This is a genomic window from Bombella dulcis, from assembly GCF_026385505.1.
Taxonomy (GTDB): domain Bacteria; phylum Pseudomonadota; class Alphaproteobacteria; order Acetobacterales; family Acetobacteraceae; genus Bombella; species Bombella dulcis.
In genome coordinates, this window is record NZ_JANIDV010000003.1 from 1 (window position 1) to 56,122 (window position 56,122).

At 58.3% G+C, this 56,122-nt stretch carries 60 protein-coding genes and 2 tRNA genes (1 of these 62 cut by a window edge); 26 read left to right on the forward strand and 36 right to left on the reverse strand.

Annotated features, from left to right (window positions below; genetic code table 11):
* The 3 genes from NQF87_RS05155 to NQF87_RS05165 form a co-directional block, all read right to left on the reverse strand.
* The coding region (locus NQF87_RS05155) for an SDR family NAD(P)-dependent oxidoreductase (protein ID WP_266127369.1) at positions 1-804 on the reverse strand (804 nt) is incomplete at its 3' end.
* Position 805: 1 nt separating this feature from the next.
* Positions 806-1,312, reverse strand: a complete 507-nt coding sequence (locus NQF87_RS05160; RefSeq protein WP_266127370.1) for a DUF192 domain-containing protein — start codon at positions 1,310-1,312, stop codon at positions 806-808.
* A 29-nt stretch (positions 1,313-1,341) separates the two neighbouring features.
* Positions 1,342-1,989, reverse strand: coding sequence for an MBL fold metallo-hydrolase (locus NQF87_RS05165; RefSeq protein ID WP_266127371.1), 648 nt, complete (start codon positions 1,987-1,989; stop codon positions 1,342-1,344).
* 502 nt (positions 1,990-2,491) lie between these two features.
* Between NQF87_RS05165 and NQF87_RS05170 the strand changes: the two genes are divergently transcribed.
* Positions 2,492-3,064 carry a CHAP domain-containing protein gene (locus tag NQF87_RS05170; protein ID WP_407652011.1) on the forward strand — a complete coding sequence of 191 codons (573 nt, stop codon included), beginning with the start codon at positions 2,492-2,494 and terminating at the stop codon, positions 3,062-3,064.
* A 51-nt stretch (positions 3,065-3,115) separates the two neighbouring features.
* On the opposite strand, the gene NQF87_RS05175 is transcribed toward NQF87_RS05170, so the two are convergent.
* From NQF87_RS05175 to rfaD, 9 genes are all read right to left on the reverse strand, one after another.
* Positions 3,116-3,571 (reverse strand): 23S rRNA (pseudouridine(1915)-N(3))-methyltransferase RlmH, encoded by a 456-nt coding sequence (locus NQF87_RS05175; protein ID WP_266127372.1) that lies wholly within the window; start codon positions 3,569-3,571, stop codon positions 3,116-3,118.
* 27 nt (positions 3,572-3,598) lie between these two features.
* Positions 3,599-4,009 (reverse strand): ribosome silencing factor, encoded by a 411-nt coding sequence (gene rsfS / locus NQF87_RS05180; RefSeq protein ID WP_407652012.1) that lies wholly within the window; start codon positions 4,007-4,009, stop codon positions 3,599-3,601.
* Positions 4,006-4,677, reverse strand: coding sequence for a nicotinate-nucleotide adenylyltransferase (locus NQF87_RS05185; protein ID WP_266127373.1), 672 nt, complete (start codon positions 4,675-4,677; stop codon positions 4,006-4,008). The genes rsfS and NQF87_RS05185 overlap by 4 nt, the downstream gene beginning before the upstream one ends.
* Before the next feature lie 8 nt (positions 4,678-4,685).
* Positions 4,686-5,780: a redox-regulated ATPase YchF gene (gene ychF, locus NQF87_RS05190; protein ID WP_266127374.1), complete on the reverse strand. Its 1,095-nt coding sequence runs from the start codon at positions 5,778-5,780 to the stop codon at positions 4,686-4,688.
* Positions 5,781-5,854: 74 nt separating this feature from the next.
* A complete protein-coding gene (gene pth, locus NQF87_RS05195; RefSeq protein ID WP_266127375.1) occupies positions 5,855-6,424 on the reverse strand; it encodes an aminoacyl-tRNA hydrolase in 570 nt (189 codons plus the stop codon).
* 14 nt (positions 6,425-6,438) lie between these two features.
* Positions 6,439-7,053: a 50S ribosomal protein L25/general stress protein Ctc gene (locus tag NQF87_RS05200; RefSeq protein ID WP_266127376.1), complete on the reverse strand. Its 615-nt coding sequence runs from the start codon at positions 7,051-7,053 to the stop codon at positions 6,439-6,441.
* 109 nt (positions 7,054-7,162) lie between these two features.
* Positions 7,163-7,948: a peptidoglycan editing factor PgeF gene (gene pgeF / locus NQF87_RS05205; RefSeq protein ID WP_266127377.1), complete on the reverse strand. Its 786-nt coding sequence runs from the start codon at positions 7,946-7,948 to the stop codon at positions 7,163-7,165.
* On the reverse strand, positions 7,945-8,772 hold the full coding sequence (lgt, locus tag NQF87_RS05210) for a prolipoprotein diacylglyceryl transferase (protein ID WP_266127378.1): 828 nt from the start codon (positions 8,770-8,772) through the stop codon (positions 7,945-7,947). The genes pgeF and lgt overlap by 4 nt, the downstream gene beginning before the upstream one ends.
* The gene (rfaD, locus tag NQF87_RS05215) at positions 8,769-9,749 is read right to left on the reverse strand and encodes an ADP-glyceromanno-heptose 6-epimerase (protein WP_266127379.1); all 981 of its coding nucleotides are present in this window, start codon (positions 9,747-9,749) and stop codon (positions 8,769-8,771) included. Before rfaD ends, lgt begins: the two co-directional genes overlap by 4 nt.
* A 152-nt stretch (positions 9,750-9,901) precedes the next feature.
* Between rfaD and NQF87_RS05220 the strand changes: the two genes are divergently transcribed.
* The 4 genes from NQF87_RS05220 to NQF87_RS05235 all read left to right on the forward strand — a co-directional run bounded on the left by NQF87_RS05220 (position 9,902) and on the right by NQF87_RS05235 (position 11,931).
* A complete protein-coding gene (locus NQF87_RS05220) occupies positions 9,902-10,189 on the forward strand; it encodes an accessory factor UbiK family protein (RefSeq protein WP_266127380.1) in 288 nt (95 codons plus the stop codon).
* A gap of 30 nt (positions 10,190-10,219) precedes the next feature.
* The gene (gene proC / locus NQF87_RS05225) at positions 10,220-11,032 is read left to right on the forward strand and encodes a pyrroline-5-carboxylate reductase (protein ID WP_266127381.1); all 813 of its coding nucleotides are present in this window, start codon (positions 10,220-10,222) and stop codon (positions 11,030-11,032) included.
* Positions 11,033-11,038: 6 nt separating this feature from the next.
* The gene (locus NQF87_RS05230; RefSeq protein ID WP_266127382.1) at positions 11,039-11,785 is read left to right on the forward strand and encodes a TetR family transcriptional regulator; all 747 of its coding nucleotides are present in this window, start codon (positions 11,039-11,041) and stop codon (positions 11,783-11,785) included.
* Between the two features lie 71 nt (positions 11,786-11,856).
* A tRNA-Gln gene (locus NQF87_RS05235) sits at positions 11,857-11,931 on the forward strand.
* A 115-nt stretch (positions 11,932-12,046) separates the two neighbouring features.
* On the opposite strand, the gene NQF87_RS05240 is transcribed toward NQF87_RS05235, so the two are convergent.
* The 6 genes from NQF87_RS05240 to mlaD all read right to left on the reverse strand — a co-directional run bounded on the left by NQF87_RS05240 (position 12,047) and on the right by mlaD (position 17,366).
* Positions 12,047-12,709, reverse strand: a complete 663-nt coding sequence (locus NQF87_RS05240) for a hypothetical protein (protein WP_266127383.1) — start codon at positions 12,707-12,709, stop codon at positions 12,047-12,049.
* Positions 12,710-13,222: 513 nt separating this feature from the next.
* Positions 13,223-15,268 carry an NAD(+) synthase gene (locus tag NQF87_RS05245; protein WP_266127583.1) on the reverse strand — a complete coding sequence of 682 codons (2,046 nt, stop codon included), beginning with the start codon at positions 15,266-15,268 and terminating at the stop codon, positions 13,223-13,225.
* A 58-nt stretch (positions 15,269-15,326) separates the two neighbouring features.
* Positions 15,327-15,860 carry a disulfide bond formation protein B gene (locus tag NQF87_RS05250; protein WP_266127384.1) on the reverse strand — a complete coding sequence of 178 codons (534 nt, stop codon included), beginning with the start codon at positions 15,858-15,860 and terminating at the stop codon, positions 15,327-15,329.
* Positions 15,861-15,895: 35 nt separating this feature from the next.
* Positions 15,896-16,549 (reverse strand): DUF2155 domain-containing protein, encoded by a 654-nt coding sequence (locus NQF87_RS05255; RefSeq protein WP_266127385.1) that lies wholly within the window; start codon positions 16,547-16,549, stop codon positions 15,896-15,898.
* Positions 16,546-16,794: a hypothetical protein gene (locus NQF87_RS05260; RefSeq protein ID WP_266127386.1), complete on the reverse strand. Its 249-nt coding sequence runs from the start codon at positions 16,792-16,794 to the stop codon at positions 16,546-16,548. The genes NQF87_RS05255 and NQF87_RS05260 overlap by 4 nt, the downstream gene beginning before the upstream one ends.
* Positions 16,791-17,366 carry an outer membrane lipid asymmetry maintenance protein MlaD gene (gene mlaD / locus NQF87_RS05265; protein ID WP_407652013.1) on the reverse strand — a complete coding sequence of 192 codons (576 nt, stop codon included), beginning with the start codon at positions 17,364-17,366 and terminating at the stop codon, positions 16,791-16,793. Before mlaD ends, NQF87_RS05260 begins: the two co-directional genes overlap by 4 nt.
* Before the next feature lie 259 nt (positions 17,367-17,625).
* On the opposite strand from mlaD, the gene NQF87_RS05270 reads away from it, so the two are divergent.
* The 13 genes from NQF87_RS05270 to NQF87_RS05330 all read left to right on the forward strand — a co-directional run bounded on the left by NQF87_RS05270 (position 17,626) and on the right by NQF87_RS05330 (position 29,422).
* Positions 17,626-19,125 (forward strand): TSCPD domain-containing protein, encoded by a 1,500-nt coding sequence (locus tag NQF87_RS05270; protein WP_266127387.1) that lies wholly within the window; start codon positions 17,626-17,628, stop codon positions 19,123-19,125.
* A gap of 124 nt (positions 19,126-19,249) precedes the next feature.
* The gene (locus NQF87_RS05275) at positions 19,250-19,609 is read left to right on the forward strand and encodes an AtpZ/AtpI family protein (protein WP_266127388.1); all 360 of its coding nucleotides are present in this window, start codon (positions 19,250-19,252) and stop codon (positions 19,607-19,609) included.
* Positions 19,587-20,336, forward strand: a complete 750-nt coding sequence (locus tag NQF87_RS05280; RefSeq protein WP_266127389.1) for a F0F1 ATP synthase subunit A — start codon at positions 19,587-19,589, stop codon at positions 20,334-20,336. The genes NQF87_RS05275 and NQF87_RS05280 overlap by 23 nt, the downstream gene beginning before the upstream one ends.
* 55 nt (positions 20,337-20,391) lie before the next feature.
* On the forward strand, positions 20,392-20,619 hold the full coding sequence (locus NQF87_RS05285; RefSeq protein WP_018979931.1) for an ATP synthase subunit C family protein: 228 nt from the start codon (positions 20,392-20,394) through the stop codon (positions 20,617-20,619).
* 11 nt (positions 20,620-20,630) lie between these two features.
* On the forward strand, positions 20,631-21,215 hold the full coding sequence (locus tag NQF87_RS05290; protein ID WP_266127390.1) for a F0F1 ATP synthase subunit B family protein: 585 nt from the start codon (positions 20,631-20,633) through the stop codon (positions 21,213-21,215).
* Positions 21,205-21,705 (forward strand): F0F1 ATP synthase subunit B family protein, encoded by a 501-nt coding sequence (locus NQF87_RS05295; protein WP_266127391.1) that lies wholly within the window; start codon positions 21,205-21,207, stop codon positions 21,703-21,705. Before NQF87_RS05290 ends, NQF87_RS05295 begins: the two co-directional genes overlap by 11 nt.
* Positions 21,706-21,729: 24 nt before the next feature.
* Positions 21,730-22,464 (forward strand): glycosyltransferase family 2 protein, encoded by a 735-nt coding sequence (locus tag NQF87_RS05300; RefSeq protein WP_407652014.1) that lies wholly within the window; start codon positions 21,730-21,732, stop codon positions 22,462-22,464.
* A gap of 90 nt (positions 22,465-22,554) precedes the next feature.
* Entirely contained in the window at positions 22,555-24,228 is a 1,674-nt protein-coding gene (locus NQF87_RS05305) for an ArnT family glycosyltransferase (protein ID WP_266127393.1), read from the forward strand.
* A gap of 159 nt (positions 24,229-24,387) precedes the next feature.
* Positions 24,388-25,551, forward strand: a complete 1,164-nt coding sequence (locus NQF87_RS05310; protein ID WP_266127394.1) for an MlaE family ABC transporter permease — start codon at positions 24,388-24,390, stop codon at positions 25,549-25,551.
* Positions 25,551-26,348, forward strand: coding sequence for an ABC transporter ATP-binding protein (locus tag NQF87_RS05315; protein WP_266127395.1), 798 nt, complete (start codon positions 25,551-25,553; stop codon positions 26,346-26,348). Before NQF87_RS05310 ends, NQF87_RS05315 begins: the two co-directional genes overlap by 1 nt.
* Positions 26,341-27,297 (forward strand): MlaD family protein, encoded by a 957-nt coding sequence (locus NQF87_RS05320; protein WP_266127396.1) that lies wholly within the window; start codon positions 26,341-26,343, stop codon positions 27,295-27,297. The genes NQF87_RS05315 and NQF87_RS05320 overlap by 8 nt, the downstream gene beginning before the upstream one ends.
* Entirely contained in the window at positions 27,294-27,884 is a 591-nt protein-coding gene (locus NQF87_RS05325; RefSeq protein ID WP_266127397.1) for a PqiC family protein, read from the forward strand. The genes NQF87_RS05320 and NQF87_RS05325 overlap by 4 nt, the downstream gene beginning before the upstream one ends.
* 482 nt (positions 27,885-28,366) lie before the next feature.
* On the forward strand, positions 28,367-29,422 hold the full coding sequence (locus NQF87_RS05330; RefSeq protein ID WP_266127398.1) for a hypothetical protein: 1,056 nt from the start codon (positions 28,367-28,369) through the stop codon (positions 29,420-29,422).
* A 247-nt stretch (positions 29,423-29,669) separates the two neighbouring features.
* On the opposite strand, the gene NQF87_RS05335 is transcribed toward NQF87_RS05330, so the two are convergent.
* Positions 29,670-30,638, reverse strand: coding sequence for a GlxA family transcriptional regulator (locus NQF87_RS05335; protein ID WP_266127399.1), 969 nt, complete (start codon positions 30,636-30,638; stop codon positions 29,670-29,672).
* Between the two features lie 208 nt (positions 30,639-30,846).
* Here NQF87_RS05335 and NQF87_RS05340 point away from each other — a divergent pair, with 208 nt between their 5' ends.
* A complete protein-coding gene (locus tag NQF87_RS05340) occupies positions 30,847-31,500 on the forward strand; it encodes an HD domain-containing protein (RefSeq protein WP_266127400.1) in 654 nt (217 codons plus the stop codon).
* Between the two features lie 153 nt (positions 31,501-31,653).
* Here NQF87_RS05340 and NQF87_RS05345 read toward each other — a convergent pair.
* Positions 31,654-31,729, reverse strand: a tRNA-Ala gene (locus NQF87_RS05345).
* Between the two features lie 90 nt (positions 31,730-31,819).
* Here NQF87_RS05345 and NQF87_RS05350 point away from each other — a divergent pair.
* A complete protein-coding gene (locus tag NQF87_RS05350) occupies positions 31,820-32,194 on the forward strand; it encodes a YggT family protein (RefSeq protein WP_266127401.1) in 375 nt (124 codons plus the stop codon).
* Between the two features lie 61 nt (positions 32,195-32,255).
* On the opposite strand, the gene NQF87_RS05355 is transcribed toward NQF87_RS05350, so the two are convergent.
* A complete protein-coding gene (locus NQF87_RS05355) occupies positions 32,256-33,389 on the reverse strand; it encodes a hypothetical protein (RefSeq protein ID WP_266127585.1) in 1,134 nt (377 codons plus the stop codon).
* A 169-nt stretch (positions 33,390-33,558) separates the two neighbouring features.
* Entirely contained in the window at positions 33,559-35,031 is a 1,473-nt protein-coding gene (tldD, locus tag NQF87_RS05360) for a metalloprotease TldD (RefSeq protein ID WP_266127402.1), read from the reverse strand.
* A gap of 162 nt (positions 35,032-35,193) precedes the next feature.
* On the opposite strand from tldD, the gene glnA reads away from it, so the two are divergent.
* Entirely contained in the window at positions 35,194-36,654 is a 1,461-nt protein-coding gene (gene glnA / locus NQF87_RS05365) for a type I glutamate--ammonia ligase (RefSeq protein ID WP_266127403.1), read from the forward strand.
* A 154-nt stretch (positions 36,655-36,808) separates the two neighbouring features.
* Here glnA and NQF87_RS05370 read toward each other — a convergent pair whose 3' ends face one another.
* The 9 genes from NQF87_RS05370 to miaA all read right to left on the reverse strand — a co-directional run bounded on the left by NQF87_RS05370 (position 36,809) and on the right by miaA (position 46,132).
* Positions 36,809-37,768: an ROK family protein gene (locus NQF87_RS05370; RefSeq protein WP_266127404.1), complete on the reverse strand. Its 960-nt coding sequence runs from the start codon at positions 37,766-37,768 to the stop codon at positions 36,809-36,811.
* Positions 37,769-37,791: 23 nt separating this feature from the next.
* Entirely contained in the window at positions 37,792-38,094 is a 303-nt protein-coding gene (locus NQF87_RS05375; protein ID WP_266127405.1) for a putative quinol monooxygenase, read from the reverse strand.
* A gap of 246 nt (positions 38,095-38,340) precedes the next feature.
* Positions 38,341-39,483, reverse strand: coding sequence for a glycine cleavage system aminomethyltransferase GcvT (gcvT, locus tag NQF87_RS05380; protein ID WP_266127406.1), 1,143 nt, complete (start codon positions 39,481-39,483; stop codon positions 38,341-38,343).
* Between the two features lie 118 nt (positions 39,484-39,601).
* Positions 39,602-40,435 carry a 3-methyl-2-oxobutanoate hydroxymethyltransferase gene (gene panB, locus NQF87_RS05385; protein ID WP_266127407.1) on the reverse strand — a complete coding sequence of 278 codons (834 nt, stop codon included), beginning with the start codon at positions 40,433-40,435 and terminating at the stop codon, positions 39,602-39,604.
* Between the two features lie 23 nt (positions 40,436-40,458).
* Positions 40,459-41,334: a polyamine aminopropyltransferase gene (gene speE / locus NQF87_RS05390; protein WP_266127408.1), complete on the reverse strand. Its 876-nt coding sequence runs from the start codon at positions 41,332-41,334 to the stop codon at positions 40,459-40,461.
* 175 nt (positions 41,335-41,509) lie between these two features.
* Positions 41,510-41,992, reverse strand: coding sequence for an adenosylmethionine decarboxylase (gene speD / locus NQF87_RS05395; protein WP_182041405.1), 483 nt, complete (start codon positions 41,990-41,992; stop codon positions 41,510-41,512).
* A 187-nt stretch (positions 41,993-42,179) separates the two neighbouring features.
* The gene (ilvC, locus tag NQF87_RS05400; RefSeq protein ID WP_266127409.1) at positions 42,180-43,199 is read right to left on the reverse strand and encodes a ketol-acid reductoisomerase; all 1,020 of its coding nucleotides are present in this window, start codon (positions 43,197-43,199) and stop codon (positions 42,180-42,182) included.
* Positions 43,200-43,331: 132 nt separating this feature from the next.
* Positions 43,332-45,110 carry a biosynthetic-type acetolactate synthase large subunit gene (gene ilvB, locus NQF87_RS05405; RefSeq protein WP_266127410.1) on the reverse strand — a complete coding sequence of 593 codons (1,779 nt, stop codon included), beginning with the start codon at positions 45,108-45,110 and terminating at the stop codon, positions 43,332-43,334.
* A 38-nt stretch (positions 45,111-45,148) separates the two neighbouring features.
* Positions 45,149-46,132 (reverse strand): tRNA (adenosine(37)-N6)-dimethylallyltransferase MiaA, encoded by a 984-nt coding sequence (gene miaA / locus NQF87_RS05410; RefSeq protein WP_266127411.1) that lies wholly within the window; start codon positions 46,130-46,132, stop codon positions 45,149-45,151.
* 44 nt (positions 46,133-46,176) lie between these two features.
* Between miaA and serB the strand changes: the two genes are divergently transcribed.
* Entirely contained in the window at positions 46,177-47,070 is an 894-nt protein-coding gene (serB, locus tag NQF87_RS05415; protein WP_266127412.1) for a phosphoserine phosphatase SerB, read from the forward strand.
* Positions 47,071-47,133: 63 nt separating this feature from the next.
* On the opposite strand, the gene NQF87_RS05420 is transcribed toward serB, so the two are convergent.
* On the reverse strand, positions 47,134-47,688 hold the full coding sequence (locus NQF87_RS05420) for a DciA family protein (RefSeq protein ID WP_266127413.1): 555 nt from the start codon (positions 47,686-47,688) through the stop codon (positions 47,134-47,136).
* Between the two features lie 23 nt (positions 47,689-47,711).
* On the opposite strand from NQF87_RS05420, the gene NQF87_RS05425 reads away from it, so the two are divergent.
* Positions 47,712-48,890: an A/G-specific adenine glycosylase gene (locus NQF87_RS05425; RefSeq protein ID WP_266127414.1), complete on the forward strand. Its 1,179-nt coding sequence runs from the start codon at positions 47,712-47,714 to the stop codon at positions 48,888-48,890.
* Positions 48,891-48,978: 88 nt separating this feature from the next.
* On the opposite strand, the gene wrbA is transcribed toward NQF87_RS05425, so the two are convergent.
* Positions 48,979-49,575 carry an NAD(P)H:quinone oxidoreductase gene (gene wrbA / locus NQF87_RS05430; protein ID WP_266127415.1) on the reverse strand — a complete coding sequence of 199 codons (597 nt, stop codon included), beginning with the start codon at positions 49,573-49,575 and terminating at the stop codon, positions 48,979-48,981.
* Positions 49,576-49,734: 159 nt separating this feature from the next.
* A complete protein-coding gene (locus NQF87_RS05435; protein ID WP_266127416.1) occupies positions 49,735-50,655 on the reverse strand; it encodes a LysR family transcriptional regulator in 921 nt (306 codons plus the stop codon).
* A 191-nt stretch (positions 50,656-50,846) separates the two neighbouring features.
* Between NQF87_RS05435 and NQF87_RS05440 the strand changes: the two genes are divergently transcribed.
* Both NQF87_RS05440 and NQF87_RS05445 read left to right on the forward strand, forming a co-directional pair.
* Positions 50,847-51,551, forward strand: a complete 705-nt coding sequence (locus tag NQF87_RS05440) for a pirin family protein (protein WP_266127417.1) — start codon at positions 50,847-50,849, stop codon at positions 51,549-51,551.
* Between the two features lie 111 nt (positions 51,552-51,662).
* Positions 51,663-52,304 carry a hypothetical protein gene (locus NQF87_RS05445; RefSeq protein WP_266127418.1) on the forward strand — a complete coding sequence of 214 codons (642 nt, stop codon included), beginning with the start codon at positions 51,663-51,665 and terminating at the stop codon, positions 52,302-52,304.
* A gap of 117 nt (positions 52,305-52,421) precedes the next feature.
* On the opposite strand, the gene NQF87_RS05450 is transcribed toward NQF87_RS05445, so the two are convergent.
* Positions 52,422-53,861 carry a catalase gene (locus NQF87_RS05450; protein WP_266127419.1) on the reverse strand — a complete coding sequence of 480 codons (1,440 nt, stop codon included), beginning with the start codon at positions 53,859-53,861 and terminating at the stop codon, positions 52,422-52,424.
* 318 nt (positions 53,862-54,179) lie between these two features.
* Positions 54,180-55,196, reverse strand: a complete 1,017-nt coding sequence (locus NQF87_RS05455; protein ID WP_407652015.1) for a CorA family divalent cation transporter — start codon at positions 55,194-55,196, stop codon at positions 54,180-54,182.
* 363 nt (positions 55,197-55,559) lie between these two features.
* On the opposite strand from NQF87_RS05455, the gene ahcY reads away from it, so the two are divergent.
* Positions 55,560-56,122: the 5' portion of an adenosylhomocysteinase gene (ahcY, locus tag NQF87_RS05460; protein WP_266127421.1), read on the forward strand. The gene runs 736 nt beyond the window's last position; the window shows 563 of its 1,299 coding nt (coding positions 1-563); the start codon lies at positions 55,560-55,562; the stop codon falls past the right edge of the window.

A 56,122-nucleotide genomic window follows, 5' to 3' on the forward strand; every position in this document is an offset into this window, starting at 1 on the left:
TCCCAGTGAGCCTTCTAGGCACCGAACAAGATCACCAACCGAACGGGGTTGACCATACCCTATGTTGAAAAGACGACTGTCTCCCGCCCCGGCTGGTGCGTCCATCAGCTGAAGAATCGCCTCGGTCACGTCATCAATATAGGTGAAATCCCGTGCCAGACCGTCCGCATCCCAGAGCGTAAGAGGCCGCCCGTCCCGGATGGCTCTGGCAAAGCCATAACAGGCCATGTCAGGACGACCCAACGGACCATAGACCGTAAAGAACCGCATCCCCGTCTGCGCGAAACCATAAAGATGACTGTAGGTCTGCGCAGTCAGCTCATTCATGCGTTTGGTCGTGGCATAGAAAGACGCCTGCTCTCCCACCGGCACGGCCTCAGAAAAAGGGAGCGGTGCCGAAGGGCCATATACGGCAGAAGACGACGCATAAAGAATATGCCGCAGCTGCGACAGGGACCGGCAGGCCTCCAGCAGGCTGACCTGCCCCTCTATGTTGTCCTCTATATAGGCATGAGGATTCAGGCGGGACTGCCGCACCCCGGCCCGCGCCGCAAGATGCAGCACCGTATCAATATCCGGATGTTCTGCAAACAGGGCTGTCAGCAGAGCCTGATCACGGACATTCCCCCTGACGTAATGAAACTGCGGCTGTCCCTGCAATGAGGCAAGGCGCAGGGACACCATCTCCGGGGCGGACTGCTCACTGTCGAGTCCCACGACAGTCCAGCCACGGGCCAGCAGGGCACGGGCCATATGAAACCCGATGAACCCCGCTACCCCCGTCACAAAAACAGTACGGGGCACCTCAATGCACTTCACCAGGCAGGGCACTGGATGTGATCCGGTCTCCCACGACCAGTCCCAGCCTTTCCGTGGTTCCCGCCGGCAGCTCCAGCACGGCACGCACCGGCCCATGACTGCTGATGATGCCTTCACTCAGGGGCGTAGTGTGTTCCTCGATGGCATGAATGCGATTCTGTTCATCTATGAAGACCATGTCCAGTGAAACAAAGGTGTTCCGCATCCACATGGCGGACTCCTGCGGTGCAGGCCAGACAAACAGCATACCGTGATCCGGTGCGATCTGCTTCCGGAACATCTCGCCCACTTCCTGCTGATGCGGTGTCCTCGCCAGTTCGACCGTAAATACATGCCCGTGCCCTGCCTGATCGGTAATGGTCAGGGACGCCTCCGGCAGAGGGGGCTGGGCCTCCGCAATCGTCTCTTCAGCGTGAGCTGACACAACCCCGGAAACGGCACTGACCAGAGCAAGACTCCCCAACAACAGACCCCACTGACACCATCTTTTCATGTTCATCTCCTTCCCGGATCAGCCGTATTTCAACGCTGAAAGGCCGGATTGCACCGGCGTTCTTCCCCTATGGTGGTGGGAAGGCCATGCCCTGGCAACACCACAGTGTCATCCGGCAGAATGAAAAGTCTATTCCGGATGCCATCCAGAAGCTGCTGTTCATTCCCATAAGGGAAGTCAGTCCGCCCCACCGTGCCCCGGAACAGCGTGTCCCCGGCAATGACAAGCCCCGCCTGCCGCAGGATGAACACCACATGACCGGGCGTATGACCGGGAACATGTGCCACTTCAATCTCATGCCCCAGCAGGGGCAGGATATCACCATCCTCAAGGAACCGATCCGGAATGACACTCTTCATGCCGTTCAGCCCAAGTGAGGCTGCCTGCTCCTCAATCCGTTCCAGCAGAAACAGGTCATCCCTGAGTGGACCGATGACAGGAACCTCGCCTTCCTGCCGAGCCGTCAATAATACCTTGAGATCAACAGCTCCGCCTGCATGATCCAGATGCCCATGTGTCAACAGGATGGCCTCAATATGCAGTCCTCCCGTTTCATGTGCAATGCGTAGACTTTCCCCACCAGGATCAACAACTATCGCCCTTCCGGACGGATCGGACAGAATCGTGCAATTCTGCCGAATCGGCGTGACAGTTACTTTGCGGAGGATCAATTTCATGGCAGCGTCCACATTCAGAGTGATAATAAATAATTGATTTACAATTCCATCTTCCATCCGGCAAGAAATCGGAAAGATGGGACATTTTCTACAATAGTCCTAAAAATATCAGATACAAAACAGCAAAATAAACAGATATCTTTTTCATGCTCATACAATTTCACATCCCCATTATCCCTTACCTAAACACTCAGCTATTGTTTTTATACGTTAACAGTTTTCTCAAAGAGAAAGCATTCGAAAAACCATATTGCAGAATGATGTATATTTCCTGATATTAAATCTTGTTCAGGTGTCATCCTTCCTGAAAGGCCAATATTTGTCTTGTCAGTCCCCTCTGCCTTCTGATAGTTTCCGGCGACTACTGAAAGAGTAAGATCCATTTCGGTCAATTAGGATGGGAAGATGTATCATGCGCCGTAACGGGAAACGGTTATTTCTATCGTGTCTGATGTTTTCTGCGGCGGCATTGTGCGCTCCCAAGGCTGAGGCACGGCATCCCGTGCGGCACTCCAGCCGTCTGGTCAAAGGTGCCCACTCCCTGCACAGGCATTCCCGCCACGGCCATGCCCATGTCATCCAGTGCGTGGCCTACGTTCATCAGAACACGGATTTCCAGATCCGTGGCAATGCCCGTGACTGGTGGCGCAATGCCGAGGGCACCTATGCCCGTGGCCAGCAGCCGGAAGTCGGGGCTGTACTGAGCTTCCGTGCAACACGGCGTATGCCGCTGGGGCATGTCGCCGTTGTCAGCCAGAAAATTGACAGCCGCACCATCATGATCAACCAGTCCCATTGGATTTCCAACGGGATCACCCACAACACCCGTGTCGTGGACGTCTCTCCTGAGAATGACTGGACTGCCGTACGTGTCGCCCTTCCGCATGATGGCCGTCTGGGCAGCATCTACCCGACATACGGCTTCATCTACAACCGCCAGGAAGGCGTCACGCCGGTTCCCAGAAGCGTCCATAACGTGGTAGCTCGTGGGAAAGCCAGTGACATGGAAACAGCCACCATCCCGGCTGATTCCAACTTTTTCGGAGATGAGGCTCCCAGCCGTTCCCTCCAGTAATTTTCAGGCTGGAGTAAACGCCTGCCTGCCGTAAAGCCGGACTGTTCCGTTTCAGGGGCGTCCGGCTTTATGGTATGGATGACCTGTCTGGATGGCCTGCGCCCGGAAAAGCTGTTCTGCCAGCATGACCCGGACGAGCATGTGCGGCCATGTCAGTTTCCCCAGTGAAAAGACAGCATCAGCCCGCTGGATGACAGCGGCATCAAAACCTTCTGCACCACCAATCATGAAACAGACGGGGCGGCCACTTTCCTGCCATCCCTGCAACCGGGATGAAAAAGTCAGACTGTCCACCAGCCTACCACCTTCATCCAGTGCCACAAGAAACGTATTCTCCGGACAAGCAGCCAGAAGAGCTTCAGCCTCCCGCCGTTTCAGCTCGGCCGGGGCACCCCGGCCCTGAGGCACTTCCACAATCTCAAGTTTCGGACGCAACCGGGAACAGTAACGGTCCAGCAGGTCCCGTTCCGGCCCCGCTTTCAGTTTCCCTACGGCGATCAGCTTCATCAGGAAGCCCGCGCGCCCTTCACCATCTTACTCAACGGTGATTTCTTCCGCAGCACCCTCAAAATCACCGCCCCACATGCGCTCAAGCGCATAAAGCTCCCGGCTCTCGGGCATGAACAGATGAACCACCACGTCGCCGGCATCCATCAGGACCCAGTCACTCCCCTGATCCCCTTCAATCTGCGGGCGGGCAAGATTCTCTTCTTTCAGGCGGCGTTCAAGATGCTGGGCCATGGCGGAAATCTGACGTTCAGAAAGACCGGACGCAATGACCATACGTTCGGCAAACCCGGCACGGCCTGTCAGGTCCAGCACGACAATGTTCTCGGCCTTGTCCTCATCCAGACTTTCCGTGATGACGGACAGAAGACGGGCCAGCTCTTCCTCACTACGAGGGGCGGAAGCGGGGATTTCAGTCGCGTTGATGATGGCTTTCACTCCTGATCGACAGACGGGCGGAACAGCCCTTTTTGACGCAAAGCAGTCGACGATATGTCATTCTGAGGCGCAGACAGGAATGCCCATCCCGGCCCATTCTTGTTCTCTAGCAGAAGAGAGGCCGCCCTTCCATCATGACGATACCGGCGCAGGACGGAACTGGCCCGCCCCCGGAGGGCCGGTATGATGCTCCCCGGCCGGGGCAGGACAGCTATCGGCACGAGCCGTGCCAGCCGCTGCCATGCCCGCCAGCGGGAAAACTGGGCCAGCCCATCCGACCCCATCAGCCAGATGAAACGACAGTGAGGGAAACGCTGCTGGAGCATGGCCACGGTCCTGACCGTGTAACGCTGCCCCAGCTTCTGCTCTATGTCCGTGGCAATAATGCGCCGCCCGTCCGCCAGAGCCTGTGCCGTTTCCAATCGTCGGGAGAAAGGGGCCATGCCTTTGCGAGGTTTGAGCGGATTCCCCGGTGACACCATCAGCCAGACCTGATCCAGCTTCAGGCTCGACAGTGCCTTGCGGGCAAGCTGGATATGCCCCTCATGCGCCGGATTGAATGAACCACCCAGCAGACCAATGCGCATCCGGCGTCCATCCCCGAACCGGGACGCCGCAGCCCCCAGCGGAGTCGCCGGGGGCTTACGAAGGGAAGACTGTCCCTTCATGGGCAAAGTCAGACGTTGAAGCGGAACAGCAGGACATCACCATCCTGCACGACGTAATTCTTGCCCTCGACACGCAGCTTACCTGCTTCACGGGCACCCGCCTCACCCCTGTACGTCACATAGTCATCATAAGCGATGGTCTCACAGGCGATGAAGCCCCGTTCAAAGTCATTATGAATGACGGCAGCGGCCTGCGGGGCTTTCGTCCCCGCCGTGATCGTCCAGGCACGGGTCTCCTTCGGACCAACCGTGAAATAGGTCTGAAGCCCCAGCAGGCGATACCCGGCGGCAATCACACGATCCAGACCGCTATCCTTCAGACCAAGGCCATCCAGAAACTCCGTCCGTTCTTCCGCATCAAGCTGACTGACTTCAGCCTCAATGGCCGCAGATACGATGACGGCACCGGCACCTTCCGCCTCGGCCCGCTTGCGGACCTGCTCGGAATAATCATTGCCCGTGGATGCGGCAGCTTCTTCAACATTGCAGACATACAGGACAGGCTTGGTCGTCATCAGCTGGAGACGGGCGGCCTCGGCCTCCCTGCCCTCCGGAACAGCCGTACGGGCCGGTTTGCCCTCACGCAGAGCAGCCAGCAGCGGCTCCATGAGTTCCAGCTGTTCCTTGGCCTCACGGTCATTGCCACGGGCACGCTTCTCCAGCCCGACCTTGCGGCGTTCCAGACTGTCTAGATCAGCCAGCATCAGCTCCGTCTCGATGATGTCCGCATCACGCACGGGGTCCACACCACCTTCAACATGGGTGATGTCATCATCCTCGAAGCACCGCAGAACGTGAATGATGGCATCCACCTCACGGATATTGGCAAGGAACTGGTTACCCAGACCTTCCCCCTTGGAAGCCCCACGCACCAGCCCGGCAATATCCACGAACTCAAGGCTGGTCGGCACGATGCGCTGGGAGTTGCCAGCCTTTGCCAGAACCTCCAGCCGCTCATCCGGCACGGCCACCCGCCCGGTATTCGGCTCGATGGTGCAGAACGGATAATTGGCGGACTGGGCCGAGGCCGTCTGCGTCAGTGCATTGAAGAGGGTGGACTTGCCGACATTGGGGAGGCCGACGATCCCGCAATTGAACCCCATTCGCTCTCTCCCCTTTCTGTGTCCTGCCGGTCTGTCTCATCTCTCGCAGCCGCAGGCCTGTTGGTTCTCTATGTTCAGTTCCGCCGCAGGGCCGTCTTCGTCATGAAGGCTTCATGCTCACCCTGCGCCAGAAGCGGCGTGGCATCCGCCATGTCATCCAGCCACAGCTCCAGCTCCGGCCGTTCCGTGCTGGAAAAATCCCCCAGCACATGGCCATGCACCTTCTCACGACTGCCCGGATGGCCAATGCCCAGGCGGACACGCCAGTAATCAGGGCCGGGAAGGGCTTTGTCCATGGAGCGCAGACCGTTATGTCCGGCAGCCCCACCGCCCCGCTTGACCCTCATCTTCCCGAAAGCCAGATCAAGCTCATCATGAAAGACGGTGATCTCATCCTGTGGAATCTTATAGAAACGTGCTGCCTGCTGCACACTGTCACCAGACAGGTTCATGTAGGTCAGTGGCTTGAGCAGAAGAATTTTCTGCCGCCCGACCATACCTTCCGCCGTTTCCCCACGAAAACGCTTGCGCCACGGGCCGAACCCGTGGCGCGCAGCAATCGCATCGACTGCCATGAAGCCGATATTATGCCGGTTGCGGCTCATTGATGTGCCCGGATTACCGAGTCCGACCCAGAGCTTCACAACCGTAATATCCCTTACTTGGCCTCAGCAGCTTCCTCGGAAGCATCCTCGGATTCTTCATCCACCGTCGGCGGTGCGATGGAAGCAATCACGAAGTTGGGGATATGCAGGGTCGGTGTGGAATGTTCCGTACCCTGAAGGTCATCCCAGCGCACGTTGTCGTTGATGTCCAGCTTGCTGAGGTCAACCGTGAAATGCTCCGGAATGTTCTCGACCGGCACTTCGACGTCAACGGAGTGACGGGCGATGTTCAGCACGCCGCCACGCTTGATGCCAGGGGCCTCGTCTTCACCCGTGAAGGTGATGCCAACCTGGACATGCACGCTCTGGCCAGGCACCAGACGCAGGAAATCAATGTGGATCGGGGCATCGGACACCGGATGGAACTGGATGTCACGAATCAGGGCATGGACCTGCTCACCACCAATGCTGAACTGGTACAGGCGGGAGTGCCACGCACCACGGTGCAGCTCCTTCATGATGATGCGGGGGTCGATGGAGACCAGAGCCGGCTCCTTCTTGCCACCATAAACCACGCCCGGGACCATGCCCTCACGACGTGTTGCGCGCGCTGCCCCCTTACCTGCTTTGGCGCGCTGGGAGATCTCCAGTGTCGTTACTTTCGCCACGTTATACGCTCCTGCGTTCTGAAATTGTCATGCCCAACCGGCCTCCAGGGGTGCCGGATGGTTGCCCCGCCCTAGCGGAAAAAAGCGGAAAAGACAATTTTTTTATCCGTCAGCCCGTCCGCCCCGCACGGATGACGGAGACCTGACGGCCCGTCCGTGCATCCCCCTTCAGCGTCGCCCGGCGATGACTGAAGAACTGCTCATCCGCCAGCGTATCATGGCCTGTCCATTCCGCCTTCACGCCCAGCCTTTCCAGACGGGACAGGCAGAAAGCGGGCAGATCGAACTGACAGTGGCCATCCCGTGCCGCAGGCACGAAGAAGCGGTCCCCCTCCGGGTGCCGCTCCAGCACGGCCCGGCGCATGTCCCCGCCCACCTCGTACGAGGCCGGACCAATGCAGGGACCAACCACAGCACGGAGTCCCTCAGCCCCCAGCAGGCGCATCTGCTCCACGGTCTGCTCCAGCACACCTCCCACGGCTCCACGCCAGCCCGCATGGGCAGCCCCGACAATCCGGCCATCATCAGAAGACAGCAGCACAGGGGCACAGTCCGCCGTGGCCACACCCAGAGCCACCTCCGGACAGTCCGTCACCAGCGCATCCCCTGCCGGGAGGACCTCATGACCATCCGTATGGGACCAGACCTCCTGCCCGTGCCGCAGCACATGCACATCCGCTCCATGAACCTGCCGGAGAGCAACAAAATGTTCCGGCTCCACCCCCACGGCAGCCGCCATCCGACACCTGTTCTCCTGCACGTCTTCGGGCTGGTCCTGCGTCCCCAGCCCGCCATTGAGCGTCTCATAGGGAGCGGCAGACACCCCGCCATGCCGGGTGAAGAAGCCATGCCGGACGGGCAGCAGCGACGACAGAAAGAACGGAGGCTGTATCATTCTGTAATCCAGTCTGTAGCCCGGGCGGGGCGACGGAATGCGTAGATCATGAGGCCAATCCCGGCCAGGGCCATCGGCAGGCAGAGAAGCTGCCCCATCGTGACCCCTCCTGCCAGGAAGCCGATATTGTCATCCGGCTGGCGGAACAGTTCACAAAAAGCCCGGGCACAGGCATAGCCGAACAGGAACAGCCCGGAGAGGAACCCGGCCCGTGACCGGAGGGCAGGACGGCTCACGGCCAGAAGCAGCACGATCAGGAGCAGCACACCTTCCGTCAGGGCTTCATAAAGTTCGGAAGGGTGTCGGGGTTCCGGTCCGACAGCCGGGAAGATCATGGCCCACGGCACGGCACTGGCTACCGGCCGCCCCCAGAGTTCCCCATTGATGAAATTGGCACACCGCCCCAGAGCCAGCCCGATCGGCACCACCACCACGATCCGGTCCGAGAAGGCCAGAAAGTTCAGTTTCCGCCGCCATGTGAACAGGGCAAGCGCAATGATGACACCTGCCGCTCCCCCATGAAAGGACATGCCGCCCTTCCATGTGGCAATGATTTCCAGAGGATGGGACAAGAAAAAAAGAGGCCGATAGAACAGGACATAGCCCAGCCGTCCCCCCAGCAGCACACCCAGCACCGCATAAACGAGGAAATCATCCACTGCCAGTCTTGAAGCCACTTTCGGGCCAAGCTGAACCAGTCTGCGGGCCAACGGCAGGGCAATAACGAAAGCCGTGATGTAGGCCAGGGCATACCAGCGCACCACCAGAGGCCCAATCTGGAAAGCGACCGGGTCCAGCCCCGGAAAAACGAGCGGATGTGTCACAGATACGGCCTTCCTGACGCCAGATACTCCTGAATGTAACGGCTGATCCCTTCCTCCAGCGGCGTGAAAGGTGCCGTATAGCCTGCTTCGTGCAGGGCACTCATGTCAGCCTGTGTAAAAGACTGATACTGTCCCTTCAGGCTCTCCGGCATCGGCACATACTCGATCTCTGCCGGACAGCTCGCTGCGGCGCAGACAGCCCGTGCCAGAGATTCATAAGTCCGGGCCTGCCCCGTCCCACAGTTGAACAGGCCACTGACAGAGGGATGATCCAGCAGCCAGAGCAGGACATTCACAACATCCCCCACCCAGATGAAATCACGCTTCTGCTGGCCATCAGCAACGTCAGGCCGGTCCGACTGGAACAGACGCACGGGGCTGCCCGTCATCAGCTCATCATATTTCACCTTGATGACCGAGATCATCCGGCCCTTGTGATATTCATTGGGGCCATAGACATTGAAGAATTTCAGGCCTGCCCACTGGGGCGGGGCCGGTTCTCCCGCCTCCACCGTCCGTTTCACCCAGAGATCAAAAGCCTGCTTGGACCAGCCGTAGAGATTGAGCGGCTGGAGATCATCAATGCTGCCCAGCCCGTCCACGAACAGCTCCGGCCTGTCCGCTGCCCCATAGGTGGCGGCGGACGACGCATAGAGGAACGGCACTTCATGTTCCGCACACCACCGCCAGAGCTGCTGGGACAGAGTGACATTGCTCTGCCAGACCAGATCACCGTCCCGGGCCGTCGTCTCACTGATGGCCCCCATATGGATGACGGCGTCCACCCCCCTGGCCGTCTCCAGAAACGCTGAAAGCTCATCGGGCGGCACGATGAGATGGGACGGATGGGTGGCAAGATTGCGCCACTTCCCCTGATCGTGAAGATAATCCACAATGACTGTCCGCCGCCCCTGCCGGAACAGGGCCTGCTGTACACATGAACCAATAAATCCGGCTCCGCCGGTGACGATAATCATTCTTCCTGTATAGTCTGGCAGAAAGCAGCTTCCAACAGGAAGAACGCAGGAACGGGGGACAACTGGTTGACAGACCCGCTCCCCGTTCTGAAAGAGTCGGAACGGAAAAAACATGTCCGTTCTCAATGCCGAATGTTCAGGAGTGTGTAATCATGGCCTTTCGCCCCCGTTTCCTTGATGATCTGACCGGCCTTGCCGGGACGGCCTTCTCTGCCGCATCCGGCCTGCGAGAGGAGGTCCATACACTCATCCGCAGCCAGATCAGTGAAGTTCTCTTCTCCCTCAATCTCGTCCGCCGGGATGAGTTCGATGCCGTGCAGGAGATGGCCAGCCGTGCCCGGCAGGAACAGGAACAGACCGAACAGCGCATCAAGGCCCTGGAAGCCCGGGTAGATGAACTGGAACAGACACTGACCGCCCCAACACCCTCACAGCACTGACCTTCCCCAGAAACACGGAGACCCTGAATCATGACAGCTCCCACTCTTCTTCTTGTTGGCTGCGGCAAAATGGGCGGTGCCCTCATGCGGGGCTGGGTCAGCAGCCCGAACCCGCCACGCATCTTCATTCTGGACCGGAAACTCCAGGACGCCCCGGCTGGCAGCACCATCTTCCGCACGCCTGAAGAAATTACCGATGACGTCACACCGGACATCATCATTCTGGCCGTCAAACCGGCTGGTGCCGAAGCCATGCTGAAAGCCCTGAGACAGGTTCTGGGCGCACGGATGGACAAGGCCGCCCTGCTTTCTGTCATGGCGGGCAAGAGCTGCGAAAAACTGGCCGAATGGTGTGGCCGGGCCGACATGCCCATCATCCGCACCATGCCCAACACGCCCTCCAGCGTGGGCGCAGGCAGCACGGGGCTTTATGCCTCCCCGCATGTCAGCCGGAAACAGAAGGAACTGGCCATCCGCCTGATGGAACAGGTCGGTGCCGTTGTCCCTGTCCCGCATGAGGAAGACCTGCGGTCCGTCATTGCCATTGCCGGTTCTGCTCCAGCCTATGTTTTCCTTCTCGCCGAGCTTCTGGAGAAAACGGGACAGGAGCTGGGACTTGAAAAACAGGCTGCCCGCACGCTGGTCCGCAGCATGATCTACGGCGTTGGCAAGATGCTGCATGAACTGCCGGACGAAGCCGAAACCCTGCGGAAGAACGTCACCAGCCCCAATGGCACGACTGCCGCTGCCCTGAATGTCTTCATGGCAGAAGAAAACTGGCCCCGTCTGGTCCCGCTGGCCGCTGAAGCCGCCATCAGGCGTTCCCGTGAGCTTGATGACTGAGAACTGATGCAGGCAGCTGCACTGGAAACAGGCACCTGCCTGCACCATCTCAGCGGTACCGCACGGACAGGGACGGAAACAACCATCATGAACGCTGACCATCACGACCCGTTTTTCGACAGAACCATGATCGAGGCCACCCTCCAGCTCGCCCGGGACCAGGGCTGGCACAGGGTATCCCTCGTTGATGCTTCACGTGAAGCAGGGCTGCCGCTCCAGCAGGTCCGACAGCGTTTCCCGTTCAAGTCCATGATCCTGCTGCGGCTGAGCCGCCAGATTGATGATGCCACCCTCTGTAGCGCAAGCTATGGCACGACCGTCCGTGAACGGCTGTTCGACCTGCTCATGCGGCGTTTTGATGCCATGCAGGATTACCGCCCCGGTATCTGCGCCATGATGCAGGCTCTCCCCCGTGACCCGGCACTGGCCGCTTTCCTCGCCGGAACGACCATGGAAAGCCTGCGCTGGATCGCTGATTCAGCAGCACTGGACCGTCACGGTCTTGGTGGCATGGTACGGCTCAACGCCCTTCTGGCCGTCTGGTCCAGAACACTCGTCAGCTGGGAAAAGGACATTACGCCCGATCTGGCAGACACCATGCAGACACTGGACAAGGCCCTGGCCCGTGCCGAACGGATGGGACTGCTGAAAGAATCCACCCTTCCCGAACCGTCCGAACCTACCCCGGATGAAGGGGGACTGCCCGACCATGTTGTTCCCGAAGACAGCGAAAATGAAAACAGGCTGTCCTGAAGTCCCCGTATAAAAAATACTGGCCCTCTCTTTACCCTTTTCATAGTTCGGGATAAGAAGAGGGCCTGTGTTGGGGCGTAGCCAAGCGGTAAGGCAGCGGATTTTGATTCCGCCATGCGGAGGTTCGAATCCTCCCGCCCCAGCCAGAAAAATTCCCTAGAAAATTGCCGTAATAAAAAACGCCGCCCCGACTAGGAAACGGCGTTCTATCCACACTGTAGTATTAAGGTGTTTCCCGCCCCATGAAGGAGCGGGTGACCATCAGAACTTCTGGAAGTCCTTGGGCTGGAGGTGCTCCTGGTTAAGGAAGGTGATCTGGCCCTGATTGTTCGGCAGGTCGATCGTGGTGTTCCCACCCTTGACGGTCTGATGCTCGAGCATCTGACCGATCTGCTCGTCAGTTGCCTTGAGGCCAACCTTGTTGCCCGCAGCCTTGCCGAAGTCAGTGATCGTGTAATGACCACCCTGGTTGTTGAGGAACTGGAACAGGTTGGGTGCACCACTACCACCACTCAAGGTTGCACCAGCGTCACCACCACCATTGATCGTGTTATGTACGGTAATCGTGTCAGAGGCCGTACCACCCTTGATGGTGTCCCCAACCCCGGCAAATGCCTGAAGGGACTGATGGGACTTGGAGGCATCAAACAGGATATGATCCGGATTCTGCGCCGTGCTCTGGTGGTCCGTCGTGAACACGCTCTTCCCGCCCACACCCGGACGAGTATAGTGGTAGACACTGTTCGGCGTACCGTAGATGGTCGCATTGTTCCCGACAGAGCGGGTGTTGGACCCCACGCCACCGAGGAAGCTCAGCGTCCCGCCGAGGGAAAGCTGGTTCGTGTTGTTGCCGGCGGCAGAAATGGTGTCCTGCCCCCCCAGAACCGTCGCCTGCGAACCAGTAATCGGTGTCTCATCTGCCATACGAACTTGGATTGATCCGTTACTCGAATCAGATGGAGAGCTAACCCGCCCCCCTGCCACTCCAGAGCCTGAAGCAGCCACCATAGATGCAAAAGACGTCGAAAACAGCGAATTCAGATCCTCGGCTCCCTGAGTGGGGACGCTGACGGGATACTGATGCTGCTGCCCTCCAGAAACAGTTACGATAGCCAAGAGACTTCACCTTAAAATACAGCGTTAATCACACTCGACCAAACAGGCAAAACAGTCACCCTCCTCTACAGAAGGGCTTCCATCTCCTTTAATTTCTATTCAAAAGCACGAAAGCCATCAGCTTCCCCACTCCTTTAGGTCGAAACCGGCACACATCCACGATAACCTCGAAAGCCGTCGCAGACAAAACCCAACAAGAGTCAGCAGAACCTACATAACTCTCGTCATAGATGTAACTAATAGTTTTCAGAATCACAACAAATTTATAATTTTTCTTCTAAATGCAGAAACTTAGGCAACGCACCCCTCCGAAAAATTTTTCTAAAGCTGGTAAGAGTTGATAAATAAGGACCCCAGCCTGTCCAGTGCGGCAAGCCAGAGCGTGGCCGTCCCGTCAGACGGTGCCCGCCAGTCTCCACGAGGAGACAGACTTCCGCCCGCCACCACTTTCGGTCCGTTGGGCATGGCCGAACGCTTGAACTGACTGGTAGCAAAGAAACGCCTCATGAACAGGCGCATCCAGTGAATGATGGCAGGCAGATCATAGGCAACCCTGTCCTGCTCCGGGTAATTCAGGGGCCAACTCCCAGTCCCAGCATCCCGCCATGCATGAAACTGAAGAAAAGCTATCTTTTCAGGGGCGAATCCATGACGCAGGACATAATAGAGCGTGAAATCCTGCAAGGAATAAGGACCGATCACCTGCTGGGTACTCTGTACCCCCTGCCCCTGATCAGGCACCAGCTCCGGTGAAATCTCCGCTGCAACGATCTTCTCAAGAACAAGGCGGACACTGGCCGAGAAACTGTCATCATGTCCCGCGGCCCAGCGGATGACATGCTGGATCAATGTCTTGGGCAGACCGGCATTCACATTATAATGGGCCATCTGGTCCCCGACACCATAGGTACACCAGCCCAGGGCCAGCTCGGACATGTCCCCCGTGCCGATCACCAGCCCCTGATGATGGTTGGCCAGACGGAACAGAAAGTCCGTCCGCAGACCTGCCTGCACATTCTCGAATGTCACGTCATAGACCGGTTCGCCACGCCCGTAAGGATGGTCGATGGCTGCCAGCATGGCCTGTGCCGTGGGCCGGATGTCCAGCTCCCCGGCACTGACGCCCAGACTTTCCATCAGGCCATGCGCCATGCCAAGGGACTCGCCTCCTGTCGCAAAGCCCGGCATCGCCCTGGCCAGAACACGGCTCCGCTCCCACCCCAGACAGTCTGCCGCCTTGACGGCCACCAGAAGAGCCAGCGCACTGTCCAGGCCGCCCGACACGCCAATGATCATGGTTCTGGCATGAGCGGCCCTCAGCCTCTGGCACAGGGCCTGAACCTGAATGTTCCAGGCTTCCCGGCAGTCCTGCTCACAGAGTTCAGGGCGGGCCGGAACGAAGGGGAAGCGGGGCACATCCCGCATCAGCCCCCAGTCTTTCATCTCCGGCTCCAGCGCAAGGCGGATCCGCCGGAACCGGTCTCCACCGGATGGCGTGAAATAACCGCTCTGGAGTCGCTCCTGCCGCAGACGGTCAAGGTCGACATCCGCCATGATCATGGCTCCCTGTCGAGCAAAACGGTCTGAACTGGCCAGACAGTCTCCGGCTTCATACAGCAGAAGCTGTCCATCCCAGGACAGGTCCGTCGTGGATTCCCCTTCACTGGCCGCCGCATAGAGATAGGCACTGACAGTCCGCATGGACTGCGCCCTGCAGAGCAGGGCACGATGCTCTGCCCGCCCGACCGTCACGGGCGACGCCGAAAGGTTGGCCAGCACGGTGGCCCCAGCCAGGGCCAGCGCACCGCTCGGCGGCTGCGGCACCCAGAGGTCTTCACAGATTTCCACACCCAGCGTCAGGCCGGGAACGTCCTCCACTTCAAACAGCAGGTCCGTACCGAAGGGCACCGCCTGCCCACCCAACATGATGGTCCCTGAACAGCCCTGACCACTGGTGAAATGCCGGGGTTCGTAGAACTCCCGATAACGGGGCAGCATCGTCTTGGGCACGATGCCCAGAACCCGGCCCCGATGAAAAACCGCCGCACAATTATAGAGGCTGTCCCCCCAGCGCACCGGCAGCCCGACAATGCCGACCGTCATCAGATCAGCCGTCTGCGCCACCAGGGCCAGCAGGGCCTCCTGCGCCCCCTCCAGCACCACCTGCTGGAAAAACAGGTCCTCCAGCGTATAGCCTGTCAGACCGAGTTCCGGAAACACGGCAACTGCAACACCCTGCGCATGACACTGCTCCAGCCACTCCCGCACGATTGCCGCATTTTCATGCGGTTCAGCCAGTGTGATGGGTGTCGTGCAGGCCGCAACACGGGCAAAACCCTGCCGATACAGACACAGGAACTCAGACAGGGACACGACGGCCTCCTTTTCCTCGAATCATCGTCACACCCACCAGCATGGAAACGGCCTAGGCCTTCACCCCGTTCCTGCGCACGAAGCGGAACAGCCTGCGTGTCTCCATGACTGCCAGACAGAAAATCAGGACGGCATAGAGCGCAGACAGGCTCGTCATCGAAAGGGGCAGGCCAAAAGGATAATCCGGCAGGTCACAGGGTTTTGCCGGACGGGACGGCAGATGGGCCATCCAGTCCGTAAAGCCATGCCCTTCCACAAGAGCGGCATGACACTCAGCGGCAGGGCTGGGCCACAGGCCCTGCTCCACACCCACATGCATGACCCCCAGACCAATGCTGACCAACAGGCAGGCCAGACCGGCCACGGCTGCCCAGCGGGCATAGCGGGGCGACAGGACCAGAGCCAGGACACCAATCCCCAGCAGAACCCGCCACGGCCCCCGCTCCCACAGGCACAGTTCACACGGAACCATATGAAGAAGCGTCTCCGCTCCAAATACGACCAGGAACACCAGCAGGGCAGACAGGATGAACAGCCCGCCAATCCGCCAGACAGCCCGGATCTGCCGCTTGTCGGTAAACAGCATTCACCTTCTCCTCTTCAATCCTCATCCACCCTGTTTCAGTGCAGGACGGTTGCCCCCTGCTGTGGCTGCGGTGCAGGCAATGGTGATGCCGGAGGCAGCAGGGACGTCGGTCCGGATGAACCGGCTCCCTGTCCTGCATTGCCCGATGCCCCGGGTGCCAGCATCACCGGCCCATGCTCTTCATCCGCCTCAACATGCGGTGCCATGATGGCGGGCAGTTTGGGCGGCACCGGAGCGGGCAGCGGACCGGCCATCGGCTCGACCTTATCCCCATCACAGGAAACAGGCTGCACATCATGCAGGGCACCTGCATAGGCTCCCAGAGCCGGATCATCCGTGAACATCCAGCCTTCAAACGGCGGGCTGCCGGAATCCTGATTTTCTTCAATCTTCAGCAAAACCGCCGTCTGGGCGGGGAGGCCATCAGGCCTCTGAAGGCACCGCTCCAGCTGGAGGGACAGGGGGCCATAAGTCACAGCCTCCCCGACATGCAGCGGCACAAGCTCCACATGAGAATCCAGCCGCCGCATGATCCGCAGCACGGCACCATTCCGCCCCTGCCATGTATTGGCCGGATAGGTCGCCGGAGGGGCCACCCCCCTGACACCCTCAGCATGGAGGGAAGCCGTCATGCCCCCCACAAGCCCCGCCAGACAGGGCAGGGCCAGAAAGACCTTCCTGATCCTCATTCCGCATCTCCCTTTTCGGCTGGCCCTCTGCCTCCGGCATCTGCCAGTACGTCCCCCAGAAGCCACTCCATGCGCTGACGGAGACAGTCCGGCCCCACATCCATGAGCAGGGCATCAGCACAGGCCTCCTGCATCACCTGCCGCAGCTCCGCTTCATTGTCCCGCAGAACCCGCAGCTTGCCCGTGCAGCTTATCGGCTGACCGTCCCGGTCCAGCCAGTCCTGCGCCTCAGGAGGCCGGGTCACTGTCCTGCCGGCCCCCCGCCCGGTGGCGGTTCTGCCACGGAAGAGGGCGGAGCAGACGCATCAGCCTGCGGAGCCGCCTTTTTCTGAAGCGTGTCCGTGACGGAAAAAATGAATTTGCTCAGCAGCTGCTCAAGGCTGATGGCCCCCTGCGTCTCGCTGATGGTTCCGCCGGATTTAAGCAGGGCCGTATCCCCCCCTGGTGTCAGGGCCACATATTTGCCCCCCAGCAGGGAATCCGACGTGATGACCGCTCCACTGTCCACAGGCAGCTGAATGTCCGGAGAAACGGAAAAAACGATATTGGCCTGAAAGTTATGCGGGTCCACCTGCATGCTCTGCACATGCCCGACCGTCACGCCCGCCAGACGGACATCAGACCCCACGCTCAGCCCGTCAATATGCCCGAAAGATGCATGAAGCGGGTACCCCTGATCCTGCGGATGCTGCCGCCCGACAAGAGCCAGCACGATCAGTACGGCCAGCACGGCCGCCGTCACCAGCCCGACCAGCAGTTCCATCCGGTCCCGTCCGGCCCGTCCTGCTGCGATATTCCCGGCATTGTCCGAAGCCATGAACGCATCCTTCTCACGCTGTTGACCCACCATGCAGTCACGTCCCTAACGCTCTAGCGGACTCCGCCCTTCACGTCCAACCTCCTGCACGACAACCGCCACTTTTTCTTCTGTCCTGTCAGCAGGGCAGTTATCCCCCATATCCCCATTCTTTCGCCTGTTTATGCCCGTTATCCCCCCCTGATGACGGTTCCATAGCCTTCCCTTCAGTACTAGACTCGACATCATGAAAGCGCATCTTCACTGGAATGGCGTTCATATGAGAACGCTTCAGACGAGCACAGACCCCGACAGCACAGCCCTGCGTGCGGTCACCCTTCCTTCTGTCTGGAGTGATGATGCCGCCCAGGCCCTCACCCAGCTCTCTCCGGCAGAAGGCGGGCCTGTCCGTCTTGCCAGCGAGGCCGCACGCTGGGTGGAGCTGATTGATTCCACACCCCGGCTGCCCCATGACACACAGGATACCCCATCAGTCGGGCGCAGCCTGTCCTGCCTGCTGCTCATGCAGCAGATGGCCCCCAATACAGCCCTCTGGCGCAATGAGCCGGACGGGCAGCCGGGTTTCATCATCCGTCTCTCCGGTTTCGTTCAGGATGGCCTGTTCGCCACGGAACATTTCGCCGCCTGCCTGAAACTGGCCTGCGACAGCCTGCGCCGGCTGGAAGCTGCACGCCGTCCCTATCGCAGCGGTGACCTGCCCCTCTTTGATGAACCCGCCCCCTTCAGCAACAGTGACGGCCCCGCCGGCCTCATCCTGCTGACGGACCTTGATGCCTGCCTTGCCGCTCTGGGGCTGGATTATGACAGCGATAACGGCCGCCATGTCGCCACTGCCATCAGCCGGTTCACCCGGCTGGTTGCCCGTGCTGGCACGGCCCTCCCGGAAGCGGCCTTCAGCTGCCCGCAGGCTCCGAACATCGAGCAGGCGGCCATTGCCATCAGTGCCGCCACCCAGTCCCTGACAGGCCTGGCCATGATTGAAACGGGTTTCTCATCTCCGGGAACAGTCGATGCGCTGCTGGATGTGGAAGCCTGCGGGCTGGGGCCAATCTTCTCTCTGGTCAATGGCCGTGGAGGGCTTCGCACCTCCACGCTGAACCGTCTGGCTCACAAAGGCCTCTCCCCGGAAGCCGCCCTTGCACTGGCCCTGGAGGGCCAGCCCCCGCTTCAGCCCGCCGGAGCCGAAGCCCATGCCCGGATGCATGAAGCTGTCCTCCCCTTCTGCGATCACCTTCCGGCCCTCCCGGAGCCGGAAACGGATGACCTGAAGGAAAGGCTGGGCCGTGGGGTCCGCCGCCCTCTGCCCATGCGGCAGGGAGGCTTCAGCCAGCGCACGTCCATTGGCGGGCATCGCCTTTTCATGCGGACAGGTGAATATGAGGATGGCACCCTTGCTTCCCTCTCTCTCGCTCCTCCCCGTGAAAGCCCAATGGCCCGTGGCCTGATGGACTGCTTCAGCCAGGCCGTCAGCATCGGCCTCCAGTTTGGCGTCCCTCTGGACGTGTTTGTCGAACAGTTTGCCTATTCCCGTTTCGGAGCCTGCGGCACCGTGGAAGGCGACGATGTCGCCAGCTATGCAACCTCCATGCTGGACTACGCCTTCCGTGCCCTGTCAGACGCCTATCTGGGTCAGAGACTGCCCGATGCCCCTGCGGACTCTAGCGAGAAACAGCTCGAAGCTCCCATGCTGCCCTTCGACCCGGAACAGGACGGCCCTTCTTCCCGCCCCAGGAACCGCAGGCTGCGCCTTGTGGGCTGAAACGGGCCTGCCCCGGATACGTCAGGGAAAGCGTTGACAGGGCTGGAACACCCTGTCTAGCTAGGGCTGTCCGGTAGGGACGTTGCCCCGTAACCTGAAAACGGGGCCGGTGGGGTATTGCAGCGTGACTGATGACGACACGACCAGACGTAGCCAGTTTGACCAGCGTCTTGCCCGGCTGGAGCAGAAAGTGGCCCCACGGAAAGCCTCTGCCGGAAAGACGGGCCTGTCTGACCAGTCCTCCCTCGGTGTGGCCTTCCGCATTGCCAGTGACATGATTGCCGGTATTGCCGTCGGCCTGGGCATTGGCTATGAGCTTGACCGATGGACAGGATACAGGCCTGCGTTTATAATTACGTTCGCCATGCTTGGAATGGCGGCCGGCCTGCGGAATGTCTGGCGTGTTGTGAATGTGATGGATGCCCCTGAAGACGGGGCACAGAAAAACGGGAGAAGCCAGCGTGGCCAGCGGATCGACGATTGACGCGCTCGGACAGTTTGAGCTGCATCCGATTTTTGGTTCCTTTGGTGAGGCCCTGAGATTTTCCCAGGCCCCGCTGTACATGGTGATCAGCTCAGCCGTCGTGCTGGCGTTCCTCTATGTCGGCATGAAACCGAAAGCCGTCGTCCCCGGTCGCCTGCAGGCTGCGGCAGAAGTCAGTTACGACTTTGTTCATGGTCTTGCCGTTGACACGATCGGCGAAAAAGGAACTTCCTTCTTCCCGTTCATCTTCGCTCTCTTCTTCTTCATTCTGGCGGGCAACTATATCGGTCTCCTGCCTTTCTCCTATACATTCACCAGCCACATCGCCGTGACCTTTGCGCTGGCAATCACGGTGTTCATCATCTGCATCCTGACCTCCCTGCGTTTCCAGGGCATGAGCTTCTTCAAGCATTTCATGCCGGAAGGTGCCCCGGTGGCACTGTCTCCCATTCTGGTTCCCATCGAGATTCTGTCCTACATTTCCCGTCCCATCAGCCTCTCCATCCGTCTCTTTGCCAACATGGTGGCCGGACATGTGCTGCTGGAAGTTTTCGCAAGTTTCACGATCATGCTTGCCGGTCTTGGAGTTGTCGGCGATGCGCTGGCTGTTGCTCCGCTTGTGCTCAACATCGCACTGACGGCACTTGAGCTGCTGGTAGGGCTGCTACAGGCTTATGTCTTTGCCATCCTTACCTGCATTTACCTGCGTGAGGCTGTTGATCACTGAGTGATCCCCGCCTCCACGTTTCTCTCTCTGCCCTGTTCTTAAAGGAACCTGAACCATGGATCTTCTTCATCCCGCTCGTGAGATTGGTGCCGGTCTTGCCGTGATTGCTCTCGCCGGTGTCGGTGCTGGTATCGGCAACATCTTTGCCGCCCTGGTGAACTCCATCGCCCGCAACCCGGCTTCCCGCCCGCACGTGTTCGGTCTGGGCATGCTCGGCTTCGCCCTGACAGAGGCCATTGCCCTTTTCGCCCTGCTGATCGCCTTCCTTATTCTCTTCGTCTGAGGGCAGGAGCAATGCGCCTTACGCCCCGTTTCCTCCTGTCTGCCGCCGCCCCTCTTGCGGCCTTGCCGGGCCGGGCCGTGGCGGAAGGCATGCCCCAGCTCCACTTCAAGGACCCTCTGCTGCAGGGGCAGGTGGTCTGGGGTGCCATCATTTTCATCATCTTCTACCTGCTGCTGAGCCGCTCCGCCCTCCCTCGGGTGGCGGATGTCATCAAGGCACGTGAGACACGCATCCAGAGCGATCTGGACCTTGCCCGCCGTGCCCGCAAGGACGCTGATCAGGCACAGAAGGAACTCTGCGAAGCACGGGAAAAAGCTTCCGAGGATGCAAACGCAACCATCCAGAGCATCCGTGAAACGACCAGAGACGCCATCCGGGTTCAGGCAGAAGAGACGGCCGCCCGTCTGGAAGCCGAAATCAAGAATGCCGAGGCTCAGATCATTCTCTCCCGCAACAATGCGCTGAACAGCATCAATGAGGTTGCCTCCAGCACCGCCGTGACTCTGGCAGAACGCCTCATCGGCACTGCTGACCAGAAGGCCATTGCCGCCGCTGTTGAACGCGCCCATGCCGCAGGAGCCGAGCATGTTTCATGAACCCCGTGTCTGGACAGCCATTGCCTTCGTCCTGTTTTTTGTCATCTTCGGCCGCAAGATATGGGGGGTAATTGCCTCCAAGCTTGACGAGCGTGCCAATGAGGTCCGCAAGAATCTGGATGAAGCCACACGTCTGCGTCGTGAAGCTGAACAGATGCTTGAAGATTCCAAACGTGACCACAAGCGGGCACAGGAAGAGGCTCAGCAGCTCATTGCCAAATCCAACGAAGCTGCTGAACAGATGCGGGCCCAGGCTGAGCGTGATGCGGCTGACATTGTCGCCCGCCACGAGAAGATGGCCCGTGAGCGCATTGAAGCTGCCGAGAAAATCGCCCTGCGTGACATCCGCCGTCAGGCTGCCGCTCTGGCCCTGACAGCCACGAAAGAGGTTCTCAGCAAAAAGCTGGAAGAGGATCAGGACCTCGCCAGCAGGCTCATCAATGAAGGGCTGAAAAATCTCCCGCAGGCTTTTGGTGACAGAGCTGCGTAATACGGCGCCATGACAGCCAGTAAGATGCACAGTCCCTTACTGGCTATTGTCGTTTCCGTCCTCAATGAGGGCGAGAACATCCTGCCCGTCTGTACGGAAATCCGCACGGCCCTGGCCGCCCTTCCTCCAGCGGAAGTCATCTTCGTGGATGATGGCAGTACGGATGATACCCTCCAGAAATTGCAGGAAGCCCGCCGCACCATTCTCCCGGAGCTGCGCATCCTTGTCCATCCGGACTGTCTGGGCAAATCCACGGCTCTGCGCACGGCCATCCGTGCTGCCCGTGCCCCGTGGATTGCAACAATGGATGGTGATGGACAGGATGATCCAGCCTTCATCAGCACCATGTTTGATGCTGTCCAGACGTACGGGAATGCTCCCGTCCAGCCGCTGGTTGTCGGCATCCGTCGCAAACGCAGGGACCGGCTCTCCCGCAGGCTGGCCACACGGTTTGCCAACGGGCTGCGCCAGCGTCTTCTGAAAGATAACTGCCCCGATACAGGAGGACCTCTCAAACTGTTCCAGCGGGACCTGTTTCTGGCCCTGCCCCAGTTTGAAGGCCTGCATCGCTTCATTCCCGCTCTGATGAAAAGCTATGGTGCCCCGCTGATCTGCCTTGAAACGCGGCACCGTGCCCGTCTTCATGGTCAGTCCAAATACACCAACCTTCACCGTGCCCTTGTGGGCATCCGGGACATGCTGGGCGTTCTCTGGCTACAGAAGCGGACCCGTCGGCCACCATCCCTGACCGAACTCTGAAGAGTCCCGGCCGGTCCGGCCTGCTGACTTCCTGCATAGGACCTGGCATTACATCCGCATCTGTCCCCTCCAGTCTGAAGCGGGGTATCCGTGATTCTTTCCTTCCGTCATTATGCCCTGCTGGCCGTTCTGGCGTTCCTGCTTGTCCTGCCGGGACGCATCAGCCTCCCACCGCTCGACCGGGACGAACCTCGCTACATGCAGGCCACGGCCCAGATGCTTTCGTCAGGCAATTTCCTCGACATCCGCTTTCAGGATCAGCCCCGCTATCTCCAGCCTGCGGGCATTTACTGGCTGGAGGCCGGAGCCGTAAAAGCCGCAGAGATCGTCACGCAGGATTCCAGCCTCCTGCATAAAAGCTGGCCCTATCGTATTCCGAGCCTGCTCGCCTCCACGCTCAGCATCATCCTGACAGCATGGATTGGTGCCCGCCTCTTTGGCGGAGCAGCTGGCCTGCTTGCGGCTGGCCTTCTGCTGGTCGCCCCCCTCTTTGCCGCAGAAAGCCGGATGGCGACCATTGATAGCGTCCTGCTTCTGGACATTCTCTGTCTTCAGGCCCTGCTGCTCCGGCATTTTGACGACATGAGAAAAGGACGGGCCACACCATGCCGCTACAGCATCCTTTACTGGTGTGCCCTTGGCGGTGGGCTGATGCTCAAAGGTCCCGTCGTGCTCATTCCGGCACTGGGAACCCTTGCCACTCTCTGTATCTGTCTGCGCAGCATTTCCCTCCTGCGGCAGTTACGGAGCAGCGGGGGCTGGCTGCTCAGCCTGCTCATTGTCCTGCCATGGTGCCTGGGGATCACGCTTATCAGTCATGGTGAATTCTTCCGTCGGGCCGTAGGACACAACCTGCTGGGCAAAATCACTCATGCCCAGGAAACACACGGCTTCCCTCCCGGCTATTACCTGCTCCTGTTCCTGCCCGCTTTCTGGCCGGGTGCCTTCTCGGCAGTACGGTCTCTCCCGCTGCTCTGGCAGCGGCGCATGACGCCTGAAGTCCTCTTCCTCCTCTGCTGGATCATCCCTCACTGGATCATCTTTGAGTGCCTCGCCACCAAGCTCCCCCATTACGTGCTGCCCACTTACCCGGCCATCGCCATCCTGACTGCTGCCAGCCTGTCCCGCTGGTCCATCACCCCCTTGCGGTCCCTCTGGGCCAGACTGGGCATCGGACTTTATGCCGTACTCTGGATCATGGCCGGGCTGGCCTTCTGTACTGCCGGCCCCATCCTTCTTTACAGGATGGAAGGTCATTTCTTCGCAAATGCTCTTCTGCCCGTAGGCGGCAGCCTGCCCCTGCTCCTGCTGGCAGGCTGGCTCTTCTGGAAACGGAAAGGACGGGATGGCGTTTTCTGTGCCATAGGCGCAGCCCTGCTGACCGAAATGGGCATTTTCCTCTGCGTCATCCCCCATCTGGCAAGCATCCAGCTTTCACCCCGCATTGCCACCAGCTTTGAACAGATGCGCCCCTGCCATGACAGCGTACTGATCTCCCCCTCCTACAGGGAGCCAAGCCTCATCTTCCTTACGGGGGGCACGACCCGTCTGCTCTCCCACATACAAGCCGCCCGGAGCCTGCATGACCATGCACGCTGTGACCTCGCCCTCGTGGACCAGAAAGATGACGCCACATTCAGAAAAGAACTGACACGCCTTGGAACAGAAAGCATTCTCTATGACCAGTTCGAAGGCCTGAATTACTCAAATGGCCATCACCTGCACCTCAGACTCTACGCCAGCAGTACGGCCCCTGCACCGTGACCTGATTTTCATGCTTCAATGTTATGGCTGCCCTGAAGAGAAGCGACTCGCTTTCATAAAAAATTTAATTTAAGGTGCCACATTAGTCTGTTCTGTAGGCGTGATGATGTTACGTATTTCCATTCGGCCCATGACAAGGGCATGCCATAGTCTGTTCTTATGCCCATGATCCAGGGACACGCCGCCCCTTCATCAGCCTCTTCGCCTTCATGGTCCATCACGGATATGCCTGAAGGAGTCTGCCTGACTCTCAAAGGGGAATGGAAATCACTTTCCAGCGATGAAATGCAGTTTCAGGACAATGCACTCTCATCAGTCCGGGCTGGCTCAGGGCGAAAACTCTTCATCAGGAGCGATGCGCTTGGGGACTGGGACTCCAGCTTCATCTCTTTCATCTGGAGCGTCAAACAGGCTGCGGGCAGGGCATCGCTTTCTTTCGACTGTCAGGCCCTGCCCCCCTCGGCACAGCGTCTTCTGGCCCTGCTGCCTGACCGGGCAAGCCCGCCAGCCCCCCATCAGCAGAACCGGGAAGGCATTCTGGCCCGCATAGGGGGTGCCACCACCAGTGCCATCTGCGAAGCAGGCACCTGTGCCGCCTTGATTGCAGAAGTGGGACGGGGAGCTGTCCAGTGCCTCCGAGGCAGAAGCTCCATGCGCCTCAAGGACCTGCTGGTCGATATCTGGAACGCTGGTCCATCCGCCCTGCTCATCGTCAGCATCGTCAATTTTCTGGTCGGGGCCATTCTTGCCTTCGTCGGCCTGCTGGAACTGCGAAAATTTGCTGCCGAAATCTATGTGACCAATCTGGTTGGCATTGCCTCGGCCCGTGAAATCTCCGCCATCATGACCGCCATCATAATGGCAGGCCGGACAGGCGGGGCCTATGCCGCCCGCATCTCCACCATGCAGGGCAATGAAGAAATTGACGCCCTTCAGGTTACCGGAATCCCCATAGCCGGGTACATCCTGCTGCCATCCATCCTGTCGCTGGTCATCATGATGCCGCTGCTCTATCTGTACGGCACCATGGTGTCCATATTCGGCGGCTTTGTCGTTTCCATGACCATGATGAACCTATCTCCCATCGGCTACTGGCTGACCACCTTTGATGGTGTCGAGCTGAGCCAGTTCATTTTCGGTTTCGTCAAGGCCCTGTTCTTTGCCGGATTCATCGCTCTGGCAGCCTGCCGGGTCGGACTGAAAGCGGGGCGGAGTGCCGCTGATGTCGGCATTGCCGCCACACGGGCCGTCGTGATTGGCATTGTCGGGGTCATCGCTCTGGATGCCGTTTTTGCCGTACTCGCCAATGCCGTTGGAATCTGATGATGCCTGACAGAGACACCCTCATCGCCGTCCGTGATCTGCAGCTGTCCTTCGGCCCCAAGATCATCCAGAAAAACGTGTCATTCGACCTGAAACGTGGCTCCATCTTTGCTGTCATGGGCGGGTCGGGCTGTGGCAAAAGCACCCTGCTGAGAAGCATGATCGGCCTTCTCCGCCCCACGGCTGGCCGCATCATGGTTGGCGGCGATGATTACTGGGCGCAGGATGATGTCCGCCGGACAGCCATCAACCGCCGCTATGGCGTTCTCTTCCAGAGTGGTGCCCTGTGGAGTTCCATGACCGTAGGCGAGAATGTCGCCCTGCCGCTCGAGATGTTCACGGACCTCAAGCCTGATGCCATCGAACAGCTGGTCCGCCTGAAACTTGGCCTTGTGGGCATGGAACATGCCATTGATCTCTTTCCCTTCGAGATTTCAGGCGGCATGCGCAAGCGTGCGGGCCTTGCCCGTGCGATCGCACTTGAACCTGACATCCTCTTCTTTGATGAGCCGTCCGCCGGTCTGGACCCGATCACCTCCGCCCGACTGGATGACCTGATCCTCACCCTCCGGGACGGGCTGGGGGCGACCATCATCATCGTCAGCCATGAACTGCCCAGCCTGTTCACCATTGCTGATGACGGCATTTTTCTGGATGCCATCACGCACCAGCCCATCGCCCACGGGTCCCCCCGTGACCTACATGACAGCTGTACCCTGCCAGAGGTGACAGCCTTCATGCACCGCTCTGCCTCTATCCCTTCCCAGACAGAACAGAAGGCCGAACAGCATGTCTGAAAACACCAGCAAAAAAACACAGATAGGTGCCTTCGTCGTCATTGGAGGCGTACTCCTCCTGTTTGTCGTCATGGCTTTTGGCCATCTCCGTTTCTTCTCCAAGACACGGGATGTCGCCGTCGTGTTCCAGAACTCGATTTCCGGCCTGTCCATCGGTGCGCCTGTCAATTTCCGCGGGGTAAAGGTTGGTTCTGTCAAGAGCATCACGCTACATTTCGACCCGCAAGACAGACGAGCCTATATCCCCGTCATCATTTCCCTGCAAACGGGGCAGATTCATGTCGTCCCTGATGCGTCTGGCGAGAGGGAGGTCAGCCTCCAGCAGATGATCAATAATGGTCTCCGTGCCGGACTGAACCTGCAGAGCCTCGTAACGGGCCAGTCTGACATCGAGCTGGATTTCGACAGGTCCGTTCCGGCCAGCTTGCACCCCCGCATCACCAGCCTGCCGGAAATCCCCGTCCGGCTCTCCACCATGGAGAAGCTGAAAAACACGCTGGAGCATATTCCCCTCAAGGACATCAGCCAGCATGCTGACGAGGCCCTGCTTTCCATCACTTCCCTGAGCGACAACCTCCATCAGGAACTGCCCAGCCTGATCGAAAGCATGAAGAAAACCTCCGATCAGTCCCAGGAAACGATACAGGCCGCCACAACGGCCATCCGGGACCTTCAGGTGCGGCTGGACCAGACACTGGGGAAAATGAACAGGCTTCTCGACACGGGGACCAGCCAGCTCGACATGCGTGGCAAGGACCTGCATGTAACGCTTGCCTCTGCATCACAGACACTGGAAGCCCTCCAGGACATTCTCTCCGCCCGTTCTGTTGATCGTGCCAATCTTGATGCCGCGCTGCGCGACATTGCCGCCACAGCATCATCTCTCCGTGGTTTCGCCAGCGACGTGGAACGCAATCCGCAACTTCTCCTTATGGGACGCCGTCCATGATATTTCTTTTCCGACGCACTGCTCTGGCCCTTCTGGGAGGCTGCGGCCTGCTAGCAGGCTGTGCTTCACCCCAGCTGTACATCTATACACTCGGCATTCCGCTCCATACCGATACAAAATCGTTACAGGTGTCCCCGCAGACCACTGTCGTGCAGGTCAACAGGGTTGTCATGCCAGACTATCTGGACTGTCAGGACATCATCACCCGTCAGGGTGAAGAAATCCGCCGCAGCCCCAACTCTCGCTGGGCCTCCCGCCTCTCTCTCGGTGTCACCGACCTCATCACCAACGAAGTTGCAGCAACCCAGCGTAATGCCCTTTTCACAGACCAGCCTCTGGCACAATCGGCTGACATGCAGGTCATGATTGCCATTTCCGAGTTTGACGTAGACATCAGCGGCCACGCCATCCTCAATGCACACTGGGCCATCGTTCCCCGGGACAGGCATAAACCGCTTCTCCGCAACATCGTCCATCTGGTAGCCAAAGGCCCTGTCAAAACAGATGCCGATACGGCAGCCCTGATGCGTAACCTTGTGATGCAGCTGGCGACACAGATTTCCAAATCCATCCCGGTAACACCGTAAACTCTGCCAGCATGACCGTCTGTGCTTCCATGTCCCAGAACAGAAGCACAGGCTAATACGGCGTTAATACTTTATTAAACACTTGGCTGATTGTGTTAATTTAAAATTTGTTATCTGGTAATATCTGCCTTATCCTTGAAAGATACTGATTTCGCGTCTTTCCGGGCCTGTCCATGCACATTCTTGACGTCCGTTCAAAGGTTATCCATTGAAATGCGGAGCGGGGTTTTTACGGCAGGTCCCTGTTCTGGATCAACAGGGCAGACGTTGTCAGTGTCTATGGCATATAGGACCATCTGACGAATGAAGAGGACATCTATTTCTTTCCGGAAACCCGCATAAAAAGCTTTCAGCAGACCATCAGAAACCTTGGTCCTGTCACCATCACGTATGAAAAAGACCGTTCCGACTATTCCATAAAGAATGAAGCTGGCTAGCATCTGTGCAGTGAATCCAATACTTTCAGATTTTCCAGAGACACCGTGTCACCCTGGGAGGCATCCATCTTCATTGATGATGAATTCATCAAACGTCTGACATACCTCACGGACAATCAGTGGATATCCAAGCGGACAGGTGAGACGCTGGATGTTGAGCATATCCAGTATCTTGATGATTTCCTGATAAGAATTGGCGGCTTCCTGATCGACATTCGTTCCCAGCAGGTGAATGACTTTGGGAAATACAGGACAATCCTTTTTCACGACAACTGGAAGCCCGAGATATTCCTCCTATATTCTCCCGTCATCTATATCACGGCCTTTTCCAGTGAAGCGGTCCTGAAGCAGCTGAAACTCTGCATCACATCCATCCGCCGGTTTGGCAACTATACCGGCAAGATCGTTGTCATGACTGACAAAAGCCTGACATACATTCAGGAGCTTTGCGGCGACCATGACACCAGCCGTCTCGACATAGACACGCTGCATCCATCCGATTTTGTCGGGTATGTCTGCTCAAAATACTATGTTCTGGACAAAGCCATTTACAAAGGCCATCAGCCGCTTCTCTATCTCGATCCCGACATCATCTTTGACAACGACCTGAACGTGATGCTGAAGGATGCCCTGCTCTCTGAAGAAATCTGCGCTCCTTTTGAGAGGCAGTCCCCTCTCAGGACGCAGCCTTCTGTCGGGTCCAGCCTGATCCAGCTGGATGGCCTGTCTGTCGGCACCTATGCCGTGGGCCTGAATGGCGGCACCATCATCTTCCCCAATACCGAAGCCCCGGAAACATACAATTTCATCAGGCTGGTCCGTAGAACCATACGCAATGTCGGGACAAAATACGGACGGAACTTCTGCCACTGGGCCGATCAGGAAGTTTTCAACTACATGGCCGTCAAGCTTGGTCTAGTCAATTATACCATCCTGACCAAATATGCGAACTTCATCTCCAATGACCCCTTTGACCCTTATTCAAAGAAAGGCTTCGTCCATTTCTGGGGAAATCATGATAAGGCATCCGTCATGAAACACTACATGAACCAGCTTGAAGAAATAGAGAGAAGCAGAACCCTCCATAAAGTGGTCGGATAATGCCCTCAGGCCATGTTCAGGGAATATCATGATGGAGCTAGGGCGGGTCACTTCCCTGACCTCATCATCTTCGGCATAAAATCGCCACATATCCTGGCACATTCAACCATCTGTGAAGAACAGCCGAACTGTCAGGGCATCAGAATCCTTTACAGTCCCAGTACCCATTTAATCGTCATTTCCCCGGTGACGCCACACGCCACGTCTCCGCACCCTCGGCTGTCTGGAAACCAGCAGCCTCATCAAATCAACTCCAGTAGTGAAAAGATGACCGATACTGTACAGGACTGACACCAAGCTTCTTCCGGAAAACAGCCCTCATCTGCGCCGGACTGGTAAAGCCACAATCAAAAGCGACAGCCTTGATGGCATCGTCTGTTGCTTCCAGCAGATTGCGGGCGTGATCAATGCGGACAGCCTCCACATAATCATGAGGCGTACACCCCAACTCCTTCACAAACAGGCGGGCCAGACTACGCACACTAAGGCCCGCAATGGCAGCAAGACGCTGCACAGGGAAGGCTTCTGTCAGATGGGCTGTAACATAGGCCTGCACACTGCCAAGAGGCGAATCATGAGCTGTTCCTGACATAAGCAGCGGACTGAACTGTGACTGTCCCCCCTGTCGCTGCGCCACAACGACCAGCCGCTTCGCACAGGCCAGAGCCACGGCTGAACCATGATCCTCCCTTACCAGAGCAAGAGCCAGATCAATCCCTGCCGTCACACCTGCGGATGTCACCAGCCGTCCATCCCTGACATGAATCCTGTCCGGCTGAACATCAGCCCTGGGAAAAAGTCGAGCCAGCTGCTCAGCATGCTGCCAATGTGTTGTGACAGTCCGCCCATCAAGCAGACCGGCCCATCCCAGCGTGAAAGCCCCCGTACAGATGGAACCATACCGTGCGGCCCCGCCACATGCTTCCCGCAACCAAGCTGATACCTTTCTGTCCCCGGAAGATTCAAACAGACTAGGGCCACCAGGAACAAGAACCGTATGTGCTGCGTCCGAGGCCTGCTCAAATGTCATGTGTGCTGAAAACAGCAGGCCGTTTGATGCCTGCATGGGCGCAGTGTGATGACCCGTCAGGCAACAGTCATAATGCTCACATGCGGGTAGACGGGCATTGGCTTCAGCAAACACATCCAGCGGACCTGCAACATCCAACGCCTGTATGCCTTCCTGAAGAACCAGCACCACTTTTCTGCGGGTCATAAATGCCCCTCCTTCCATCAGGTACCAGACCTAACTCCTTACGGCAGAATATCGTGCCTGTCTGGCCGTTTTCCTGCGCCATTCATGATTGCCGCTCTACCCGGTTTACGCCGATAAATTGAACATGCTCACAGCCAGAGATGATCACAACCAACCATCCGACTGTCAGCAGCATCATTCATCACAGACAGGTAAAAAGGCCATCATCATGACAGCCACCTTGCCCTCCCCCATTTCAGGCGTCAGCATTCCTGATTCCGCCCTGGCACGCGCCATTACGGAATTCATCCGTGATACGGAAACAGAACTTCTCTTCAACCATTCAAGCCGCGTTTATTTCTTTGCCGCCCTAGCCGGACAAAACCGTGGCCTGACCTTCAATGCCGAACTGCTTTATGCCGCCACCATGTTTCATGATATCGGCCTCATGCACTCACACAGCAGCCCGGACCTCCGCTTTGAAATAGATGGGGCCAATGCCGCCAAGGCGTTTCTGCAAAGCCACCACATCGACCCCTCGGACATAGAAAAAGTCTGGACCGGCATCGCCCTGCACACCACACCGGGCATTCCCCAGTTCATGCACCCCATCATCGCCCTGACTACAGCAGGTGTTGAAATGGATGTATTGGGTCTGGCCTATCAGGACTATCCGGATGACATCCGGGAAGCCGTCATTTCCGCCTTCCCACGGACTCCAGCCTTCAAGGAAGACATCATCCAGAGCTTCTATAATGGTATCAAACACAAGCCCGAGACGACCTTCGGCAATGTCAAAGCCGATGTCCTCGCTGACAAGGACCCTCATTTCCACAGGGGCAATTTCTGCTCCATCATCCGCTGCTCCCACTGGGCTGGATAAATATAGAAACCATCATGATTCCCATTAAGGTCATGAGAAACACCCACAGGATCACCCCGGGATGATCCTGTGGCACCCTCATGTCCACAAAAACATACCCGCCGCCCCATAGGGAAGAACAGCCCGGACGACCGGTATTTTCTAGAGAAATCATGGTGGAGCTAAGGGGAGTCGAACCCCTGACCTCCTCATTGCGAACGAGGCGCTCTCCCAACTGAGCTATAGCCCCACAATCTTCGGCCGCCAGAACATCACGAGCGGCAGGGCCTGTCAAGCGGGCTGCAATTAAACTCGCCAGCTGCGTGGAAGATTGTTACATGTGTCGGACTGCGTTGTCTCACGCCATCAGGAAGGATACCTGCCTGTGCATGCCGCTCTCATCTATCTCCAGATCACGAACCTGCTCATGGTGCTTCTGGATATCTATACATGGATCATCCTCGCCTACTGTCTGACGACCATGGCCATCAGTTTTGGCGTCGTAAACCCGAACTCCAACCGTTTCATCCAGAGCCTTGTCGAAATTCTGGCCAGACTGGTGGAGCCTGTGCTTCAGCCCATCCGCAATATTCTGCCGCCAACAGGAATGATGGACTTTTCTCCTCTCATCCTGCTGCTGGCCATCCAGTATGGTGCTCCTTTCATCCTGAAAACCATTTTCAGAACGGTCTTCCTGTCCCAGGTCCAGGGCTGACACGAAAAAACCCCCGCCTCTTCAGGACGAGGGTTTTCTTCTGCGCCACAAGGCAGACCGGTCAGAACACGGCAAACACGGCGGCCTGCGGGGAAATCGAACGGGACGTGTTATGCCCGGCTACCGGCAGGATCACACCGACAATCCCGCCGACACTTGATGTCCAGTTATATTCGATCCCAGGACCGACATTGAAAGCACCGGACCAGCCCGTACGGGAATGGATATACTGTTTCGAATACCGGTTATACCCATTGACCGAATTGGATGAAGACCAGGTGTGGTACAGGTCCAGCGCAAAAACCCATTTCTTGGTGATGCCCAGCTCCACGGAGCCACCATCATTCCCGTAAGGACCAGCATGGCCCCGCCCGACAAAGCCTTTCTCCGTTCCATAGCTGGTGATGTTCCGCAACTTCGTGCTGGCAACAGGGTGACGGACCTGCGCCCAGAGGCGGATACGCATGGCATGTTTGAAGAACGGCAGTGCAAACTGGCTATGCACACCATAACGGAGTGCCCAGACGCCCTGACCAACGCCTTCCGAAGCATTGGAGAGGTTCTTATAGTCACCCGTTGGCGTATTCACACCAAAATAGAGCGTGATGGATGGCGTATAATGAGGCGTCAGCCGGTACTGGAACTCCACCGGAAGGTCATTGAACTTCAGACCGGAATGTTTGGTGTGGTTTCCCCAGCTATAGCTGTATGTCGGCAGCAGATAGATGGAGAGATGGTTCGTGATCCCATATTTCGCCAGTGAGAACTGGGAAATGGAATGCTGCCCACCCGCACCCTTCATCGTGTTGAGATGCCCGTTGGAATCAAACGCTCCTGCGGGCAGGCCAGCAGCAACGTAAGGTTCCACCGCAATCATGCCCGGTGTCGGCAGTGCTGGTGAAGGCGAATAGAGAGACCCCGTGTACCACTGTTCCGGCAAGGGTTTCGGGCCTGGTTTTTCCGCAATGGAGACGACCGGCTGCTGCGCTGCCGCCTCATGAGAGGCCGTACCGCTCATTGCAGTGGCCTTGGCAGGCTGTGCGGCCTTGCCCGTTTTTTTGACAGATTTGTCATCTGTCTGGGAACCGGCGTTGGCAGCAATGGCGGCATCCGCGGCGTATAGCTTTGCAGAGACACCATAAGTACCTGCAAAAAGGCTGGACAGAAGGGCTGCATAACGCACGGACTTCTTCATCACGGTGAACCATCTTTCATTGCTGCGATAAAAAAATATTACGACAGCAAAAAGATATTTTGCAATAGCGAAGTGAAAAATTATTTATATCTGAAACATATTCCATTTGTTTTATCTATCCGAAACGCTCCCGGAAACGATGAAACAACTAGCTGTTTTTACATGATTTTCATGAAGCCGTACCGCCGACCGTCAATCCGCTGACTTTCAGCATCGGCTGCCCTACACCCACGGGAACACCCTGCCCGGCCTTGCCGCATGTCCCTATGCCGGGGTCCAGTTCCATGGTGGGACCGATCATGCTGATCTGCTCCATCACGTCAGACCCGCTACCGATCAGGGTGGCTCCACGGACGGGAGCCGTGACCCGCCCATCCTCGATCAGATAGGCCTCCGAGGCTGCGAAGACGAACTTGCCGGACGTGATGTCGACCTGCCCGCCACCGAAATTACGGGCATAAAGGCCTTTCTTTATGGAGCGGACCATCTCTTCTTCCGATGCGTTCCCACCAGCCATGACGGTATTGGTCATGCGAGGCATCGGCGCATGAGCGTAAGACTGCCGCCGCCCATTCCCCGTCGGGGCCACCCCTGTCAGGCGGGCATTCAGACGGTCCTGCATGTAGCCCTGCAGAATGCCGTCCTCAATCAGCACGGTCCGGCTGGTGGGCGTTCCCTCATCATCCATGTTCAGGGAGCCACGACGTTCCGGCAATGTGCCATCATCCAGCACCGTCACGCCCGGTGCAGCAATGCGCCTGCCGACACAGCCGGAGAAAACGGACGTCCCCTTCCGGTTGAAATCCCCTTCCAGCCCGTGACCGACGGCCTCATGCAGCAGAATGCCCGGCCAGCCGGCCCCCAGCACGACCGGCATCTCTCCAGCCGGGGCCGCCACGGCGTCCAGATTGACCAGAGCCTGCCGCAGGGCCTCCTGCGTCATGGCCTGCCAGCATGAAGCTTCCATCAGACGGGACAGGACATACCGTCCCCCCTGTCCGGCACGGCCACTTTCCCGTCGCCCGTCCTGCTCGACCACGACTGAAACATCGAGCCGCACCAGAGGGCGGACATCCACCAGAGGGCCAGCCTGTTCGCCCTGGAAACAGAAAGGCCGCAGAATACGCACAACCTGCCACTGCGTATTGAGCGTGGCATTGACCTGCACGACACGGCGATCCAGCCCCCGGCCATAGGCATCAATTTCACCCAGCAGGGCAACACGTCGGGAAAAGTCACTGCCCTCCACAGGATGCCCGGCACCATAGAGGGCGGAACGTCCTTCCACCGAGTGAGACTGAGGCTTCTGGTCAGGCTTCAAACCCGTGCGTTCCGCACTGTCCAGCCCTTCGCCCGCCCGCAGGAGTGCCTCCATGCCCAGAAGGTCAGAATGAGCAAAGATGGTCTGGCTGCCCAGCACGCCCCGCAGGCCAAAACCCGAGGACCGGTTGAAACCGGCATTCCGCAGAAGGCCATTCTCCAGCCCCAGCGTCTCTTCTTCCCGATATTCCAGAAACAGTTCGCCATCATCCATGCCGGACAGGCTCCGGGCAAGCTGACGCTCCACATCATCATGAGTCCACGGCAGAGCGTCGTGGAAAAACAGGGAATCAGAAATTTTCGTCAGGGAAGACTCAGACATGACCACCAGATGGATTTTTCCAATCGGCTCAGGAGCCGAGAAGTATAAGGAACTGAAACGGCACTGTCTCATAAAATGAAGTTTATGAGCAAGCACTCGACAGAAGACCGATTGTCCCCTAATCGTTTTGCTATCAGTTCAAAAAATGCGAGGCATGCAGCCATGGCAAAAAAAGCAGTTTCCTCTCCTTCCGCACAACGCCCTTCCCCTCAGAAAGCCGCCGTCCAGCGCGTGTTTGAGCTGATCGAAGAGCATGGCATCGAATTTGTTGACCTCCGCTTCACCGACACGAAGGGCAAATGGCAGCACACCACCCAGACCGTCCGTACCATCGAAGATGACACCTTCACGGAAGGCTTCATGTTCGACGGGTCTTCCATCCAAGGCTGGAAAGCCATCAACGAGTCCGACATGGTCCTCCTGCCGGACCCGGAAACAGCCGTGGTTGACCCTTTCTCCGCCCGCCCGCAGCTCATCCTCATCTGTGACATCATCGACCCCAGAACGGGCGGCTATTACAACCGTGACCCCCGTGCGACTGCCAAGCAGGCTGAAGCCTACTTGAAGAAGAGCGGCCTAGGTGACACGGCCTTCTTCGGCCCGGAAGCTGAATTCTTCATCTTCGACAGTGTCCGCTTTGGCACGGGCGAGAATTACGGCACCTACCATCTCGACAGCATCGAGGGGCCGGAAGCCTCCATGAAGGAATATCCGGAAGGCAACATGGGCCACCGCCCGGCCCGCAAGGGTGGTTACTTCCCCGTCCCCCCGGTGGACAGCGAACATGACCTGCGTGCCGAAATGCTTGCCACCATGGGCGAGATGGGCCTGCCGATCGAGAAACACCACCATGAAGTGGCCCGCAGCCAGCACGAGCTGGGCACGGCATTTGCCACACTGGTGAAATCTGCCGACTTCATGCAGATTTACAAATACTGCGTGCATAACGTTGCCCATTCCTACGGCAAGACGGCAACCTTCATGCCAAAGCCGATCTATGGCGATAACGGCACAGGCATGCATGTGCATCAGTCCGTCTGGAAGGACGGCAAGCCGCTCTTCGCGGGCAAACGCTATGCTGACCTCTCTGATGAAGCCCTGTACTATATCGGTGGCATCATCAAGCACGCCAAAGCACTGAACGCCTTCACCAACCCGTCCACCAACTCCTACAAGCGTCTGATCCCGGGTTTTGAAGCCCCCGTGCTGCTGGCCTACTCATCCGCCAACCGCTCTGCCTCCTGTCGTATCCCGCACGCCACCAGCCCGAAGGCAAAACGTGTCGAGGTCCGCTTCCCCGACCCGACAGCCAACCCTTACCTTGCTTTCAGTGCCATGCTGATGGCTGGTCTGGACGGCATCCGCAACAAGATCCACCCGGGTGAAGCCATGGACAAGGACCTGTACGAGCTGCCGCCGGAAGAGCTGAACATGATCCCGACCGTCTGCGGCTCCCTGCGTGAAGCTCTGGAAGCCCTGAAGACGGATCATGCCTTCCTGCTGGAAGGGGATGTCTTCACCAAAGATCAGATCGAGAGCTACATCACGCTCAAGATGCAGGAAGTGTACCGCTTCGAGCATACACCGCACCCGGTCGAGTTCGAGATGTACTATTCCGTCTGATCCTGTCCGGACTGTTTCCGGCTTCCCTATTCCGCAGGGAAGCCGGAAAACGGGAAAGAGACCATACAAAAAAACCGCCTGCCCTTCCTGGAAGAGCAGGCGGTTTTTTCATAAGGATCAGCTCCCTCCCCATGAGGAGAGGGAGCCTGTCCCATCAGCCATGCTGTTTGGGTACACCACTTTCTGCCACATCCCACAGCCAGGCAGCACCACGCACGCCGGAGCTGTCACCATGACGGTTCTGCACGATGGGCGTCGTGCAGGGAGAGGTAATCACATAGCGGGGCAGAATCTTGGGCACACGCTCATAAATGCTGGGCAGATTGGACACGCCACCACCAAGCACGATCACGTCCGGATCAAGGAAGTTGACAGCCAGAGCGCAGGCACGGGCAAAACGGTCCATGTACAGGTCAAGCGCACGGATGGCCGCTTCATCTCCATTACGGGCCGCATCCTCAATCCCGTTCGGGGAGCGGTTGCCTTCACCCTTCCACTCAGCAGCCAGAGCCGGACCACAGAGATAACGCTCCTGACAGCCCTCATTGCCACAAAAACATTTCCGCATGGGCATGTCTTCCGGCTTGGCCCATGGCAGCGGAATATGCCCCCACTCACCTGCAATGTGATGATGGCCGGACAGGACACGGGCATTCGCCACGATGCCACCGCCCATGCCTGTCCCGATGATCACACCCAGAACGGTTGAATATCCCGCACCGGCACCATCAGCCGCTTCGGAAAGGGCAAAACAGTTGGCATCATTCTCAACCCGGACAGGACGGCCAAGGCTCTCTTCCACATCACGCTTGAAGGGATTGTTATTCAGCCATGTTGCGTTGGAATTGCGGACAAGCCCTGTTTCCGGGGACAGGGAACCGGGAATGCCGATGCCCAGCGTGGAAGTCAGCTGCGTGCCAGTAATGCGATGAGCCGGAACACAGCCGATCTGATCTTCGGCCTTCAGCACGAGGTCCCGGATGGCCTCAATGGCCTTGTCATAGACACCGGGGTTCGGGATGCGCTCACGCAGCACTTCCTTGCCGCCACGGTCCAGCGCAAGAATCTCGATTTTCGTGCCGCCAAAATCAATTCCCAGACGATAATCAGCCATTGGTGATTCTCCCTAATTTCAGCTTACGAGGTAGGCTGTAACGGCTGCTGACGGATGACTTCCAGCACGGCCCCATGTTCCCTGGCAAAGCTGGCCAGCTCTCCAAAATGCTCACTGGCGAGATGCTCTTCAAATCCAGCCTGACTGGCCCAGATTTCGCTGACCGTGAAGCGGCCTTTTTTCTCAGCATCACGGGAAATCTCGTAACGCTTGCAGGCTTTTTCCTTCAGGGAATGACCGGCACAGACCTGCACCACCTTCTCCAGCTGATCAGCCTTATTTTCTGAAATGGTCGCAATTGCCAGAATATGGATGGCTTCACTCATCTCGACTCTCCTCGAGCTCCCACGCTCAGCAGCACGGATCACGCTGAGCAAAAAACCGGCCTTTGACAAGACACGTTCCCGTCACGTCCCTTCCCTGCCGGAAAGGCACCAGGCATGCCGTGTCTCAGCCCAAGTATGAGAGCGAGCCTCAACAAAAAACAGGGCCATGTAAAGCCCTGTCCTGAAAACTTCCCCATGATCTGTCCCCCATACGGACAGATCATGAAATCACCTCAGGCCTGCCAGTCAGTGCCCCGTTTTGGGAACGAATGGCAGGGCCGTGACGGTGACCGTATGCGGCTGGCCATCCGCATCCACAGCGAACAATGTTGTCCCTTCTGCCGCATGGGAGGGCGTGACATAGCCCATTGCGATCATGGCCCGCAGCGTCGGACTGAAACAGCCGGAGGTGATACGCCCCACCTGCTCGGTTCTGGCCTCATCCGAGAACAGTTCCACACCACCGGCCAGCAGAACATCCGCCTCAGGGCGCAGGCCAACCCGCTGGCGATAGACACCATGCTCCATCTGCCCTTCAATCGTCTCGGCACCGGGGTACCCCCCCGCACGCTCCCCACCGGCACGGCGGCAGGTGGCGATGCTCCCCACCAGAGCCGCCTCCACGGGCGATGTTGCCCGGTCGATATCCACCCCGTACAGGCACAGCCCGGCTTCCATCCTCAGGCTGTTGCGGGTTTCCAGACCGGCAGGTTCAACCTCAGCTTCACTCAGGAGACGGCGGGCAAAGGCTTCTGCCTGTTCAGCCGCTATGGAGATGTCAAACCCTTCCATCCCCGTATATCCGAAACGGGACACGATGAGGACGCCACCTTCCCACGGCATCTCGAGACTGTCCCGATAGTGCATGTTCGTGATGGTCGCATGATCCAGAATGCGGGACAGAACCTCTGCCGAAGATGGCCCCTGAAGGGACAGCATGGCCCTGTCAAATTCCCGGACCAGCTTGCAGTCACCACTGAGGGCATTCTCAAGATAATCTGCGTTGTCCTCCCTGTTCTCACCGTTCAGCACCAAAAGGAAATCATCCCCCTGGCGGGAAATGGCGAGGTCATCACGGATGCCACCATGATCGGTCGTCAGCAGGCCATACAGCACCCGGTTCGGGCCAAGCCCCTTGATATCCAGAGGCATGAGGGCTTCGAGGGCCTCTGCCGCAACGGCGGGATCATCCTCTTTCGCACGAATGCGAATCTGCCCCAGAAAGGAAATGTCGAACAGTCCGGCCTGCTTGCGGGTATGGAGATGCTCCACTTCCATGCCGGAAGGGTAATGCTCGGGCAGTGCATAACCCGCATAGCCCCCCATCTGGGCATTCAGCTCTTCATGAAGAGCCTGAAGGGGGCTGGGCTTCAATGTCTCATCCGTCATTCTGTTTTCATCCTGCTAGACAGGGGGAACCGCCAATCTGCCAGCTTCATTCCCCCCTGACAATCCGGGCTGCGGCAGTGTCACTGTCGGTCTACGTCACCGATAAGGCAGAAACAGGTCAGCTCTCTGCTTCCAGAGCGGCCAGAACATCAGGCTTCATGCTCACGCTCTGTGCCTGGGTCGGGAAGGAACCTTCCTCAACCTGCCGGACATAGTGGGAGAGTGCCCCCACCATCTGTTCCCCAATTTCAGCAAAACGATGGGCATGACGGGGTGATTTCCCCTCGAAGAGACCCAGAACGTCGTGCCAGACCTGAACCTGCCCGTCACAGCCCGGACCCGCCCCGATCCCGATGGTCGGAATGCTCACTGTTCCGGAAACCAGAGCCGCCAGCTCGGCAGGGATGACCTCCAGCACGATGCCGAAGGCCCCGGCCTCTTCCAGCGCACGGGCATCATCCAGCAGCTTCCGGGCGGCTGCCACCTGCTTGGCCTGCGCCCGCAAGCCGATCTGATGCTGGGACTGTGGCGTCAGCCCCAGATGCCCCATGACAGGCACACCCATTTCCGTCAGGCGACGGACGATCGGAGCAATCTCCCGCCCACCTTCCAGCTTCAGGGCCTGCCCGCCACCTTCCTGCATCACACGCCGGGCAGCATCCACCGCATCCTGTTCCGTTGCGTAGGAGAGGAACGGCAGGTCCACCACCACGAGAGCCTTGTGGCTGCCCCGCATGACCATCCGGGCATGGTAGATCATGTCCTCCACACGCACGGGCAGGGTCGTGTCCCGCCCCTGCATGACCATGCCCAGAGAATCCCCCACCAGAATGACCGGCACGCCCGCCTGCTCGGCAATCAGGGCCGAGGCATAATCATAGACCGTGAGCATGGCGATCCGCCGGCCCTCGTCCTTCATTTTCTGAAAGTCTGCGACTGTTGTCCGGCGCATGGTGGGGTTCCTTCTCTATGGTCTCACGAATGGGGGAGGTTCTGGGCGATATAAGGAGGCAGGCTGAAAGAGGCAACATGCACCTCCGGCGTCCAGTACTGGCAGCCTGCCTCAATACCCTTCGCACGGCGGGCCAGTTCGGCCACGTCCGGCTTGTGGGGCGGCGTGCCCTTCTTGGCCATGCCCAGTGTCATGAACCCACCGACATAGGTCGGCACGGCAGCCAGATAGGCCGTGACATGAGGGAAGAACTTTGCACGACGGGCCGTTGTTTCCCGCAGCTCATCGGCCTGCTGGAAGGGGACACCACACTGGTTGACGATGATCCCCTCATCCGAAAGGATGCGGGCACAGTTCTCGTAAAAATCATCCGTAAAGAGGACATCGCCCACACCGATCGGGTCCGTGCTGTCCACGATGATGACATCAAAAGCCGCATCATCGGATTTCTTGACGTAATCAATCCCGTCCCCGACGATGACCTCAGCCCGTGGGTCATTCCACGCATCCTTGCCGAACATGGGCAGATGCTGCTTGGAAAGTTCGATCACATCACCATCAATCTCCACCATGACGGCCTTCTCGACCGTTTCATGCTGGAGAACACGGCGCAGCACGCCGCCATCACCGGCCCCGATGATGAGAACACGTTTCGGGTTCGGGTGCATGAAGAGTGGCACATGGGCCAGCATCTCCTGATAGATGAACTCATCCCGTTCCGTGATCTGCACGATGCCATCCAGCACCAGCACACGGCCGTGGCTGCTGCTCTCGAAAATGCGGATGTCCTGAAACGGTGATTTCTTGTGGACCAGCTCTTTCACCACTCTGAAACGCTGGCCCCAGTCGGGGTAAAGGGCCTCGTTGAACCAGGTCCCGGAAGACGTGCCAGATGTCATGGCGGCATCCTTTCTTCATCACGGAACTGCGTCAGCCATACCCCCGATGGAGGGAATGGCATGATGCGCAGCCCCTTGCCCCCGCTCCCTCACCCAGCATGAACGCTGGCCAGCGAACAGGACAATAACAGCTTCTATCAAAAATCAGGGAGAAAACCGGTCTTCCTGATCCAGCTTACCGGCCCGTATGCCGTGTCTCGCTGACACGTCCACGTCTGAAAGCATCAATCTCCACACGTCCCGCCTGAAACAGCTCCTGCATGACAGGGACGGACATGTTGGGATCGCACACACCGCACATAAAGATGTCAACGGCGGCGAAATGACGCTCAGGCCATGTATGGATGGAAATATGGCTCTCAGCCAGAACCAGCACACCAGACACACCACCGTTAGGTGTGAAATGGTGGAAATGACCGTGGAGAATGGTCGCCCCGGCTGCCTCGGCAGCACGCCTCAGAGTGGCGTCGATCTGATCGGGGTCATCCAGATTTCTGGCATTCCAGAAATCAATGAGAAGATGGTTCCCTGCGTAGGTGATACCATCACGCTTGATGAAAAAGTCCTTACAGTCCTCAAAGACCGTATCGATTGCTTCAGTGTTCTGGATATCTCTCGGAAGGTCCGATTCCATCCCCAGTCGAGCAAGTGCGTCCATAACGTACCCCTGAACCAGCAGATTGCCGCATCCTCACCCAATGAAGGAGCGGAAGGCTTGACCTCTAGGGGAATATAACGTTCAGCGCAACTCTATTCTGCCCCTTCAGGGGGAAATTGCCCAAATGAAGCCATAATAAAAATGGGGAGGAAAGCCCTCCCCATTCGTAAAAACCAGCTATTGGCTCTCAGTTGCGGGTCTTGTCAACCAGCTTGTTCTTGGCAATCCACGGCATCATTTCACGCAGCTTGGCACCAACTTTTTCAATCTGATGCTGCTCGTCACGGGCACGAGATGCCTTGAAGCTGACATTACCGGACTGGTTTTCCAGAATGAAGTTGCGGACGAAGGTTCCGTTCTGGATGTCCTTCAGAACTTCACGCATGGCCTCCTTGGCTGCCGGGGTCACGACGCGCGGACCGCTGACATATTCACCATACTCGGCCGTATTGGAGATGGAGTAGTTGACGTTGGAGATGCCGCCTTCATACAGCAGGTCCACGATCAGCTTCATTTCATGCAGACACTCGAAGTAGGCCATTTCCGGGGCATAGCCAGCTTCCACCAGCGTCTCGAAACCGGCCTTGATCAGCTCGATCGTGCCACCGCACAGCACGGCCTGTTCACCGAACAGGTCGGTTTCCACTTCCTCACGGAAGCTCGTCTCGATCACGCCAGCACGGCCACCACCGACGGCGGACGCATAGGCCAGAGCCACATCCTTGGCATGACCGGAGGCATCCTGATGCACGGCCACCAGGCACGGCACGCCACCGCCACGCTGATATTCAGAACGCACGGTATGACCCGGACCCTTCGGAGCGATCAGGAACACGTCCATCTCCGGTGTCGGCTCGATCAGGCGGAAATGGATGGCCAGACCATGAGCGAACACCAGAGCCGTACCGGGCTTCAGGTTCGGGGCCAGCTGCTCCTTGTACAGGGCGGCCTGGCCTTCATCCGGTGTCAGGATCATCACGACATCGGCCCATGCAGCCGCCTCAGCAGGCGTCACGACACGGAAACCGGCAGCCTCTGCCTTGGCCTTCGCCTTTGACTCCGGACGCAGGGCAACCACAATGTCCCTCACGCCACTGTCACGCAGGTTGTTGGCGTGGGCATGACCCTGGCTGCCGTAACCAATGATGGCAACCTTCTTCTCACAGATCAGATTGATGTCCGCATCACGATCATAATAAACACGCATGACTTTTACTCTTCCTCACTCAACAGGTACGGATTCCTGCCCCGTACCGACGGGAGATCACTCCCCAACATGAAACTCTCAATCCCGCCATCCGTGCCCGACAGGGCATCAGACAGCCGGTAAAACTCCTGATCAGACGAGATGCCTGCCCTCTTCCGTCAGCCGGGCACCGCCAAAGACACGCCCCGGCCCGAGAAGCATCTGGTCATGTGCGGAACCGGACGGAATCATCGGGAAGCAGCCTTCCTCCTGTTCCACCTGAACATCCAGCAGGACCGGCCCCTCATGGTTCAGCATGGTCTCGATGGCCTCATCCAGCCCGCCCTTCGTCCCGACCCGCAGCCCACGGATGCCGAACGATTCCGCCAGTTTCACGAAGTCCGGCAAGGCCGCACTGTAGGAATGGGAATAGCGGGATTCATAAACCAGCTCCTGCCACTGCCGCACCATGCCCATATACTGGTTGTTCACAATGAAAATCTTCACCGGCAGACGGTACTGGGCAATGGTCCCCAGCTCCTGAATGTTCATCAGGGTGGAAGCCTCACCGGCAATGTCGATCACCAGGGCATCCGGATGGGCGATCTGTGCCCCCACAGCAGCAGGCAGACCATACCCCATGGTTCCCAGCCCGCCTGACGTCAGCCAGTGGTTGGGTTCATCAAACCCGAAATGCTGGGCCGCCCACATCTGATGCTGGCCGACCTCGGTGGAAACGAAGCACTCTTTCCCACCGGCCCTGACTTTCTCATAAAGGCGGTGGATGGCGTATTGTGGCTTGATGCTGGCCGTATCGGCTTCGTCCTGCCGGAACCCGAAACCATCAACGGCCCGCCACTGGCCAATCTCCTGCCACCAGCCGGACAGGTCTGGAGCTTTCGTAGCACCCCAGCCTTCCAGCAGGGCCTTCAGCGTATCCTTCAGGTCTCCCTGCAAGGTCACGTCGACCTTCACGATCTTGCCGAACTCACGCGGGTCAATGTCCGCCTGAATCTTGAAGGAATGCGGTGAAAAACCGTCAATACGGCCCGTCACCCGGTCATCAAACCGGGCACCCAGAGCAATCAGCACATCACAGTCATGAGCGGCCATGTTGGCTTCCACGGCACCGTGCATCCCCAGCATTCCCAGAAAATGGTCACTGGAAGACGGATAGGCTCCCAGCCCCATCAGGGTGGATGTCACGGGAAAGCCCGTCTTCTCCGCCAGCTGCCGCAGCAGCTTTGCCGCTTCCGGCCCTGCATTGACGACACCACCACCGACATAGAGCAGCGGCTTGCGGGCCTTCTTCATGGCCTCGATGGCATGACTAACGGACTGTGCCTCCAGAGACACAGCAGGCTTCTCCTGCTTCACCTCTGCAGGACGGGAAGACAGGGGAGCCTCAGATGCCGTGATGTTCTTGGGAATATCGACGAAAACAGGGCCGGGCCGTCCGGACCGAGCCAGGGCGAAGGCTTCCCGCAGGGTCGGGGCCAGAGCCGCCGCCTCACGCACCTGAACACTGGCCTTGGTCGCCGGCCTGGTGATGTTCACCATGTCCGCTTCCTGGAAAGCATCCGTACCGATCACCGACACGGGCACCTGCCCTGCCAGACAGACCAGCGGGACGGAATCCATCTTTGCATCCATCAGGCCCGTTACGGTATTCGTCGCACCGGGGCCGGATGTCACCAGCACCACGCCAACCCTGCCGGTGGAACGGGCATAGGCCTCGGCCGCATGGGTTGCCGCCTGCTCATGCCGCACCAGAATATGACGGATCTTCTTCTGCTTGAAGAGTTCATCATAAATGGGAATGACAGCCCCACCCGGATAGCCGAAAATAACATCCACGCCTTCTTCTTCAAGAACACGCAGAATGACCTCGGCCCCTGTTGCCATCATGGGAGCAGTCTCGCTGGCAGGCATGGCGATGTCCTCTTGCCGGTTAACGCAACGCTTCTGCTCTATCGCCCCTGAACAGGCCCGTCAATTCTGGATGATATAAAATATTCAATTTCACGCATTTTTTTACTCAAAAAGAACTCTTTTGAGCTGGTTCTTTGAAATATTATTTCGCCATCTCCATCCCGGCCCAGCTCATGATGGCGGAACCATGTGGCCTGACGGCGAGTATAGCGGCCAATGGCCCGGGTGGCGTTCAGCCGGGCCTCCTCCAGGCTGCACTGGCCTTCCAGCACCTGCCCCAGCTCCGGCACGCCGTGGGCACGCATGGCAGGAAGACTGGGAGACAGCTTCTGCTCACGCAGGGCCGCCACCTCATCCATGGCTCCGGCAGCCACCATAGCGTCAAAACGCTGGACAATGGCAGCCCGCAATTCATCACGGGGAGGATCAAGCTGGAACGAAATGAAACGGTAAGGTGCCGCTGGCAGTGCCCTGTCCTCCCGCCATGAGGCCAGTCCCCGGCCTGTGCCCACGAAAACCTCCCACGCGCGGCTTATCCTCTGGGAATCCTGCCCGTGAAGCCGGGAGGCTGTCTGCGGGTCCACCTTCATCAATTTTTCGTGCAGGGCTTCCGGGCCGATCTCGGCCAGCAGGGTACGGGCTTCCTGCCGGGCCTCTTCTCCGGAGTCGGGCACTTCCACAAGGCCATCCGTCAGGGCACGGAGATACATGCCTGTCCCGCCACAGAGGATCGGCAGACGCCCGGCCCGGCGGCAGGCCGCCATTTCTGCCAGAACCTGCTCCCGCCACCATGCCACGCTGCCGGGTGTGGCCGCTGGCAGAACCCCATAAAGACGGTGAGGAAGGGCCGCTTCCTCTTCCTCGCTGGGGCGGGCCGTCAGGATGCGCAGTTCCTCATAAACCTGCATGGAATCCGCATTGATGACCGTACCACAATACAGGTCTGCCAAATGAAAGGCCAAAGCCGACTTGCCCGAACAGGTCGGCCCCGCCACAATGAGGGCGTTTTCAGAAGAGTTCATACACTTATTCTGCCATATCTTCTGATCTTTTAGCGAGAGATGTCATGTCCCTTCCCTGTGTTCTGACTCTTGTTGCCAATCGCCGCCACGGGACCCTTCCCAAAGAGGCGATCGACATTGCCCGCACTCTTGTCAAAGGTGAATCACCGGTCGTCCTGTCCGAAGGTGAAGCCGTCGACATTTTCTGCCCGCCACCCGGCCCCGGTGATGCCACGCCTGCAACAATCCGTGCCGCCCTTGCTCCCTACAAGGTCGACGCCATTCTTACGAAGACCCGTGGCCGCCGCAAAGCCGTGCTTGTCTCCGACATGGACAGCACCATCTTTGATGGCGAGACATTGGACGATCTGGCCAAGGCAACCGGCACAGGCGACTATGTGGCCGAGATCACCAAACGTGCCATGAATGGCGAGATGGAGTTCGATGAATCCCTCCGCAAGCGGACCATCGGGCTGAAAGGACATCCTGAATCCCTGCTGAAAGACGTTCTGGAGCATCTGCCCTTCACGGACGGCATTAAGGAGCTGGTGCAGACCATGAAAGCCAACGGCGCACGCACGGCTCTCATCTCTGGCGGGTTCGACTGGTTCACCGAACGGGCTGCAAAAAAACTCGGTTTTGATGAACATTACGGCAACCAGCTTGAAATCAAGGATGGCATCATCACCGGTCAGCTGATCGGTGACATTCTCGGCCCTGATGCCAAGAAAGAACATCTGGAAACCATCTGTGCCGAGCGGGGCGTCAAGCTCTCTGCCAGCCTGACAACGGGTGATGGTGCCAATGACATCCCGATGCTCAAGGCGGCCGGTCTCGGCATTGCCTATCATGCCAAGCCGAATGTCCGTCAGGTGATCGAACAGCAGGTCAACTTTGCCGGGATGCGCGTGCATCTCTTTGCACAGGGCTACAAGGCCTCTGACATCGTGAGCGACTGACAGGTCATCCCGCTTTTCCGTGTCAGTCGGCCCTACCGACGGACACGGCTCCGGCCCGTGCGTTTAAAAACGGCGGGCCTTTTTTGTACCCTGCCTTTTGGCACGGATATGCCCACCCAGACGCTCCAGCGTTTCTTTCAGCCCGTCATCCTCGATGCCGCTCACGGGAACAGGGGCGGCGTCCTTCCATGGTCTTTTCGACGGGGCCGACCGCCTGCGCTGGACGGGGCGGTCCTGCACCAGCTTTATGTAATGCAGGGCTTCCTCTCCATGCAGACCGCAGGCCGTATTGATGTTGGCCAGAATACGGGGGGCCGCATACTGCATCTCCACGGCTGCCGGACCACAGCAGCGGATGGTCAGCACACCAGGCCGCAGACGGCATGGTTCGCTCACCTCCGCCAGGGCAGAACCAACCAGCATGTCCCATTCCATGAGCAGACGCACATAGAGCGGTGATTTCTTGCGAAAGATGGGCTTTGTCAGCACGGGCAGAAAAGCACCAATCATGCGTGCCCTGCCCCGGCGGCGTTCAGTCCAGCCCCTGCCGTCCGTCTTCCGTTCCTGCCCTGAGACTGATGAACGGGCAGGTTTCTTCATGCCGGTGCTGTCTGCCATAAGTCCATTCCATCATGATGCGTATGGAGCCTTCATACCATCATCACGGGGAGAGACGGAAACAGTTCAGCATCGCCCCCTTGCCCCGGCATCCTTTCTTCGTCATAGACACCGGCGTGACACCTGATGCTTCCCTTCTCCTTCACTGGTATGACCGCCATCGCCGTACCCTGCCCTGGCGTGCGGCCCCTGGCCAGCAGGCAGACCCGTATCATGTCTGGCTGAGCGAAATCATGCTTCAGCAGACCGTCGTGCAGACGGTCATTCCCTATTATGAGCGTTTTCTGGAACGTTTCCCGACTGTCGATGCTCTGGCAGAAGCCCCACAGGAAGACGTTCTTCAGCTCTGGGCCGGACTGGGCTATTACGCACGAGCACGCAATCTTCATGCCTGCGCCCGGGCCATTCACAGGCTGGGAGGCTTCCCCCGCACGATTGAAGGCTTGCAGGCACTTCCCGGCATCGGGACCTATACCTCCCGTGCCATTGCAGCCATTGCCTTCAACATTCCGGCTGTCCCGGTTGATGGCAATGTGGAGCGCATCACGGCACGGCTCAATGCCGTGGAAGATCCTCTGCCTGCATCCCGGCCCCTGCTGGCCCGGCTTGCCAGCCATCTGAATGATGACCCGGCAGCACAGGCCCGTCCCTCCGATTTTGCACAGGCCCTGTTCGATCTCGGGGCCAGTCTCTGCTCGCCCCGCTCTCCCTCCTGCCTGACATGCCCGTGGCGGGACTGCTGCCTGGCCAAGGCCCGCAACATGGCCGAAACGCTACCGGCCCGGCAGAAGAAAAAGACCCGCCCCACACGTCATGCCATTCTCTTCCGTGTCCTTGATCCAGAAGGACATGTCCTGCTCCGTTCCCGCCCGTCAGAAGGGCTATTGGGCGGAACCGATGAACTCCCCGGCACACCGTGGTCCGAAGGCAGAAGCACACCCTCTCCAGCCCGGCTGGCTGAAACGGCTTTCACCCGTCATGCTCCCGTGCAGGCACAATGGGAGGAATGTGGAGAGGTCAAACACATTTTCAGTCATTTCACACTGCTGGTCCGGGTCTATGGCTGCACGCTCCCCGAAAAAAGCAACTACCCGATCGACCCGGCACATGGGCGGTTTCTCCCTCCCGGGGACGCCATTCTTTCCAGCGTGATGAAGAAATGCCTGCTTGTCGGGACCCGTCACCGGCCCCGCATGACGTGACATGTTTCACATGAAACACAAAAAAATGGAGGCCGGAAACCGGCCCCCATCAAGTTCTTGTGCGTGAACGGGGATAACTGGAAAGAACTCAGGCCAGCTTCTTGACCAGACCGGCCACATGCCCACCGAGGAAACGGGCACCTTCCAGCTCGGTCTCGCTTGGCTGACGGGAACCATCGCCATTGGCAACGGTCGTGGCACCGTAAGGCGACCCACCAACGACCTCATCATTCCGCATCTGGCCCTGGAAGCTGTAAGGCAGACCGCTAATGACCATGCCATGATGCAGCAGGTTGGACATCAGGGAATAGAGTGTCGTTTCCTGACCGCCATGCTGTGTGGCCGTGGAGGTGAACACGGCACCAACCTTGCCGATCAGCTGGCCATTGGCCCAGAGACCGCCGGTCTGATCCCAGAAATTGGCCATCTGTGCCGGCAGACGCCCGAAACGGGTCGGTGCCCCGACGATGATGCCATCATACTCAACCAGTTCATCCGGGGATGCGACCGGAGCTTCCTGCTCCAGCTTGAAATGATTGGCTCTGGCAGCGTCTTCCGGCACCAGTTCCGGCACACGCTTCACGACGACATCGACACCTGCTGCCCGCACGCCTTCAGCAATATTGTGGGCCATGGTCTCAACATGACCATAGGAGGAATAATACAGTACGAGAATCTTGGACATTTCAGGTCACCCTTCCTGCTGGCTCCTTCCACATGTCAGAAGCTCCAACTGTCTTCAGGGGTACCGTGTCCACCGTCTGGTGAACAGACCAAAATCAGAAAGGAAACCTTTCAGCTTTTGAAACCATTCCCTGATCCTACCCAGTTCCCCCAGAAACACTCAGAGAGGCGGACACCATGAAGGTGTCTCGAACTGCCTGACGAGATGCTCCATGAGCAGGCTGACCCTCTGGGGGCGCAGCTTCGTGGCTGTCGTCACAAGATAGAGGGCAACATCTTCCATCACCTGCCATTCCGGCATCATCTCTTCCAGCCGTCCATCCCTGATGGCCTCATTCACCATGAAATCGGGCAGCAGCCCGAAGCCGAGACCAGCCTCCAGGGCAGGAATGAACCCCTCCGCATTATCCGAGCGTATCCGTGCCTGCTGGGACAGCATATGGCTCTCCCCCGTGCGGGAGTCCGTGAGCCTGATGGTCCCGCAGGACGGGCTGTTGACGTAAACGAAACTCTTCCCGCCTTCCAGTTCCCGTGGGTGCGTGGGACGCCCCAGCTGGTCCAGATACGCTGGCGACGCCACAAGCAGACGCCGCACCGTGCATATCCTGCGGGCCTTGAGAGCCGAATCCGCCAGGGTGGCGATGCGGATTGCCAGATCATACCCCTCCGAAACCAGATCAACGAAGGTATCGGTAAAGCTGATGGACACATCAATATCGGGATAGGTTTCAAGAAACGCAGGCAGAACAGGGGCAACATACCGGAGACCGAAGGTGGTTGGTGCCGTCATGCGGATAAGCCCGGAAGGCTGGACACGCCCGCCCCTTGCTTCATTTTCCGCAAGTTCCGCTTCCAGAAACATGCGGTTGGCCCGCTCCAGCACAAGCTGACCTGTCTGCGTAATGGACATGTGCCGGGAATTGCGGCTGAACAACGCCACACCAAGGGTCTCTTCCAGCCGGCTTACCGCTTTTGAGACCGTCGGGGCCGATAGCTGAAGCTCCCTGGCTGCCTGAGAGAACGACCCATGTTCGGCAACCTTGGCAAAAATCCCCCACGCCTCAAAATCCGGCAGTTTCATGCACTGTTCCTTTCCATTTCTTACCCGGCCTCACACAACACGCCTCACCCTGCGCTCACATCTGCTCAGGAAATGTGAAGGAAAACGATGTCATAAATTATGGCACTGCTGTCTTTCTTTCATGTCTATATAAAATGTCTCCCATAGTCCCCAGCTATTTACCTGTCTCCAACAGGTAAAACTGCGACACCATGATTGATATTCGCCCTTTTGAACATCTCGGCCATGCCGAACACGGCTGGCTGGATGCCCGTCATCATTTCTCTTTCGCCCATTATCTGGACCACGAACGGATGGGCTGGGGGCCGCTGCGTGTCTGGAATGACGATACCATCGCCCCCGGTACCGGGTTCGACACACATCCCCACAGGGATATGGAAATCATCACCTATGTCCGTCAGGGGGTCATCACCCACAGAGACAGCCTTGGCAATACGGGCCGGACCGGAGCAGGCGACGTACAGGTCATGTCAGCAGGAACGGGAATATTCCATAGCGAACATAACCTTGAATCCATTCCGACACAGATATTCCAGATATGGATCATCCCGACCGAAACCGGGCACAGCCCCTCATGGGCCACACGACGTTTCCCCGGAAAGGACCAGACAGGCCAGTTCACCATTCTGGCTTCCGGTCATCCGGAGGATGAAGGTGCCCTTCCCCTCCACACCAAAGCCCGTGTGCTGGGACTGACCATGCGGAAAGGCCAGAAAACCGAATACAGGCCTGGAAAAGAGCGGATGGGCTATCTTGTCCCCGCAGCGGGCACCCTGCTGCTGAACGGACAGACCATCACGGCACGGAGCGGCGCAGCCATTGCCCGGGAAGACATCCTCTTTCTGGAAGCTCTGGACGACAATACCGAGATCGTGCTGGTCGATATGGTTCCATGAAAGGGCAATGCCCCTGACAGGCGTCCCACCCGAAAAGATCACGGCTTCATCTGGCATGTTTCCCGTGAAACATGTAAGCCTGTAAACGATCTTGGCAGGGAGCATCATACCATGAACACCCATCAGACGACCCCCGAAGCATCCACCATGCAGACCGTATGGCTGCTGGATGCCACGGGGCAGATGCTGGGCCATGACACCTTGCAGGACAGGATCATCCGCCAGCCATTCAGCCCCCGCACTCTGCCGGGGTTGAGTCTTCAGCTGGAAACGCCCCTGCCGGAAAAGCACAGTGCCTCCCCCATCAGGGCACATTTCCAGAAACAGGTCTCCCTGCCCTTCCCCCTGCCCGACGTTGATGTCCTCCCCACCATGCAGGACCTTGTGGCCCTGCGGGCTACGGGAGACGAACCGAACTGGGTCGGCCTTGCGGAAGACAGGCGGAACATCATTTTCAACGCTCCGAAAATGACAGCCACGGACTATTTCCTTCCCCTGACGAAGGAAACCTTCCTTGGCCTTGCCATGCTTTTCAACCGCAGCCAGATTTACGTGCAGACTGAAAATGGTGCCCCTGTCGGTCCGGCCGCTTTCCTGCCCGACATGTCCTTCGGGCTGGGTCTGGGCAACATGGCCGTTCCCCTTGCAGGCAACATGAGCATCATCCGGCAGCTGACCCGCCTTGCCCCCAGGGAAAGCATAACCTGGCTGTTCCAGGAAGACCGTTCCCTCACGATACGGCGTGCAGACTAACACGACCTGACAGCATCCATCCAGCCGAAGCATGAAAAAAGGCCCTCCGGGAGATGAGTCCCGGAGGGCCTTTTCCAGTGCCCCCTTCCGGTTTCCCGGAAAGGGGATGAAAGAGTCTCAGCCCTTCAGTGCCTTGCGGACACCCTCGGCATAGGCCGGATCAATCTTCTCGAAGAGACCCAGCTGACGCTCGATGATGTTCTGCGGCACGCTAGCCATGGCACCGGCAATGTTGTTGTACAGACGCTGCTTCTGGGCATCATCGAACAGATGATACAGGGCACGCGGCTGTGCGAAGTCGTCACCATCCGTACGATGCTCGTAGTAGGTGGCATCCCCGCTCACACGCAGCGGCGGTTCCATCGCAGCCAGGTCTTCCACCGGACCACCGAAGGAATTCGGCTCGTAGAAGTCACCATCACCACGCTTCGGCTCATCAAAGCGCATGGCGCCATCGAGGTGATAGTTCTTCACCTTGATCTTCGGACGGTTGATCGGCAGGGACTCATAGTGCGTACCAACACGGTAGCGGTGAGCATCCGCATAGGCGAAGATACGGCCCTGAAGCATCCTGTCCGGGGAGAACCCGATGCCCGGCACAATGTTGGACGGAGAGAAGGAAGCCTGTTCAACCTCGGAGAAATAGTCATCCGGGTTGCGGTTCAGTTCCAGCTCACCAACCTCGATCAGCGGATAGTCCTTGTGGGACCAGACCTTGGTCACGTCGAACGGGTTGAAGTTGACGCGCTCGGCCTCTTCTTCCCCCATCACCTGAATGTAGAACGTCCATTTGGGGAAATTCCCCTTCTCGATGTTCTCATATAGGTCTTCCTGGGTGGACTCGCGGGTCTTGGCCACGACCTCGGCAGCTTCCTCGGTCGTATAGAACTCATGGCCCTGCTGGGTTTTGAAGTGGAACTTCACCCAGAAGCGTTCACCCTTGGCGTTCCACAGGGAATAGGTATGACTGCCATACCCGTTCATGTTGCGGATGCCCTTGGGGATACCACGGTCAGACATCAGGATGGTGACCTGATGCAGGCTCTCCGGGCTGAGGGACCAGAAATCCCACATGGCCGTTGCAGAGCGCAGGTTGGTACGGGGATGACGCTTCTGCGTGTGGATAAAGTCCGGGAACTTGATGGGATCACGGATGAAGAAGACCGGGGTGTTGTTACCCACCAGGTCCCAGTTGCCGTCATCGGTATAGAACTTCAGTGCCCAGCCACGCACGTCACGCTCGGCATCAGCAGCACCACGCTCACCAGCGACGGTGGAAGCACGCAGGAACATGTCCGTCTTCTTGCCAACCTTGGAGAAGATGGACGCACAGCTGTACTTCGTGATGTCCTTGGTGATGGTCAGTGTCCCGTGAGCACCAACGCCCTTGGCATGAACGGTACGTTCCGGAATACGCTCACGGTTCTGATGGGCGAGCTTCTCGATCAGCTGGTAGTTTTCCAGCAGCAGCGGGCCACGGGGACCAGCGGACTTGCTGTCCTGGTTGCTCACCCACGGGGCACCGGCGGTCGTGCGAATGATATTCTTATCAGACATCTAAAGGACTCCTTCCTTCTATCTGATTTCGGAAAATAGGTATCACCAACGGAAAAAGGAAGATGATTGATCCTGTTTCTCTAATAAACAGTCCTGATCCAGTCCGGTATCAACCTTTAGTTAGGGAGGGTAAGCATGTTTTCAGACACTGTCCATCCCTCTCTGCTTGAATGCTGTCCTCCATTAAAAGCTTTTAATAGAGATATAACTTCAGTTTATGAGAATGATACGCAATAACTTCTTTCTGGTTATTTCAGTTATTAACAGGACCGTTCAAATCTCATTCCCAGGACGGGCTGTTTTACTGTCTCTTTTCTTTCAGAACAGACGTGCCATCTTCATGAAAATGAACGTCACGGCCATGGCAGCGATGCACAGCCCGCCCGCAAAGATGGTCCCCAGCCCGCCAGACGCCAGAAACATGCCGCCCGTGTTCATGCCGAAAAACCCCGTGACCAGAGTGGCCGGCAGCATGAGAGTCGTCACGATGGACACGATGCACAGCCGACGGTTGGTTTCCTCGGCCTGACTGGAGGCCAGTTCATCCTGAAGGGAACGGGCACGATCGTGCAAAGCGATAAGATCATCCAGTGCCGCATGAATCTGCCGTTCGGCCCGGTCTCGCAGGTCATCCTCGGCCCATTCCGGCAGCTCAAGGTCTTCATCACGCAGAACACGGTCAATCGGCATGACCACACGCCGCAGCTCGGTCGAGCGACGGCGGACCTTGCCGACAATACCACCCAGATGACCAAGGTCAGACCCATGCACGATGGCCAGGAGAACATCCTCGGCCCGGTCCAGTTCATCATCAAGCTGTGCCAGCTGACGCCGCACCGTTCCGGTAAAATCCCGCAGGACACGGTCAATCACCCCTGCCGGATTCCGGGGAACCCCCTGTGTCTGGAGTGAACGATAAGCAGCCCCCAGAATGGGGATGGGCGTACGCCGTGTCGTGATCAGGACATTCTGCCGCATGGCAAACCGCCAGACACAGATCTCCCGATCCTCTTCCGCCAGCGCATCATCAAAAGCCGGCAGGGCACCCCAGACCGTGTCATCAGCCGCCTCAAGAGCGATGCCATAATCCGTCTCGGCCAGCATGGTCCCGACATCTTCCGGCATTCCCGACAGACGCCCCACGGAGCTGCGGGCGGAACTGTGGACCGTATCGAAATGCAGCCAGCACCAGCCATCTTTCACGGATACGGCCTCATACCCCTCCTCCCCGGGGGACTGGAGGATGCGCTGCACATCTTCAGCACCCAGCTGCCTGATTCCCTGCCCCGGCATGGCCTCGATCGCCCAGACAAGCCCCTTGATCCGGGGGGTCATGGGATGGCTGTTTACCTTCAGGGAAGGATCAAGCACTGTGAAGGTAAAGTTCGGAACAGTATTGTCGGGCACAGCCACCCCCCATTACAGCTTGTCCTGCCCAGAACGAAGGCAACAGGCCATACCTCCCGCCGGGAGCAGCCGATGGTCCAGACATGTGGATATCGCCCGTTCTCTGGCACGTTGCCCGGAGGGACGCAATATGGGCACCGCCATTTTCTGGTGGGAAACTATTGATCCGCTCTTCTTTCCACCCTTCCGGCAAGGCTCTATAGTTTTCCCGATGCCTGAACCGTGAACAGGCCTCGCCTTCCCCGCGGTTCCATCCATAATCATCAACTGCTGAAAGCTGAGGAAGCATATATGGCTACGCAGGATTACAAGGTTCGTGACATGTCCCTGGCCGACTGGGGCCGCAAGGAAATCTCCATTGCCGAGGGTGAAATGCCGGGCCTGATGGCCCTCCGTGAGGAATATGGCAAAAGCCAGCCCCTGAAAGGTGCCCGGATCGCCGGCTGCCTGCACATGACCATTCAGACTGCCGTGCTGATCGAAACGCTGATCGCCCTGGGTGCCACGGTCCGCTGGTCCTCCTGCAACGTGTTTTCCACGCAGGATCAGGCTGCCGCTGCCATTGCTGCTGCCAACATTCCCGTTTTCGCCTGGAAGGGCATGAACGAGGAAGAGTTCATCTGGTGCATCGAGCAGACCATCACAGGCCCGGATGGCTGGACACCCAACATGATCCTCGATGATGGCGGTGACCTGACCACCCTCATGCATGAGAAATATCCTGAGCTTCTCAAGGACGTCCGTGGCATTTCCGAAGAAACGACCACGGGCGTGCACCGTCTCTGGGACATGGAGCGCAAGGGCACGCTCAAGGTTCCGGCCATCAATGTCAATGACAGCGTGACCAAGTCCAA

What these genes read in the sequence shown, in the direction of transcription:
- miaA (WP_266127411.1), bottom strand. Translation starts at nt 46,132, where the DNA reads ATGAACTCTTCTGAAAACGCCCTCATTGTGGCGGGGCCGACCTGTTCG.
- gcvT (WP_266127406.1), bottom strand. Translation starts at nt 39,483, where the DNA reads ATGACGGATGAGACATTGAAGCCCAGCCCCCTTCAGGCTCTTCATGAA.
- NQF87_RS05340 (WP_266127400.1), top strand. Translation starts at nt 30,847, where the DNA reads ATGACAGCCACCTTGCCCTCCCCCATTTCAGGCGTCAGCATTCCTGAT.
- NQF87_RS05220 (WP_266127380.1), top strand. Translation starts at nt 9,902, where the DNA reads ATGGCCTTTCGCCCCCGTTTCCTTGATGATCTGACCGGCCTTGCCGGG.
- NQF87_RS05270 (WP_266127387.1), top strand. Translation starts at nt 17,626, where the DNA reads ATGAGAACGCTTCAGACGAGCACAGACCCCGACAGCACAGCCCTGCGT.
- NQF87_RS05370 (WP_266127404.1), bottom strand. Translation starts at nt 37,768, where the DNA reads ATGGCTGATTATCGTCTGGGAATTGATTTTGGCGGCACGAAAATCGAG.
- NQF87_RS05230 (WP_266127382.1), top strand. Translation starts at nt 11,039, where the DNA reads ATGCAGGCAGCTGCACTGGAAACAGGCACCTGCCTGCACCATCTCAGC.
- proC (WP_266127381.1), top strand. Translation starts at nt 10,220, where the DNA reads ATGACAGCTCCCACTCTTCTTCTTGTTGGCTGCGGCAAAATGGGCGGT.
- NQF87_RS05300 (WP_407652014.1), top strand. Translation starts at nt 21,730, where the DNA reads ATGCACAGTCCCTTACTGGCTATTGTCGTTTCCGTCCTCAATGAGGGC.
- NQF87_RS05355 (WP_266127585.1), bottom strand. Translation starts at nt 33,389, where the DNA reads ATGAAGAAGTCCGTGCGTTATGCAGCCCTTCTGTCCAGCCTTTTTGCA.
- NQF87_RS05335 (WP_266127399.1), bottom strand. Translation starts at nt 30,638, where the DNA reads ATGACCCGCAGAAAAGTGGTGCTGGTTCTTCAGGAAGGCATACAGGCG.
- NQF87_RS05185 (WP_266127373.1), bottom strand. Translation starts at nt 4,677, where the DNA reads ATGAAGGGACAGTCTTCCCTTCGTAAGCCCCCGGCGACTCCGCTGGGG.
- NQF87_RS05315 (WP_266127395.1), top strand. Translation starts at nt 25,551, where the DNA reads ATGATGCCTGACAGAGACACCCTCATCGCCGTCCGTGATCTGCAGCTG.
- NQF87_RS05255 (WP_266127385.1), bottom strand. Translation starts at nt 16,549, where the DNA reads ATGAGGATCAGGAAGGTCTTTCTGGCCCTGCCCTGTCTGGCGGGGCTT.
- NQF87_RS05435 (WP_266127416.1), bottom strand. Translation starts at nt 50,655, where the DNA reads ATGAAACTGCCGGATTTTGAGGCGTGGGGGATTTTTGCCAAGGTTGCC.
- glnA (WP_266127403.1), top strand. Translation starts at nt 35,194, where the DNA reads ATGGCAAAAAAAGCAGTTTCCTCTCCTTCCGCACAACGCCCTTCCCCT.
- ilvB (WP_266127410.1), bottom strand. Translation starts at nt 45,110, where the DNA reads ATGCCTGCCAGCGAGACTGCTCCCATGATGGCAACAGGGGCCGAGGTC.
- NQF87_RS05160 (WP_266127370.1), bottom strand. Translation starts at nt 1,312, where the DNA reads ATGAAAAGATGGTGTCAGTGGGGTCTGTTGTTGGGGAGTCTTGCTCTG.
- NQF87_RS05455 (WP_407652015.1), bottom strand. Translation starts at nt 55,196, where the DNA reads ATGACCCCCCGGATCAAGGGGCTTGTCTGGGCGATCGAGGCCATGCCG.
- mlaD (WP_407652013.1), bottom strand. Translation starts at nt 17,366, where the DNA reads ATGGCTTCGGACAATGCCGGGAATATCGCAGCAGGACGGGCCGGACGG.
- wrbA (WP_266127415.1), bottom strand. Translation starts at nt 49,575, where the DNA reads ATGTCCAAGATTCTCGTACTGTATTATTCCTCCTATGGTCATGTTGAG.
- NQF87_RS05295 (WP_266127391.1), top strand. Translation starts at nt 21,205, where the DNA reads ATGTTTCATGAACCCCGTGTCTGGACAGCCATTGCCTTCGTCCTGTTT.
- NQF87_RS05325 (WP_266127397.1), top strand. Translation starts at nt 27,294, where the DNA reads ATGATATTTCTTTTCCGACGCACTGCTCTGGCCCTTCTGGGAGGCTGC.
- speD (WP_182041405.1), bottom strand. Translation starts at nt 41,992, where the DNA reads ATGGACGCACTTGCTCGACTGGGGATGGAATCGGACCTTCCGAGAGAT.
- NQF87_RS05420 (WP_266127413.1), bottom strand. Translation starts at nt 47,688, where the DNA reads ATGGCAGACAGCACCGGCATGAAGAAACCTGCCCGTTCATCAGTCTCA.
- NQF87_RS05165 (WP_266127371.1), bottom strand. Translation starts at nt 1,989, where the DNA reads ATGAAATTGATCCTCCGCAAAGTAACTGTCACGCCGATTCGGCAGAAT.
- panB (WP_266127407.1), bottom strand. Translation starts at nt 40,435, where the DNA reads ATGCGCCGGACAACAGTCGCAGACTTTCAGAAAATGAAGGACGAGGGC.
- NQF87_RS05445 (WP_266127418.1), top strand. Translation starts at nt 51,663, where the DNA reads ATGAACACCCATCAGACGACCCCCGAAGCATCCACCATGCAGACCGTA.
- NQF87_RS05310 (WP_266127394.1), top strand. Translation starts at nt 24,388, where the DNA reads ATGCCCATGATCCAGGGACACGCCGCCCCTTCATCAGCCTCTTCGCCT.
- NQF87_RS05425 (WP_266127414.1), top strand. Translation starts at nt 47,712, where the DNA reads ATGGAGCCTTCATACCATCATCACGGGGAGAGACGGAAACAGTTCAGC.
- NQF87_RS05290 (WP_266127390.1), top strand. Translation starts at nt 20,631, where the DNA reads ATGCGCCTTACGCCCCGTTTCCTCCTGTCTGCCGCCGCCCCTCTTGCG.
- NQF87_RS05375 (WP_266127405.1), bottom strand. Translation starts at nt 38,094, where the DNA reads ATGAGTGAAGCCATCCATATTCTGGCAATTGCGACCATTTCAGAAAAT.
- NQF87_RS05250 (WP_266127384.1), bottom strand. Translation starts at nt 15,860, where the DNA reads ATGCTGTTTACCGACAAGCGGCAGATCCGGGCTGTCTGGCGGATTGGC.
- pgeF (WP_266127377.1), bottom strand. Translation starts at nt 7,948, where the DNA reads ATGATACAGCCTCCGTTCTTTCTGTCGTCGCTGCTGCCCGTCCGGCAT.
- ilvC (WP_266127409.1), bottom strand. Translation starts at nt 43,199, where the DNA reads ATGCGTGTTTATTATGATCGTGATGCGGACATCAATCTGATCTGTGAG.
- ychF (WP_266127374.1), bottom strand. Translation starts at nt 5,780, where the DNA reads ATGGGGTTCAATTGCGGGATCGTCGGCCTCCCCAATGTCGGCAAGTCC.
- speE (WP_266127408.1), bottom strand. Translation starts at nt 41,334, where the DNA reads ATGACATCTGGCACGTCTTCCGGGACCTGGTTCAACGAGGCCCTTTAC.
- NQF87_RS05175 (WP_266127372.1), bottom strand. Translation starts at nt 3,571, where the DNA reads ATGAAGCTGATCGCCGTAGGGAAACTGAAAGCGGGGCCGGAACGGGAC.
- NQF87_RS05240 (WP_266127383.1), bottom strand. Translation starts at nt 12,709, where the DNA reads ATGGCAGATGAGACACCGATTACTGGTTCGCAGGCGACGGTTCTGGGG.
- serB (WP_266127412.1), top strand. Translation starts at nt 46,177, where the DNA reads ATGTCCCTTCCCTGTGTTCTGACTCTTGTTGCCAATCGCCGCCACGGG.
- rfaD (WP_266127379.1), bottom strand. Translation starts at nt 9,749, where the DNA reads ATGATTATCGTCACCGGCGGAGCCGGATTTATTGGTTCATGTGTACAG.
- NQF87_RS05285 (WP_018979931.1), top strand. Translation starts at nt 20,392, where the DNA reads ATGGATCTTCTTCATCCCGCTCGTGAGATTGGTGCCGGTCTTGCCGTG.
- NQF87_RS05320 (WP_266127396.1), top strand. Translation starts at nt 26,341, where the DNA reads ATGTCTGAAAACACCAGCAAAAAAACACAGATAGGTGCCTTCGTCGTC.
- NQF87_RS05440 (WP_266127417.1), top strand. Translation starts at nt 50,847, where the DNA reads ATGATTGATATTCGCCCTTTTGAACATCTCGGCCATGCCGAACACGGC.
- tldD (WP_266127402.1), bottom strand. Translation starts at nt 35,031, where the DNA reads ATGTCTGAGTCTTCCCTGACGAAAATTTCTGATTCCCTGTTTTTCCAC.
- NQF87_RS05450 (WP_266127419.1), bottom strand. Translation starts at nt 53,861, where the DNA reads ATGTCTGATAAGAATATCATTCGCACGACCGCCGGTGCCCCGTGGGTG.